The organism is Nostoc sp. 106C (assembly GCF_002154725.1).
Taxonomy (GTDB): domain Bacteria; phylum Cyanobacteriota; class Cyanobacteriia; order Cyanobacteriales; family Nostocaceae; genus Aulosira.
Genome location: NZ_MTAW01000121.1, coordinates 1 through 57,671, shown reverse-complemented (window position 1 = coordinate 57,671; position 57,671 = coordinate 1). Strand labels below are relative to the sequence as shown.

The following is a 57,671-nucleotide window of genomic DNA, read 5'->3' as shown; positions in this document are numbered from 1 at the left end:
TTTGAGTGAGTCGCGCAGATGTCCCTTGTTTGCTTTAGCTACGGCGGTAACTGCTGATGGCGCAATGTTGATACTTTCTTGGTGAGATATTTGTTCTAGGTAGCTTGCAACTAGCGAGACAGGAACTCTCTTAAAGTCAAACTTTTGGCAACGGGAGACAATGGTTTCTGGAACTTTGTGTAACTCGGTTGTGCAGAAGATAAATACTACATGACGGGGAGGGCTTTCAATGGTTTTGAGGAGTGCTTGCCACGATTGGCTGCTTAGGGCATGACATTCATCAATAATGAATATTTTGAATCTGCTTTCCACTGGTGCAAACTGGATAGTGGATATAAGCTCTCGGATCAGTTCTACTCCACTATTGCTTGCTGCATCCAGTTCGGTTACATCAACAGAAGAAGATGCTGTAATTCCCTTGCATGAATTGCATTCTCCACAGGGCTTGGTTGTCGGCTCATTGCTTGATTGACAGTTGAGGGATTTAGCGATGATGCGGGCGGTACTGGTTTTACCTGTACCTTTGGGGCCGCTAAATAGGTAAGCAGGTGCAATCTTTTGGAGAGCGATCGCATTTATGAGAGTGCGAATGATATGTTCTTGCCCAATAACTTCACTAAGAGTCTGAGGACGGTATTTGAGATGTAGTGGTTGGTACATAGTTTTGATGATTAAAAGTGTTTTATTTACTCCTTACCAACTGCGCTGATAAGGAGTTTAATTTTTTAAGCAGTCGCCACTTCTTTTTTCGTTCGTGACGAGCGTGAGGTTGACTTACCTTTAGTAGTATCTTTTGCTACTAAAGATGGTATTTCTGTTTCAGAATTTTCACTATCATCTGTTGCCTGTGCTACATCTGTTACTTCTTCAGTGCTAGGCTCAGGTTGAGTCCTGGCTTCTGTCTTTGTACTTTGGTTATTTACCTTTTCAAACCCCTGCTTAATTTCTACAGGCATTACCAGATACAGCTGATTGAGCAGTCCTCCCATTGGGCAGATAATGACTGGTTGCGTAGGTTTGTTACACCGAACCACGATTTCATCAGTACTAATGTGCTTTAATCCTTCGATAAGGTAGTCGATATTTAATCCAATACTGATGTTTTCTGAATGATTAGTTGCTGGTTTCATCAGTACCGAGTCAACTGCATCCCCGATATCAGTAGCTTCGGTGTATAGTGTTGCCTGTGTAGCTTCCAATTCCCAGAGAATTTTGACAACCTTTTGCTTGCGTTCAGCTAGATAACTTACTCGCTTCAGTGCGCTCTCAAATCCCTTGCGTTCTAATGTAAATTCATACTCAAATGTTCTGGGAATCAAGCTATTGATTTTGGGATATTCTCCCTCTAAAAGTCGGGAAATGACCTTTGTATTAGGAAGACTAAACTCAATAGTTTTATTTGATAGAAGAATATTGCACACGCTTGTATCGGCACTTTGAGAGAGAATTTTGTTTAACTCGCCAAGTGACTTACCTGGAACAGTAAAGTCAATTGGGTCAGAATATTCGCTATCAAGTGTTCCTGTGACTAATGCTAATTTGTGACCATTTGTACTAGCAGCTTGCCACTTATTAGTATCAATTTTGAAGTTGACACCAGTTAAAACTAATTTTGTTTCATCACCATTGGTGCAATAGAGCGTCCCTTCAAGTGCGGCTTGGAGTTTCTTGGCGCTTAAATTTACTTCTATTGGATTTTCTCCCTTGGGAAGAGTTGGAAACTCGTCAGGTTTTCCGCCAATCAGACGGCATTTACCGCTATTGTGAGTAATTATGCAGGCTTGGTTTTCTACCTCTAAGGTAATTTCTCCTCTGACATTGTTAATAGTGTCAGTTAATAGTTTGGCTGGTAGTGCTACCTGACCTGAAGTTTCTACATTAGCGGTCGTTGTAGTATGAATTGTGAGGTTAAGGTTTGTTCCTGTTGCTGCTACTATCCCATCTTCATTTGCTATCAGTAAGATATTTCCTAAAATTGGGTCAGTGGGCTTAGGACTAATTGCCAGATAAGCGGTTTCTAGAATTTCTGCGAGTTTAGATTGTTCAATGGTTAGTTTCATTTGTTATTTTGCTTTTAGTAGATGATGTTTGAACGGGCACTATTTCTAGCACCCTTTTCGGTTACATGAGATAGTTTTTTTAGTAGGGCAGTTCTTCCATCTCAGTACTGTATGCTGTATAAGTCTGAGCTGCTGTACTAGGAGGAAGTGCTGCTACTGGCATATCAGCTGCACCTACCAAGCGATTATGTTCTGCTACAACAGTTGATGTTTTACCGATGCGGTGAGAGAATTCGGGATTTGCCTGCATTGTTGTTTGGATATCGATTTCTTTGCCTTCTGAGAAGAATTCGAGAAAATCGCTGCCATCGGGGTTTGGTGATTTATAGGAAGTGACAACTGCTACCCAAGATTTATCTCTTTGGTTGACTGCTTCTTTAGGTTCCAGAGATGGCGTAAAAGTGGGTTGAAATACACCAAGGCGATGAAACTCTGCACGTTTTTCAGCAACAGTTGTATCAGTAAATCGGGCGAATGCAACCTCTAGTTCGCGTTGGAACTGTTTATAAGCCTCGCCAAATTTTGATGATGCAACGCCTTTGATTGATAAGACAATTGGTACTGAGTGCAGGTTATGATTATTTTCATCAACAAGTTGCAATAAGTAGAACCTTCTCAATACTGCGGCATCTTTGCCAAGTGCTTGGTACATTTCGTACCCATCAGGTGATTCGTACACTCCTACAATTTTGCCATCATCGCGTTGCTCAATATATCTGGGAGAAACATCAAGAATGTGCATCCTGGGCGATTGCAGCAATACTCCCATTTCTGGCGTGCCACTAGAGAAGGTGTGCTTGTGTGTAGGTTCTTGTCCTTGCCAGTTAATTGCTGCTAAGTATTTATCTTTGATAAACAACCCGACTTTTTCTGCTTCCATGTGATTGATTACTTGGCAGATGCAGATATTACTAATCGGCGCATTGTACTCAGGATTTGCAAATTTAGAAATAGCTAATTTACGCTTTTGTATGTTTGTATTATTCTGAACTGTTTGTTCAGGGGATTCAGACTGGGATACTGTGCTTTCTTCAGTAGCAGAATTAGTAGGCTTTGTTTGACTTTTTGGCATAATTTTAATTAATGAAAATCAATATTTAATGCGTAAAGCAAAAAGTCGTTGTAAAAAATCAAAGTCGTCTGTTATTAAGACGACTTAAAAGATTGATTGTTACTTAGTTATTTAGATAGACTTTTCATCACACTCTCCCCTTAAGTTTGTAAAGCTGTCAATGTAAATATCTTCCTGAATAATTTCAGTTTTAGTATTTATAAGTGTCTGGTATATTTGCTGAAGACTGATGATAATTTGTCTAAGAACAGATGTGTTTTCAGTTGTGAAAGTCAGTGACACAGATGCCATGCTTGAATTATGAATTGCGACTGTTTGTTCTTCAGGAGATCCGTAAGTGGTTATTTGACTGTCTTTACCAGGAATAAATCTATAAGAAGCAATAGTTTCAATTGCCATATTTATCTCCTTGTTCGTTGGGGTTTGATTTCAAGCATTTTGTTACTAAGTTTGGTGATATTATTGACCTTCCAACCAGCAAGCTTGCACTTATTAAGTGCTACTTCTAACTCTTGCTGTGTAAGGATTTTGTATCTCATATATTGTCACCATATAGGGAAAACATACGTGACATATTTAGTTTTATCAATTTGGTAGTATGCCATACGCTTGTAGTACACTATGGTTTAATGAGTTTAATGATTCTGGTGGCTACGTTTGTAGGGTTATTTGAACTCAAAAAGGCATCTTTATCTACCATTTCTACATAGCTATTATTGGCTTGTAGCCAGCCTTTGAAGGTTTTGTACTTACGATTGAAGAAAACTGATTCAGGTATAACTGAAACTAATACGCCACCCGTTACGAGTAACTTCCAAGCCTGGTAGATATGTTGGACAAGTTCACAAAATGGAGGATTCATGATACAGGCATTGTATAAATGACTGGGGTTAAACTCCAGAAAGTTTTTCCCTACGAGATTAAATCCTTTGAGTTCTAGAATTTGTCGTAAATCGTAATTAATCTCAACCACCTCTAGTTGAACATAAGGGTAGGTATTAGTGATATACTCAGCAATATTTCCACTACCAGCACTAGGCTCTAAAATTTGCCAATTTGGTTTAATATCTGCCAGTTGCACAAGCCGTTGACAGACTGGTTTAGGAGTAGGGAAGAAATCTCCATCTTTCATGCCAATGATTTCTAACTCAAGCTTATTGAGTAGTTGCTTGGTAGTATCAATTGCTTCAGGTTTTACTACTTTTTGAATTTCTGTTATTGCGGATATGATTTCGCTTGGTGTATGTAATCCGGCGCGACTTAAAGACTTTACCCAGTCTTGGTAATATTCGCCTGCCAATTTTTCGTGGACTTTCTGAATTGTTTCTCCCATTTGGGAAATTCTGAATAGGGCTTCTACTTGCGATTTGTGAGATATGCCGCGTAGTATTGGTGGGATATTTCCTACTTCCCACATTTGTGCGATCGCAAATAACCAAGACTGGATGATTTCAAGTTCAATTCCTTCTTGGATTATCCCTTGAGCTATAGTTTTACGATGCTTTGTCACCCTTTGATTTCCAATAGCAGGATTTTTCTTTTGGTCGATTATTGGCTGCATGGAAGTAGCTAAGTTACGAAGGAATTCTGCTTTTTCTAAGTTGGGAATATTGAAAATATCTGCTATGGGTGAATTATCATCGTTGTAGGGTAGATTTAGTAGAGATAGTTGCATTGCTTGATTCCTTTAAATCTTTGATGGCGCATTCAAAAATTAGGGAGGTTGGCACATTCCAAGCTTTTACCTCCCATTCAGTAGCTAATCGTTCTGAGTGACGGATAACTGCACTACTACATTTGTTTTTTCTGACAAGCCAAGCTTTAAATTTTTCTGCTTGTTCTTTGGTATCGAACCCGAAATAGCTGGTTTTTCTGCTTCCCAAGGGGTCGGTAATAGTCGCTACCCGACGCGAGAGAATATTCAGCGTCCAACCACTGTTAGGAGTGAGTTCGATTTTCGTGATATTTAATTCTGTTGGATTCATATTTCAACTTCAGGAATTGCTGCTAAATATTCCATAGTTGATATTTCTTTTGCTAGCCATTTATCATGTGCTTCTTGAGGGGTCATTTTGTGGGCTAAAAGTTTTTTCTCCTTATCATCTTCTACAAAAGGAGCGAGTGTTTTTTCTAGCCGAGTTTTGAAATTTAAATGTTTATCTTCAGAATAAGTAAACTGGTAAATAGTATCAGTGTTAACGAACAAATAAACTAGGCTAATTTGCTCCAATGGTATTCCAGTTTGTTCGTATAGGAGAAATAACCTCAATTGAGTTTGCCATTTGCTCTCAAGAATTTCAAATTTAGGAGGTTTTTGAATTGTCCAGTCAAACCCAACTACTTGATTTTCGCCGTAGATAATGAGGTCGCACTCGCTGTTGAGAAGAATATCGTGGTATAAATATTGAAGTTGGGCATTCCATTGTTTGTTGCCAGGAATATTTAGAAAAGGTTTTACCTTATCGACCCAGTTATTAATTTGGGGGTATGCCTTCAATAAAGCTTCGACTGGTAGCCCTAACCCAATTTGTTGCATAATGAGGTGAAACTGACCACCAGCAACTTCAGATTCACTTTTGATAGTTAAATTGCGATAATTTATCGTTGATAAACATTCTGGACTCTGTTCAATAAGTTCAAGTGTCTTGTGATTAAAACGATTCATAAAAATATATCCCAAATTTAGCTTTTGGGATATATTTGCGTCAGCTATTTGTGGTAATTTGTTTGCGGAATATAGTATTTTTTGAGTTGATCGATGCTTGTATATAAACTTCGGGTTGACATTGCTGTAAGGTCAAAATAACTAGCGAACTTTTTTAACCCCCCAGTGAGGGTTAATTCTAGTAAATACTGGGCTGCGATCGCACTCGTCATTTTATTGACGAATAGTGATTGATAATTCCGTGCTTGAATTTCTGCACATGAAAGGTTATTGTCGCTAAGTTCTTCTGGCTGAGGAACCAACAGTTCTGGGTGAACCAGCACTGGGGAGGGAAGATGCAACCAGAATTGAGGTTTGTCTGGGTTATTGGAAGCTTGGACTATATCAAAATTAGAGTGCGTTCCAATTACTACTTGTCCAGAGTAGTTGCTGTTTCCACAATCCAGCCAAAATAGCGATGCTGGCTCATTTGCACTGTTTATTTTAAGAACAGAGTGAATTTTGCTCCTGGCGGCGCTGTTATCTACACAGCCAATAATTACCGTTAGGGTATTCCACCAACTGGCCGTGGGAATCATGTCTTCTTCAAACCAGTCGCAAACGGCTGTAATCTCTATTCCATACTTGGCACTGCATCTTGCAGCCAGTGTTTCTGCCTTTGGTAGCCCAATTTCAGCTTGTTGATAATTTTGGCGGCTGATATTCTTGAGTTCGACAGTATCGCCATCAACGATCGCAAAGTTAATTTCTTTTCTAGTATGCTGGAGTTGCAGAATAATTCGACATAAATCTTCTGCAAGAAACCCGCCTGTTCCTCCTACTCCTACTAAGACGAAGTTGATACGAGTATGATTGCGAGGTAAGACGGGTAAAGCTTGTTGGTAAGTAGTTAATTCAAGCATTTTACCTGTAGCGGCAGTTCAAATATTTGATTGGGGTTGATGTCGAAAAAGTGATTGTATATCCCAATGCGGGTATAAATTGTGGGAATGGTATTCAGTGTGCCAATAATCGCAAACACTCGAAATTTGCCTTTTTCTTCTTGATTGTCTGCACTTGAAGGATAAGCAGCTAGAGTTCCATGACTGTGCATTTCCACTAAGCTATCTGTATAGTTTTTATTGAGTGCGCTTTCTAAAGATAAGACATGAGTAGAAGACGCGGTTTGCAGTGGTGTGTGACACCACCATTGGTTGTTTGTCACTCCCAAGTAGAATAGGATTTCCTGTTGGGGGTTGATACTGGCAGCATTGATAATCTCAGCGATCGCTTGGCAAGGAACTTTTGGGACTTTCAGACGAAAGTAGGGTTCAAGGGGTTGGAGTCCAGCAACTTGAGTTTGAGTTAGTTGCAAGCAAACCTCTAACTCGCGGCGGTGCGATCGCAAGAAAAGCCCATTTGCTGCCAGCCAGTATTCCTGGAGTTTTTGACTGTAAGGAGGAAAGTTATTACTTGTAGCGAGGTGATAACCGATAAAAGGATTCATGGTTAACTAAACAAATGATTAATAATGTCTTCTGGGGTTGTGATTTTCCAGCTATGAACGGGAACAAGGTCACTTGAAGGGTAGGATTTAGCTTTAGATTCGTGTAATTTGATTAGCTGATTGCAGATATTATCGGGATGAGTTTTTGACTTGCCCTGAGATAAGTCCTTGTTAAAAGGTGATTTCCAGAACAGATCCCAAACTTGGCCTATGCTTGCAGCACTGCACATATTGAGAGAATTTCCCCCAAAGCAAATACTAGAGTCGTCCCAAATATTAGGTAGAGGGGGCTTGTACAGTTGTGCGTCTGGTTTAAATACCCTGCCTTTAACTGCCCACAGGTAATATCTACTACCGCATCCAGCAAATAAGAATGCAGGCATAGGGACAGTAATTACTTCAGTTTCCTGTCCCATAATTTGAATTTGATATTTTTGGGGAGAGTAAAACTGAATAATGGCCTCTCCCTCTGGATTTTTACCCCACCAAATTGTGTTGCTAGAAAGCCATCCAGACGCGGCAGTTTTACTTGTGAAGGCTTTCTCTACTGCTTCAGGAGACAAGAATTTATATTTAGACTCTTTGCCTTCGCGTTCGACTAAAATAAACTGTCCTTTGAGGATAATTAACTGCCCTAGTAAATCATCTTGGGGAATATTGGCTAGTAGAATTTGGGAGACATTTTCTAAGTTAATTATTGGTAATATATTTGTATCTACATTCATGCTTTTGATGCTTGGTTCCAAATTTTCACTGCTGCTTTTCGAGCAGAAAGAGATGTTTCTAACAAATGACTAACCTCATTTGATTTCTCCAACATCAAGACGGCTTCTTGCCACTTTTGAGCGAGAAATATGATATTCTCATAAGTCCATTCCAGCCAATCGCTTGTTTCACACGTAATATCTAGCCAAATATTTTCAGTTGAGTAATCTATAATTCGTATGGCTATATCTAAATATTGCAGAGGACTTTTGTAACGACGACACAGCTTTACAAATTTCTCGAAGTAAATTTCTTCTGCTGGAGCAATGTAATCAGGAGTAAAACCAAAATTTAGTTTCCATTGGCTGATATTGTACCCTTGCCCCATTAATGACAATAGAAATTTCTCTGAGTATACCAATTCCTCGAAATCTTCATTCCACCACTCAAGTCTTTGTGGCGAAACTAGAATACTATCACGTTCGGGATTAAACTCGATTTTATCGATATATTCTACTGGGAATAGATTTTCATTCACTAGGTTAATAAATTCAATTTCTCTATCGAGGTAAGCACTAGTTGGATGTGATTGTTTAGTAATAGGTATGGTTGATTCTAACCATTTTTCTGGAAATAATTTTTGATACAGGCTTAAAATATTTACTCGTTCGGAAAGATTTTCTAGATAATTAATTGCTGTTAGACAAGTAATGGGTATTTTGAATGAGTGTATGTTGCCAAGCATAACTAATCAGCCGCTACGAGTTATAGCGGCTATAAATTTGTGATTACAGTACAGGATACTTACTCGTAATAGCAGGTTGCTGTTTAAGGCTTTGAGCAACTTTTTCGCTATAGGTTTCCCAAGATTGACCGAGCTTGATAGCTTTATCTATCTCAGGTTGTAAGGTAATTAAATTTTCGAGGCTAATTTGACTGTTTATCTCTAGAAGCTTTATCTGCCATCCTAACTTTAGTGCAGGATTTATTTCTTGAAAACTGTTTTTCAATTCTCTAAATTGACTTCCTTTAGTACCTGCTTTTTTTACTAAACGAATTGAAACTGTATCATCAGTTGTTTGTCGTTCAATTTCGGCATTAGCATACTCTGGAAAGTAGACGCTAATAGCTGTTTTGAGAGTATTGTCATCCTGGGCGATCGCCTCATCCAGAGGAATTTCTTGTCCTTCAATAATAGCAATGTACTTCATGGTAATTAAAATAGTGACAGTTGCTTGTTAGGTGTAGGTTTTTTATCTTTATCTTCAGGTAGGTTACGCTTTTGTACTTGTTTTGATTGTTTCTGTCGATTCTGCTCTGTAGTCTGCTTTTCCATCCTTTGTTGGCAGATATTTAGCATTTCTAGGAGAGATTTTTCTAAATCCTGTAGCCAGTTATTTATGACAGGCTGAGATGTTATCTCAGTTAAGTTAATTATCTTAATAATCGGAGGTGCATCTTGGATTCCAATTGTGACAATTGCTTTTTCAGAATTTGGTGTTAACTGAATTGTTATTATGACGGTTTTTGTAAAAACTATCCCGCTAGATGAATCTTGACTTATAACTTCAGTATTTACTGATTCATCTAATGTTTCTTCTAAATTGCTATTATCCTGAATATCAGGATTAAAATCTTTACTGCTATAGCTATTTTCAAAGCCAGTTGCATTCTCGTAATGTGATGTTTGATTACTCATGATTAAGAGAGATTAGCTAATCTAAATAAGGTGCGGATAGTGATACCTGTCTTGTTAAAAGACTGCCATTTGTAGGCGCATTCGCCTGGTTTATACTTAGGAGAAAGTTGGCTCCAGGTGTTCCATGCCTTAAATAAAATGGGACTAACGCTATGAAGTGCCATCCCGACTTGAATCCACGAATGGTAATCATCTGCAAACCGAGGGTGGATGACTTCGAGTAGCACAAGTGCGGTTTGAATATTGGTTTCTATTGAGGGAATTAAATGAGCGTACCTGTCTACCCCATATCTGCGGTTATATTTTTCTTTGGGTAGGTTAAACTTTCTTGTTTTCTCCTGTTTGGCAAGCATTTGGGCAATTACCCAATCAGGAGCTATTTCTATTTGGCGTTCAGATGGACTACAGCCGGGAAGCCATTTGTAATTTCTACCTTCTGGGTGAAAGGACGGGGGAAGGATTGAAGCTAGGTTTTTGCCTCGAAATTCCAGGTGTTCGTCCTTCCCAGTTTTGATTTTGCGAGATTTGACATCGCAAGCTTTTGAATTTGGGATGAGGTATAAGCGTTGGCTGCGATATTTCCTCCCAGAGGTAAATGCAATTGTGGGAGGAAGATATTTTTGAGCGCGATCGTGTAACGACTCCATAGGAGTATCGCACAACGATTCTGTAGGAGTATCGCGTGTTTCGGCGGGTGTTAGCTGGTTGAGTTCTTCTGGTTCAGAATGTTCGTTAATCTGAATGATGTGTCGCCAGGATGTTTCCCCATCGCAGTCAATAGCTACTAAGTACCCTTGAGGATGATTGAAACCGCATACCAAAGCTACACCAGTGGGGGTGATAAATCTGTTATTTGTCCAAAATTTTAATCGGCGGCGGACAAGTTCAGTTTGTAGTTCTTTGGGAGAGTAAGTATTTTTTTCCCATTCTTTCCCTAAAGGACGTTTACCAAAGGTAGGAACGATTCGCCATTCTTCGGGTAAGTTGTTAAGCGAAGATACCAAATGACGGATTTGGGCGTGCATGAATTCATGTGGCTAATTATTTCGATAATTCATGCACGAGTGCGTTAGTAACCGTAGTGGTTTGAGATTATGACTGTCATGCTAATTGCTGGCCAGCTTCAACTAGCTTAACAAGTGTATTTTGGTCAAACGCTTTAATACCGGATACAAATTGTTGCCACTGCTGCCATTTCTCTTTTGAATAGGTGTGGTTAGGGTCAAAGTTGCAGACTTGACAGAATTTATGAAAATCAGCATTCCAGTGAAACGTACAAATACCTGTTATGAAATAGTTGATTTGTTGCTCGTCCATGATTAATATTTCAGATGGTAATTATGTTTTAAGCCAACCTCTGGTTAAGTGCATTTTCGACTTGATAAGTCCCAAGAGTACAGTTTGCATTGCAAGGAAAGGTAGGAAATTCAAGATAGTTATTCATCGTTTTTGTTACCTTGCACAGTACCATTATCCCCTCCCTACCCTTCTTGTTTTGATTGTGATAGTAGCTGATAACCTCAAATTCATTATTGCCAGCCTCAAATCTACTTCCTCTATATTGAGAGATAGCTTTGTTCCAATCTGGTTGCCAGAGCATGAGTGTATCTATTGCCATTGCTCTCACAGTTGGATTATCTAATTTCATTAGGATATCTGGTAAGTAATGACATTGTTTGGCAATTACTTCTCGTGCGTAATTTATCAGCCAATACTCTGCTTCTCTTAAAAGAGCTTTTGATTCAAGATTTTGACACACTTCATCGTAAACTTTAGACATTAAATATGCCCTTTGTTCAAAAACCATCCCGTTAGTTCGCAGTTTTAAGTCTGATGGATAATTAATTATAAAATCAGCTAGAGCATCACTGATTTTGGGAAGAGGATATTTATTATATTGTTGGGTTTCAGGATGGGATATTTTCACCTGATACCCTAGATTTACAGCATGATTGATAAGAAAATCAATATTCTTCGACTCGACAAAATCTCCTATTTGAAAATTGGTTTCTATAAGTAAATATGATGGTGCGTGAATAATTTGAAATTTTTTAGGGTTTGGATGTGAATCAGCTAATAGTTCGACGTACATCGCTTATTCTCAAAACTTTCATCAATCTTGTGCGTAAGCGATGTATGTGGTTGAATTACTAAAAAAATAATCCTACCCAAGCTGGATAGGATTATCTTAACTATTGATTAATAGTTCTTGTCTCTGTTGGATTGATTATTTCCTTTAGTAGAGATAACCCAACTGATTTAAACAGCGCTTCGTTATCATCAGGACAGCGTTGAATTGTTGTACAAGAAGAGCAGCCGTATTTACAAGGACAATTATCGACTAGAAACTTTGCCTTAATAAAGGCAGTCTCTAAATACTTGATGAGGGTATCGCACATACCTGTACCATGTTCACAAGTATCGAAGAAATAGCCAACTATCCTAGTATTAGACGGCACTTCTACTAACATGAAATCTATATCTCGACTGTTTGCTCCATGTTCGACAAGTGGTAAACTGAGTATAAGGTGATGAGCGAGAGTATGAACGCAAATTTTGGTTTCATTGCTTTCAAATAGTTGTTTCTCCTCATTGGTAATATATTTCTGTTTATTAAGTATTTCTTTTCTGTGATTTTTGACCAAAACTGAAAAATATTTTCGTGCATCAGCGTTAATTTCAACCCTAACGCAGAATGTATTGTAGTTAAGAGCAAGTGATTCCTCGTACTTATTTTCCTCCAATAGTTCGACAAATTCTCGTTCAATCAGTTGGGTTTTACAAGCAGGGCAAGTTTGTAAGTGTCCAGGTAAATTTAAATTGAAGTTGCGACATCTGTTATTAGTACAAGTCCATTTTTGTTCCAGCCTGTACAAGTTGTAGCCAGAAATTTCTTCTTTGATTTTGGCTGAAACAGGTGTAAATCTAGCAGCCCCTTGGGGAAGATTGATAATTTTGGCTTCCCCGACAATTTTAATTTCCTCGAAATTTAGGCTTCCTTCAGGACGACTAAATAAATTGGTTGCTTCAATTGGCTTGAGAATTGCTTCCCCTTCGGTTAAATTTAGTTCTTGTGATTTATACTGTACGGGGTTGCCATCAAAGTCTTGAGCAAGATATATAGCACCAGGGTAAACTTCTCTTAGTGCAGAAGATGCCGAACTTTCCTCAAACTCTTCTGTGCTATCTTGATTGATATAACTGATGTTTTGGTCAGTGTTGCCTCTAACTTTAATTTTTGAGTGGACATAACCGAGGTTTCGATTAGTTGTCAGTCTTTGATTGTAGCTGAATATCAGTTGATTATCACCGATTAACTGTCGGGCGATCGCATTACCAGAACTACCAAAATGTCGGGCAATTTGAGCTTGTGTCGGTTTACTTTCTTTGCAACAAGCGAGAATATGCTGCTCCAAAGTTGTTTCATAATTGTGGTTAAAGTTGATAATTTCTGGAGGATCAGATAAAAGGCGTTCTGGGTAATTGGCGTAGTAAGAATCCATAATCGACCTTTTCGATGGAATAAACACCAATAGCCCTGCTTCCTGCCTCCCCGCACGTCCTGCCCTCTGGCGAAAGGCAAGAATTGAGCCGGGGTAACTATGTACGATAGTTGCATCAATAGACCCGATATCTAGACCCGCCTCCAAAGCACTTGTAGATATAATGAACTTGACTTTCCCGCTTTGTATATCTGCAATAATTTTGTTACGCTGATTTGCCTTCATGCTCCCATAAAATGCTGAGATGGTTTCTCCCAGGTGGGGCAGTTGCATCTCGATTAAAGCTTTACGTATGGCATTAGTTAAAACCTTAACCAGTTCTCTACTATCGCAGAAACAAATCCCGACGATGCCTTTACTTACGAGCATAGCTGCGACTTGGGCAGTTTGGTAAAATGTATTGTTCCGTGGTTTGAGGCTAATAAAAGTAATCTCCGAGCGTTTTGCCCCACTTTGGTCAATAATAGCAAGGTTACTTTGTTCTTCTCGATTAGATATCTTCTGGGCAATTTCGCTGCTGTTACTAATTGTTGCAGAAGCGAAGATGTACTGTAATTTTGAAATATCATTGCCGACAGATTCTATCATGAGTTGAGTTCGCCGATTAAGTAGTGCAAAATGCGAACCAAATATGCCTTGATAAAAGTGCATTTCGTCACAGACAATGATTGAAAGTTTTCTGATTGTTTCTCTAAATCCCCAGTTTGAATCGAATTGGTAGTTGTTTAGCTCGTGGTTCCATACATCAGGAGTCACGCATAAAATTGAGGGTTGATTGCTGTAAAGTTGTTTGCGCTCTTGGGGAGGAATATCTCCATTAATATTGAGAATTTGGGGGCGAATATTTTCATCTAAGTGGCTAACAAAGGAACGTATTTTCTCTACCTGGTCAAATGCAAGTGCTTTCAAGTTAAAGAATACTAAAGCTGATTTACCCTTTAGACACTCATGAACGATTGGAATGAGAAAAGAGATACTTTTACCACTGCTAGTAGGAGTTTGAAGAATTATATCTTCTCCTTTTTTGTAAGCTTGCCATGCCTCGACTTGATGAGAGTATAGTTGGGTGATTCCTGACTTACTTAGGGCCAGTTTAACTAGAGGGTGAATATCATCTGGGATGGGATAAAGTTTAGCTTCTTGAGCAGGAATTACTTCGCAGCTTTGTAGTTTTCCTGAGCCATCAAGGATAGCAGCTATTTCTTGGTAGAGAATGCTTTTACCTGTTGGTGCTTGGTTTAGAGGTAATAAATTACCGCTATTGACTTCATGCTCCCAGTCAAAAATAATTTGGTTTAAACTACCCTTTTTAAAGTAAAGGTTTTTCTCAATGATGGCGGCGATATGGATAACACCATGTTCTTTGGAATAAACCTGCTTGTTTGCTTCTAACCATTCAGGTTGGGTCATAAAAGATACCTACTCGCTGTTTTAGCAGGTAGGCGTTAGTCCAAAGTAGTGGTTTTGGTTATTGCTATACTATTGATGCTCTGCTTTATATTGTCAGAACGTAAATGCTTTTGGCGTTAATGAAATTTGTGCCTTGGTACTATAACTATCTACAAGCTCTTCTAAGCGTTCAACAATACTGCCTTTAAGGATGGAATAGTTAGCTTGATTGGTGACAATTAGCGATAGCTCAGTTGCCCACTGCTCATAATTAGAACTACCAATAATACCAATAGAAGACTGGATATAGTTAACAAGAATGCTGTCGTTGAAACCAAAGCCACTTTCACCCCAGATGCAAGCAGATTGCAGCAAATACTCGTAGTCTGCGAATACTTGAAACTGAGGGTTCCATCTAGGAGCATTGCTCCGGTAGTGGACGAAACCATTGCTGTCGAATATCTCTTGCTGCCATAAAAGCTGCTGTAAGGAGCAGCAATTGCTAGGCGAAACAAACGGCTTTCCTTGACGAACAACATTACCATTGCGGATGACATCGCGGCGGCGCTGCTGTCTTGCTATGCCATATCGAATATTGGGATGTTGTTTAAAGTACTGCTGCATTGAGCCAACAAATTCAGGAGCAATGCTATTGTCATCGTCCAGGTATGAAACAATGTCACCACCAGCTGCATCTAGTCCCAAGTTACGGGCGTAGCACAAGCCAAAACCACTGTAAGGGTCAGGGTGTTCCATTTCAATGTAGATGATAGGGAAATCAGCTTTTGCCCTAATGCTGGTGATAATATCTCTGGTGTCAGGATTAGCGCCATCATTGATGACGAGCCACTCAAAATTGCGGTCAGTTTGACTTTGAATGCTTGGCAGTGCAGTAGATGCAAGCTGCATAGGTCTATTGTATGTTGCAGTGATGATTGATAATTTCAAAGCTCCATACCTCTATCATTTGATTGCGTTGTTGTTGAATCGATCGCAGCTTGAATTTGTTGCCATCTTGTTACGTCCTCGTTTGTTATACCTCTAGCGGTTTCAATTTGATTACTTGCAAGAGATAGCCGAATTAACGTTAGCTTTTCATTGGGTCTGGCAACTATTAAACTTTGCGTGGTGCTATTGAAGCGGATCTGGTAGTTACTGCCTTCCAAGACAAATAGATTTTCTCTCTCTGTGCGAATGGATTGAGGGTAAGCAGTTGCTTGTTGTGCGAAGAACACTCTAGCTATGGGGGCTATTATAGTAGCACGTTGCATTTGTTCTTGCTGTAATTGCTGGTAGTTCCATTTCCCAAGTTCTACGCCCAAATCCATTTTTACCAAACGTTCTGCTAAAATTGCCATTTCTATCGGGCCAACACCTCCAGGGACGGGCGTAATGTTCTGGGGGATTCTGTAAGCACTGCGATCTACATCGCCAGCAGCACCAGAAGCAGTAGGTGTGAAGCCACCATCGACAACCAAGCGATGAGACGGGAGTACATAAGGAGTGAAAATTCCTTGTCTTCCGGTGACTGATACCACAATGTCAGCTGCTTGAGTTCTACTCAAGTCATCACCGTCTTCCAAACAGAAACAGCTGATTCTACTTGCTTCTAAATATTTGATGACACCATTGCCCACAAAGCCACCTCCGCCGACAACTGCAACATTGGAATCCCTTTGTGCGTAGGATTCAACAATTCTGGCGATTCCTTCAGCAGTAGCACAACTTTCAAAGAAATTGTTACTTTGTCTGCGGACGATATCTATATCTTTTTGTGGTTCTAATAGCCCAATTGAACTTGTAAACTTAGCTGGAATTGGGTATTGAACAATAGCAGCAGTCACCTTACTATTTTCATTAATGGATTGGATAATGTTGTCAAATTGCTCTACTGCAATATTGGGTGACAGCACAATATAATTGGGAGTAATGCCAATAGCGTTGAACGTTGCTACTTTTTGTTCTGCTGAGATTCTGGCTGCTTCATATCTAGCTCTTAGTCCGTTGCTGGCATTTTCTGAAGCCTCAAATCTGATGATTGCTACTTCTTTTTGAGATGCTTGAAAAATGGATTTGTATTTTTGACATTCTTGCTTTACGTGTTCTCGTATTAATTGTCCGTCTATGAGTGTCATTTAATATGGAGTTAAATTTGATCGAGAAAATTGTCTGGTACAAACAATCTTCTGAATTCCTAATTAGAATTCATTGGAACTAGGGCGTTTAGTGATTTCACCAACTTCTTGACCGTCGCAGGAAACCCAGTTGGTGACGTAGCGTTCAGTGTCATAGAAGCCACTAAATTCAATACTGTTACCAGAACACTTATCTTTGAACCATTGTTCGGCTTCTTGTTCTGTATTGAATGTTCTAGCAGTGACTTCTTCTATTGGAAGATTCCAGTTTGTATTGCCATATAAATCGCAAACATAATGTGTCATATCTGTTACTCCTTTAACAATATCTAAAAACCACTATGACAATTTTAAATCAACAACAGCAGGCTGAATTCATTATCCAACAAGCTTGCAAGGAAAATTTTACTGATAGCGAGAAAGCTATTTACGATGACTTTATTCTGGAAGCGGGGGTAAAAAACCCAGCTAAGATGACTGAGGCTACTGCTGATGCTTTGATTAGATACCTTAATGGCTGCGAAGCATCTAACGAGTTTGTTGCTAATGTAGTAAATCGCCTCGCGCAAGTTGCCCCGGCTCATATCATGACCAAGATTCTTCTTAGTGATAATGATGGCGATGGTGTGCCTTTATACGAGGAATTAAAACTTGGAACAAAGGTTACGGAATTTGATACTTCTTTTGAAATAGCGGCTGCAAGGCAAAGGCAATATCAATTTTCTCCAACTCGGAATTGCGATATGGAGTTGTAAGTATAACCTGAACATTATTAGGAATTTTTATTGAAAATATAGATAATACATTTTGAAGTGCGAAATGTGGGTATAAAACAACCTTCCTTACAATAGAAGAATTAAAAACGGGAAATCAAGGAAATAAACCTGACATCAAGCATGATAGTGTCGATAAAAAAAGCTTCAGCTAAACTCTATACAATAAATTATTAGATTAGTCCTTACTGCATCTGCTTCCCCATACCGCTTATGTCAGATCAAAGAGCACCAGAAATCGAGCTGCTCCGTGCGGCGTATGCAGCCTTCAACGCGCGAGACATTGACGCTGCCCTTGCCCTCATGACTCCGGATGTGGTTTGGCCGAGAGCGTTCAAAGGCGGTTTTGTCCGTGGGGCTGAAGAAGTTCGCGCTTACTGGACGGAGCAATGGAGCGAGATCGATCCGCACGTTGAGCCGCAAACCTTTTACTTGGAGGAGGGCGGGCGCATTTTGGTCGATGTGCATCAGGTCGTGCGTGACTTGGCTGGATCTGTTATTGCCGATGAGCACGTGGGTCATCGATTCACCCTTGAACACGGCTTGATTCAAGCTATGGAAGTGGACAGACTTCCATCGTCCACCCCAAAGACCTAACTACGCGCAAAGAGCGAACAGACTAAGGCGGGCGGCCTTCTTCTGTATCCGGGGTGAAGTAAGCGTCTTTACAGAAAGTTACGCGCCTAGATTTGATGAGCCGCTTTTAAACCAAGCGATCGCCACGGAGAAACCTGTACCAATTGAAGCATAACCTTCTGTATATTCAGTATAAAAATGCGCTACTGTTAATCGCAAGCGCATTCTCGATCCTTTACAGCGATCGCAAGACTCCCAGCCCCAATAATCAGGCGATTCCCTGGTAAGGATAACTTTGGAAAATTACGCCAGTATCGTTATCTTCATCCCAAAACCACCAACCTTGAGATAATTCACAAAGAACTCGCATGAGTGCTAATTGTTGATGTGTGATTTCACCACTACCGTAGCTGACGTTACTAGTGCCATCCCATGATTTAAGAATTGATTCTAAATTGTATCCATTGCCCATAATCCAACTGGCGTAGAAGCAGTCTTTGGATATTTCTTCCATGATGGCCAGTAGTTCGAGTGCGGCATCAGGATTGGGTGATTTCATGGCTTCAAGTGCAAGGCGGAGGTTTTCTTCTCTGTCTGCAATAAACTCCGAAAAAGCTGCTCTATTTGATGGTAAATTGTCCTTTTCAAGTGTAATTAATTTTCCATTTACAATCTTGACTGGAGTTAGATTTGAGTAGTCAGTTTGGTCATCTTCACTTGTCTTTGCTTTTATAGCTAAAGGATGCCAATGGATGCGTTCAATTTTATTAGTTTGAGGATTTGTCCATGCCCAGAATAGTTTGTGAGATGCAGCACCCTTAACTGTAAGATAAGTTCTTTTATGTCGAATGGGATAGTCTACACCTTCCTCTTGTTTCGCTTGTAAAAATGCTTCTATTGACGGATATTCTTCATTGGGATAAACCATTATCCGTGGTGCTATCGCATATGTGTAACCTGATATGCTGCTATCACCATTTTTACATGGTATTAGATTCCATTTTTCATTTATTGGATTCTGTATCCAAAACTCAACTGATATTGTCTGTACAAACTGATCTAAAATCTGAATTGCACAAGGATAGTAAAGTGTGAGTTGTTGGTTGCTATTATTCATTATTATTCCATCCATTCGATAGCGGATATGGTTTCCTTTTTGGCGGGAAGTATTTTAACTTCATAGCCATAAAGAATTAATTCGTGCAAAGTTGCTAGTAGTTGCTTGAGTGATATACTGTCCCATTGGCTGCACTCTAATATATGTTTCAATACCTGAGCGGGAGCATTAACCACCCAAAGACTATGAATTCTTTTGTTCCTAAATCCAGCACATAATTGAACAATTGGTTGTAACTCAACTGTTATTTTTGGTATATGAATAATTGCTGAACTTATAGGGATTACTGGTTTATATTCTAAGTTTTTAGATTGTGAAAAATATGGGTCACTGTACCATTGTCCGTCGATTTGGTATGCAATCATTAGGTATGGTAATGCTTTAATCGCATTTATAGTTCCCCATCTAGCAGTTTGTCCTGCATGAAACCAGATATAAGAGCCGTTGTGTATTATCATGTGCAAGTTTTATAATTTTGACTTGAGGCTTTGCTTGTTCAGCTAATTGATAACTTCGTCTGTGGTAGAAAGTTTGGTTACTTAGTCTACTGAACAATGATTTCGTATTTGTATGAATGAATACTTAGTTTCAAATTACAAATATTATTCATTGCAGTAAACTTTATATTCAGGTACAACACTTTAGATATTAGTGATTATTTCCTGAATCACACATCAGCAAGGTAGTCATTGCTGATGTGTGTAACAACTGTGGTAATTAATCTACTATCAATTTGATATGCTTTTTAAAACTAAGTATTTGCTATAAAATAAAAAGTGCGCCATCAATTAAAAAGGCGCACTTTTATTAAAAATAAATTGATGGTTAAACGTGGTTAAGGATAATATTTATTGCGTCTTGAGTGCTGATTTTATATTGTGTAGCAAGTTTATTCATGTTGGCTTCACCATTTGCATGATCTTTGATGATTGCTCGAACAATGTTTGGTGAAACATTAATCTCACTATTGGTAACGACTGGTTTGGGTAAAGTTTGAGAAATAAAGAATTCTTTTCTTCTTAATACATGTATTTGACGATAATGTTCTTTTCTGGGTATCCACAGACAATTTCCGGGGGCAAAGTCACTCTCTTGATCAATACGAGATATAACTGTTCCTTCGGGTGCTAATCCCATATCTTTTAGAAATTGGGTAAAGTTATCACGCCAGGATGCATCAACTTCAATGCCGCACCCGCCATGATATTTGTACTGATGGTGGTTCTTGTTATAGCAGATACGCTTGATGTGTAACCAGGAGTTATACTCGTGGCTTTTGCAGTGACCGTGGATAGTTTTATCGGTCTTGAGGCTGTCCCTTTGCAAACATCCGCAACTTTGTGTAAGCCCTCTTTTTAAGCTATTTTTACTAACATATTTTTGGGTTCCGCATCTGCATAAGGTAAGGAGGAGTAGTTCACCTCTTTTCCCCTTAACTTCTACATCAGATATAACTTTTAGTCTCCCAAAATTTGCCCCAACTGGGATAGATTCTTTTCTTTTCTTACAACCGCAGTTAGTTGAGCGGCCATTGGTGAGAGTGTGACTATAGACAAGTTTTTGAATTCCACAATCACACTTACACAATACTTGCTTTCCTTGTTTTTCTAATACAGTCCAACTACCGAATTTTCCACTTATATTAATTACGCGCTTTGTAGTCTCCATAAATCATTTTGGTGTTATTACTGCTGGGTTAAATATTTACAACAAGCTGTTTTTCTTGCTCCAGTTCCTTCTTTATCCAAGCAAGTTGTGGATCACCAGATTGAGGTTGTGGGCGATTCTTCCCATACTGAACTACCCCATGCCTAAAGACATGAGGTTCCAACTTGCGTAGCAAGTTTCGTTTGCCCTCACTGGCTCCGACTCCTCACGCGCTATTGGATTACTAGACATCAACTCTGACCCATTATTGATAGGTGACTTTGAACTAGTCGCAGTTCTCGCTGATTGATTTGACCCGCTCCGCCAACCGTCTAGCAAGGATTGTTCCATCCCTATCCAACCATTTCTAGCTGATGGGATTGACAGAGTTTCTGTTTTTGGATCAACGTATCTACTCAAATAAGCAGAGAAAATATCTCGTTGCATACGTAATCCACATTCTGAGCAATCATGGACACGTTGAGATAATGATTTTTTATGCCTATTACCACACAAACAAGTTTGAGACAGTGCAGTTGTTCGAGTAGAGAACTTTAGAACTGTACCGCCAGCACTTTCAGCCTTGCGTACTAGTTCTGATTGAAAACTTGATGGTGCTTTAAACCCTATTGACTTACCGTAAATTCGCTGCCAAGCCTTAACATTAACTTTTTCAGTTTTAACTGTTTTACCTAAAGCTAATGTTTGATTTACTAATTGACCGTGCAAAGACTTACGGTGTCCTGCTTGTTTGCGGTCAATTTCACGTTTTTTGTTAGCAGTCTTTTTATATCGTTTTGATGTATGCCAGCGTTTTACACCTTTTTTTACAGTGCCATTGGGATTAAAATTATCAGGATTGTTGGCGCGTCTTTGTCTGTCCATCTTTCGCTGTAATCTTCTAATTTTCTTTTGCTTAGAAGTTAATTCTTCAGCGAATGGTTGCCAAATAGTTTGATTATCTCCAACTATTGCAACAGTTGAAACACCTAAATCAATACCAACAATACCATCACCAATAACATTTTTTGGCTTTTGATAAGCTAATCCTTCACAAACTAACTGAGCGTACCAGTAAGTTTTTTGGTTGATAATACGACGCACTAAGCGAACATATTTAATCCTAGAATTTAAACCATGTAATAATACAGGGTCATTACTATCAATAATTCCCGAAAGTTTTAACCCTAACCATTCAACACTAGAACCAGTCCAGCGAATACCTTGCTTGTTAGTTTTACCTTCTAAAGACGCAAACTGTCCTTTTTGTTTAAACCTAGCTTTCTTAGTCTTTCCATAAATTAATCTTTCTAAAGTTTTAAACGCTCTGGTTGCTATTTTTTGAATAGTTTGAGCGTCAAGATGTGATTTAATCCAAACACTAGCTATAGATGTTGCATTGGCAAAAGATTGTAAATCATAATCGCTAAATCTATAAGCTTCACGTGCTTTTTGAAAAGCTGTAGTACGTTCTTTTTTGTTAGTTTGTGGAAATAGTTTAGCTTGATTATATAGTTCAGAATTACGAACTAATTCTAATCTAGTTAAACCTTCAGACAATACAGCGTTATACAACTGTCTTCCTGCTTCTAATCTGGCAGCAAGTACAGCCATGTCTTTAGAGGTTGTTTTTAATGGAATTTCAGTTATAAAATTAGGTGTTTTTGCTGCCAAAATTTATCACCTCCTAATAATTATTTATTAGTTTTCTGTATTTTATCATTATAGATACGTTGTAGAAAACTATGATACTCCATACCGTTTAAGTAAATATCGAAGCTAGGGTTAAGTTGAAAATCTTGAATCATATTTTTATCCTTCCTGGGGAAAATATAAACCCTTATTATGTTCTGCTAGTCTATTTGTTTCATAATTATCAAGAATCATTTTCTTAAATTCTTCCCTTGTTGCTCGCAAGTCGCGGAATATTTTGTTAGTGGGATAGAAGAATACCGACTGTTGACGGCTGTAAAACCAGACTAGTTGATTGATACGATAGGTGTCATTGCTATCAAGCAGAACATAACTAATTTGTTGGTAAAAATTTTCTAAGGAGAAGGGACGCTTCTTGGCAGTTGTTCGTACATCAATAAGAGTATTTCCAGCGATTATCTGGCAATCAGCACCTCCAAGATATTCACTTAAAGGGTATGAAGCATTGCAGGTGATATTTCCGCTCACTTGATTAGCTACAGTTTGCCAAGTACGGGCTAAAATACCGATAATTTGAGATGTATCTTGAATACTAGGAAGCCATTTTTTGAAATATTCTGGTTCAAGTTGAAGGGTTTTTTCTCTTTGTAGAAAGGGTTGAATAATTTCATGTATGTTACGGCTACGTGCATAGTTTTCTAACGCACCCAGTAGCATACACTTTAGAGCTTCTTCTTCAAGGGAAGTTGAATTGGTAACGCAGTAATCAAAAGCATATTCTATTTTGAGGGCTTTGGCTCCAACCTGAGCAAGACAATTAGTAAACCATGTTTTATCTTCATAGATACTTCCTAGATATTTAGCAAGTGCTTTGGCAATCGCATTTCCTACTAATGGAAAATCTACACCATCAACTGGCCTGATAATTTCTTGATTTTCTAATAGTTGGTTATGGCTAGTAATCATTTTAATAACTGTCTGGTTTAGTCTAGAGTCAAACCATCTCCTGATAGATGAATTTCTATTTTTTAATTCAGATGTTAAGCTCACTTTTTGATTTTTCGCTTGGAATACTACATTGAGTATCTGCGTGAGCTTTACGTAGTAATTTTTCCTTGTATTGTGTTATTTAAAACAATAAACTAATCATTAAAATAAATGAAAAGCTTGTTGAATTTTAAATTTGCAACTAATGTAAATTTGCGGAACTTCTAAACCCAAGTTTTTATATTGCCAATGCAACTTTGCAAACTTGGTGACGGGTAATTTATAGTTCAACTTCTCTTGACTTAGTTTTAGGTGTAGCAGCGACAGTTTGCTTTTGAGGGGAGGGTATGTGTTCAGTAGGGGTATATTGCTGCCGAATTTCTTCTCCTCGCCATACTTGTAAGTCATTCATAATATCTTTAAGCGGAACAAAATCGACGACTGTTTCTCCTTGCTTTTGTGCCTCAGTTGCCTTATAGGTCATAATCTTGAAGTACATCTCTCGCTGGTCAGCAATTGGTAACTTGCCGTTGTTCTCATTTATCCGTTGTAGAATTTCTTCATTGCCTTGATTCATTGCCCCTCCCCAGTCAGGGCCACCATGCTTGACCATATTTGCCCATTCCTCGGCGATGTAAGGGTGAACTGTCACAGGCAAATCGCCAACTGCTTGTATTACTCGTTTTTTGGGTGCATCTGCGTTTGTGGAAGTAGATTGTTCGTTACCAAAGATTTGTTCCAAGTTGAGTTTGCTGGCGTTTTGGGCAATAAACTTAATTTGGTTGATATCGTACTCAGAGATATTCATCTTGCTGACTTCTTTGGTAATGCCGGCTTCGGTTTTAGTTAGGTCAAACCGGACAAGTTCCTGAGTACCTTTTTCTTCGGTAGTTTTAAATAATTGCAAGCTGGCTCGATTTTTTTCGGGGTTGCGCGATCGCTTGATAGTAAATTCACCTACTGTAAGTTCTTCCTTATCAGCCTGGATGAGGACATTATTCAGGGTGTGCAACATCTCATTTTGTTTAAATACTTCCAGCGTTTTAATCGTGCCGGCAGGTGCAAGACTTCCTAAGCTGTTTGCTACATCACGGATATCGGCATTATTGAGGTCAGGTAGCTTGCCATTGTCGCTTAAGTATTCTGCCACAATGAGAAACTCCTGACGTTCAACAGGTAACATCTCTGTAGGCTTTTTCGTGATTTTGGGTTCCTCTTTTTTGTTGAGTTTAAAATCCATCAAAGAGTTCTCCCACCCAAATAGTTCATCACTGCGACGGTGAATGCTAACAGTGTCTCCCTGTTGGCGAATCACAAATGTATCGCTACGGTAAATACGTGAACCATCTTGTTCAAGAGTGCCGTATTTTTTTAACATTGCGATCGCAGTTTCAGCAATGTCTTTATTTTCCCCGTTGTAACGTTCTTCCCGCGCTTGTTTATTATTAATTTGATAAATAGGTACTTCAACCTGACGCGCCCACTGTTGCGCTGCTGACTCTACATCTTGAGAATTAGCTACTTCTTGATAGGTAAATTCAGATGCATATTTTTTTCGATTATTAGTCGCTTGCTCCTCTGGCTCTTGTGCAAAAAACTGATTGGAAGTTACATTTTCATTTACCTCCTCATCAGCTTGATTTTGAGATTGATGGTTACTAGTAACTATCCGTCGAATTTGAATAGTTTCTTCGGACTGTGCGATTTCTTCTTGAAGATTATTAACCACATCATCTTCAAAACTGTTATCTACTTCTATTTCAACATATAAGTTGGTTTCTTGATTTATAGACGAACTGTTTTCACTGTTTTCATCTTGTAGTAACTGTTGTGAAGTATTTGATTCGACTGCTTGAATGTTAGTTTCAGATTGTTCGTTGAGTGTCTGCTCTACTGATTTAGGATAGTTTTTGACTACAGGAGACTGATAATAATTTACATCTGGTGGGGAGTCAAAGCCGGGTGGATTACTAATATCGATATCATCTATAAAACCTACCGCAGTTTCTTCTTCTTTTTCTTCGTAATACAAGTTAACTGGTGTAGTTACAATTTCAAAATTTAATTGTTGATTATCTTCGTTCAGTATTACTGGTAAATTGTCTAATGGTGGAGTTACTTCTGTTACATCTGAGTTTCCATTATCGAATAATAACTCTTTTGTATCTTTATGATTGTTAATAATATCAGCAGATGGAGGTAGTAGCTTAACTAATGGTTCACTTGCCACATCTATTATTTCATCTGGAGTAAGTATTTCAGTGACGAGATTAGTTGTACATTTACCTTCGCTATTTTGTTCGTAGATAACGATTTGTTTTTCTGAACCATCTGACTCTAGATAAGCTGTGATTTTCAGAGCATTATCACTTGTTTGCTGATAATCACTATTTAAATTGAGTACATCTTCTACTAATCTTGCAGCAATTGTTTGTGCTTGATAGTCAGTAAAAGGTTCAGTTTCTATTGTGTATTGACCTTCTAGTAAAAAATCGGGCATTAACACAATATTAGTTTCTTGATTGCTTTTTATACTTTGGCTGGTTAAATCTACCTTTTCCCATTTATATGCACCAGGGGTAGATTCATCAGGTACAAGATTGTAGATATCTTTGCCAACTTCAACTGCAATTTTACTTGCTTCTTGGGCTTCTTTGAGTTTTTCGAGAATTACTTTAGTTATCTTAGTAAGTACATTGATGAGGCTTTTACTTAATTCTCGACTTGTTTGAATTGCAGTATCGGCTGTACCTAAATATGATTCATTAATTTGAGTCTGTCTGGTGTCAAACATATATTAAATGTGGTTAAAATAATCTATAAATTCAAACAGCCAGATTGTGCTTTATAAAAACCAGTTGGTTATTAAACTTAAAGTTTTTAGAAAAAGCTCTTGTACGCATCAACAGGCAAAGGTGCATTGCCCGCTTGTACGGGTGCTTGTGGGATAGGGAACTTCCGATCTACTTCCTTGACTCGTAAATCTAAATCTTCCTGTGTGGGTTTTTTCTGGGTACTTTTCCTAGCAAGCTCTTTGATGAGTTTATCCCAGTTAGTGTCATTTTCTTGTTCTAATCCAATGATATATTTGGGAATTTTGATGTTTTTTAATAGTGGTACTGAACCCTCATTTTTATTACTATAAGCAGGGTTGATAAATAGACATTTCCCAGGTGGTAATTTGAGGAATTGGGCTGGCTCGAATAGCTTGCGAGTCCGTTCTTGTTCGCTGATAGATGTGCTGGCTTTACCCCCTCCAGTTGAGCGAGATTTTTGTTTATATTTAATTTCCTCTTCACCTAAATATGCAGAAAATAATCGTGCTGATTCTTCTTCACCAGGATTAAAAACAAATTTTGTACCGCACGCACCAAGGATAGCTTTAGAGATTTCTTTACCATAAATCTTTTCAAGCTGACCCATATTTTGCCAACCCAGGATACCGCAGAATCCTTCGGAACGAGATTCATTAAGCCATCTAAATAAATCTGGAAGGAAGATACTTGGCAACTCGTCAAGGCACACTACTAATGGGCCGTCTTCCTTACGTTTTTTGGCAATACTACGGGAAACTACCATGTGAAGAATACTGGTCATCAGGGGGCTGACAGCATCGCGGCGTTCGCGGTCTAACCCGAAGATAATCATCTGTTTGCGTTTTACCTCTAGAGGGAGGGTTGTTTTACCGACAAAGCATCCCAATGTACCCCTTGCCATAAACCGGGTGAACATCAATGAAGCACTACCAGCGATACCCGCTACAGTTTTCTCTGAACCAGCCGAGCTAAATAATTGACCAAAAGCTATTCTAATCCAAGGATTTAGTTCGGCTGCCATCAAGCGTTCGACCATCTTCTCGCTAGAAAGTATTGCCGCAGCCGTCATAATATCAGCGCGCTCGCCAAACTCTTTGGTTAGCATTAAAATAGCCTGCGTCAACTGGTCGCCGGCGGGGCCAAAGAAGGCATCCTCAGACGCATTACCTAACAGGCGGAAGTTTTTGTTGATAACTGTAGCTAACTGCCGTGCGGTTTCAGCATCGCTACTGTCACGCAAGAAATCGATTGGGTTACATACCTCTGATTCGGGAAATCCTGGTGCGAAGATATGTACGTCATACCCCTTGGATTTGGCATAACTGGCGATTTTGGCTTGACTGGCATACTTAAAATCGTATAATACGATACCAAAACTTTGGTCAATTGCTGAGTAAATCATCGGGTTGATAGCTGAGAATGATTTACCACTACCAGGTGCGCCAATTACAGCAGTTCCCCGTTGGACATCGGGTACATAAACTGGAACTCCTCCACTCCTCTTGGGTAATTTTTGACCCTTGTATTTGTGTACTCCAATATATAAACTGGCACTATCGCACTTAGGAGCGACGATTTGCTTGAGAGCTTTTTTCTTAGCTTGGGCGGTTTCCTTTGCTCCACCCCAATAGCTAGTAGCAAGCTTGCCTTTTTTACCATTACTAAAAAGCTGTAAAAGCAACAATAAGCCAATTCCCCCTGCCAGTGCCAAACCTTGAGGTGACATGAACTTATCTGTATACTTACTAAAGTCAGTATTGCTATTTTTATGAGCAGCTTTTACTTCTCTAACTGTCTTAGTTTTAGCAGTTGCAAACAGATAATTATTCATATTAATCTGTGTTAATTGCATGAGGAAATCGAAGAAATATGCGGTGAAGTGAAGTTGCATATTTCTCCGTTATTTGTGTAGAGTGTCTTCTCTAAGTCAAAAATTAAAGAGGATAAATTTTTCTATGATTGCCTTTTTACTTGTTAATTTTTAGGTACGGTGAGGGGCGTACCAAGGATAATTGGGTCTATCTCGCGGTAGGTGAAGAAGGGAACTGGGCCAATGAAGTAGGGCGAGCAACCCAAGTCAACCCACCCCCGCTTGCAGATACGGAAGAACATCGCGGTGGTGATACTGCCGTCCGCTTCGTTAATGTCCCAGATGACTTGTTTAAATGATTTCCCAAAGGGGTGACGACCTGTGGGTTCTTTTCCACCGTTGAGACTGCCCAAGATGCCGAATCCGCCTTTAACTTTTTGGTCTTTACCGGACATCCATTGTGCGCCAGTCACAATATCGCTACCCGAAACTTCGATGTGACCACAGGTTTTCTCGCACGGAACATTAAACCCAGCTTGATAGCTACCGCTTATTGACTTCCAGCGTCCGCTTTCAAGGGAACCGAGGGGTAAGTCTACTTTGCCGATAAAGCTAACATCAGGGATGGGAACACTGGGGAACCGATCGAACGGTACATCAGCTAATCCCGGAACCTTACCAATTGTTGTGTTTTGCCAGTTAGTAAAGTCTTTTAGTTGTGCATCCTCAATACCAGGGATGCTGGTGAGTTGATATTTATCAAGTTTGACATACTCACCAAGTTCCACTTCTCCCAGTTGGGGATAATTGTCCAGCACTTCACCAACAGTTTGGTAGCTTACGGTGCTGCCTGTAACTTTGGTTACTAGTTCTTGAATTGGTGGAATGGCTCCGACTTCTGAATCTTCTAAATTAGGAATTGCTTCGGCGAGGTCTTCGAGTGTTTGCCAATCGAGTGTTTCCAAATCTGAAAGTTTGAGATTTTTGAGTTGAATGCCCGTGATGTCGGCGATATCTTTAAGCGTGAAATCTTCAATATTGAACTCAGTTGCTTCAAAATCACCCAGTTCCATGACTTCAGCAAGGCTTTGCCCAGCACTCCAGGTGCGTGTCTCCTTCATACCAGGGTTTTTGATATTAGGGAATTCGACACTGCCAGCACCACCAAATTTCATGTTTCTAAACGTTATACTGCTCCAATCGGGAGTAGGTGCGCCATTGACATATTTAGTTGCAACGGGCTGTGGCTGTTTGGTTTGTTTTGTCTTATCTATCGAAGTGTTCAAATTTGAATACTTCGATGGAACTGTTTGAGCTACCGCTTTTTCGCCGAATAAGAGACTGCCGATATTATAGCTACCTCCATATCGGATTAATCCGTGTAGGGCAAGCCCAGCAATAAGTCCTGCAACCATCAGGTAGCGTAATTTATTAAATTTTTCTATCCGATACTCAAGCCCTCGGTCGGTTTTGTTGTGAGTAGTTTCTTGACTTGCAGCTCTCACTGGTACGATCGCAGTTACTTCTGCTGTAGTATCTAAAATTTGGTTGTTAGTGGCTAGATGTTCGTTATACATCACTATTTATTTAAAACTTGATTTACCTGGATTTGTTGTTGTGAGAGGGTTATTGCGCTGTGGTGGTATTTCTAACAAGCGCTTTCCACCCAGTAGCATGAGTTTTTCAACCAATTGCATTGATACTCCGGTAGTGCTGGCGGCGACGACAAGTTCCTCTCCTTGCGATCGCAACTCAACAAGTTGGTTCAGACGCTTCCAGAGCTTGCTGTCTGTCGTAACCCACTGGTTTTTTAGAGCAACTTGCATCCCTTTGGCGATATGTCTGCTATCAGATAATGCGGTGTAACTGACCTTTGGTTTTACTTCTTCAGGTTTGCTGGGAGTGTCGCCAATAATTTCAATTTGGCTGTACTCTGGTGTGCCACTGCCCGCTACAATCCGGAAGTGATAGCTTTTCCTTGTTGAGCCAGATTCGGTAATCACCGTCATGTGGGCCCCGTAAGGAGCTGGTGGTAAACCGGGGATTTTGACTGTCTCGATGCGGCGAATGTGAATTAGTCCTGCACCCGTGCTGCTTCCAGAACACTTACCCAAGCCCTCAAGACATCCGTCTACATCAAAAACAAACCTAGATGGGTCATCCAACCAGATTTTCTTGATAATTTCTTTGGTGTTGTAGAACGATATTGATACCCCATGTCCGGGCCAGACCTTAACTGTCTGCAATTGAGCATTTTCCCCTGACACCTGGGACGCTGCAACTTGACGGATAGTATTTACTAGTACAAGTTGGTTTGGTGCAAGCACGGAGGTGATGGTGAGGCATCCGCTAAAGGCGATTGCGCGGAGCGCAGTGCCAGAGGCAATCGCCCAAGGCATCCTTAAACTAAAATCGGCTATATTTCTTAGTTTCACAGCTTGATTGACCTATCGACTTTGATTGTGATTTTAGTGTCTTTAGGCACATACCAAACATTGGGACGGCGGTTGATTTCATCAGTAGCACGTTCTGTCCGCTTGCTGACTGTTTCGCCAAGTTTGCCAAAAGCACCTTCAAGGAAAGCAGCTGCCAGGTTGCGGTTATTATTGCGACTGCGGGTTCTTGTCCCACCTAAAGGCAAATCTTCTGTGACTTCTTCATCCGGCTGGTTGATAATTTCCCCTACCTTGGCAAGACCAGCTATTGTCCCTAATGTGGCATCATATTTGGCAATTTCAGATCCCTTGTCGTCGTAAGGTCTGGCGATTAGGGGTGAACCCGTCTCTCCCAAAACTGATATCGTTCCAGGTGATAGAGGATATTCTGTGCCGTCTTTGAGGATGGCCGTGACTTCGGCACGCACACCTGATGTGCTATCAACCGAAATCATGGCGATAGTTACCTGCGTTCCTACGGGAATGGCTATTTCACCAGTATTGCTATAAAGCGGCTCGTCCAACCGGGCGACAAACCGTAATGTATTTGTCTGCTCCTGGGAACGAGCGTTATTACTGGTTTGGGGCATAACGAGCGGAGTTACCAGGGTTGCACTTGCAAACGAACCGACAACTATATACTGCGGTTGTGTTTCTTGGAGTATCTGCGCTTCTTCTGGCAGGTAGTTATTCGCAACTTGTTCGATTTGCTGAGTGGAGTTGTTTTCTTTATTACTAGCAAAACTGGATTCTACGGTCTTTTCTTTGTCAAGTTGTAAGCTAATTTGTGGCTCTTTTACCGAGAAGCTATAAATAACTGGCACGGCTTGATTGTTATCTTTGTCATCAGTATTGCCATACTCAGGAGTACTATCATTTGTGGTTATAGGTTGCCAACGGGGGCGCAGTTCTTCAACTTGATTAGGAGTATTGGTAACTGTTTCGGTATTCTCGCTGCGTCGGCTACGGCGACGACGAGAGCGATCGCTATTTTGTTCTGCTGGGCGTAATGTTTCTTCAGTTTTAGCTGTAACTTCTTGTACTGTTGTGTTTGTAGGTTCACTGACAGTGGTACTGGCTAGCATATACTCAACTCGACCAACCGAACCCAGGTTACGCAGGCGTTCGAGTTCAGCTATTGGGTCTTTGGCGACACTCTGGTTGCTAGCAATTGTTTGTTTGGCAAATTTTGGCAGAGGAGCGCTAGGACGTAGAGGTGGTATTGGCTGTGAAGCCACTACTCTACGTGTTGGTCTAACAGGTTCGGGTGTTTCTTCCCGGTATACACGTCTTCTCGAAGTAGGGGGAGTTTCTTGAGCAACTACCCTTCGTTGTCGAATAGAACGGGTTTTCTCTTGGTTTTTGGCTTGTTGTTCTTCAGTAGTTTCCTTTTTCTCCTCTTTGTCTTCCGTGTTAGCTTTACCATTTAGGGCATCAAGTTCTTCCTGTTGCTTGGCGAGAGCAAGCTTGGCATAAACATCGCCTTCTTTTTTCTCAGATGCGGCAACCGTGGGAGTTGGGGTAGTAGTTAATTCTGGTTTTTTGGCATTTTTACCACTCCCATTCATCATGCCGTTGAGGACAACAAATATAACTAGAAACCCAGCACCAAATGCACCACCAATAATTCCTAACCTTGACCAGGGAGATGTAACAAAGTCGTGTTTAGTTTGGATTAACGCGGGGTCTTCTACTTCCGTTTCATCTTCTTCAACCACCTCAAATTGTGAATTTTCAACTTCATCTTCTTCTGTCCTATCGATTGGTAAAAGACTATTTACGGAAGATATATGTTTATTGGAAGCCTCGTTTTCTAGCTGTAACATAGTTCTATACTTGATTAATGATTTTTATTTCTTGCCGAGGTTATAATCAACGATTTGAGTAATTTCTAAACCTGGTTCTCGTATTAAATAAATTTTCTTATCGAGTTCATTTGGCTTATTTGGTAACTTGGGAGTATCGACAGCCTCGACAGTAATTGTTTTGTTAAAGGCGATTCCTTTGCCTTGGTTTTCGTTCCTATTAAAGCTGACGAGCGTTGCGATATAATCGACTTCCCACTGCCCATCCTTAATTTTTCTGGGTTCAGAGATATGGCGAGTTACAAGTGAAACTTGAATTTCACCGTTAAATACACCACTTGGAACGATTTCTGCTAATTTCTTGAGAAAATTCGCCCTAAAATCTTGATTTTCAGATAGTGCAAATGCAGCTTCCCAGGCTCTAGTAGGAATTTTTTTTCTACTATTTTTTGTTGTTTGAATATCTATTCCCCTATCAGGTTTAGTAACATTTTCGCCATTCTCTGTTGCTTCGATTATTCCGTTCCAGCCGAACATTTTAATCATGCTATCTGAGATAAAGCGTTTGATAGTTTCGGCTTCGCGTTCGTTGGGAGCAGCAAATTTACCAGGTGAAATAGACCCATCTTGGAGTTGAACAATCGTCATGCCTTTGACATGATGATTTGTGCTAGCACTCATGCCAATATTTATTATTTGCAATAGGGTAGATAAGATAGTTCCTCCTGCTGTTACGGCGATCGCCATTGCAATAGGTGTGGAGGTAGATTGCCCATAACTGAGGAGCCGAGCTGGTTGAGATTTAGACTTAGGTTTAAGCATAATTATTTGTTAATTACTTTTTAACTTTGATTTTGGAACTAACAAATTTGGTGGCATTGACAGCAACCGTAGCAGTTGTACTTGCTCCACCTGTAGCGATTCCTGCTGCAATTTCAGAGCCAAATGCTACTGTTTTACCTAATCCTGTCCAAACAGCTATTCCACCACCTGCGGCTAATGCAGATGCAAGGATAGGAGAAACTAACCCAACAAAAAGCAGAAATATCATCGGTTGATTTTGTTCGGAATTAGCGATAAGTTGTCCGCACAAACCAATAATCATGTTGAAGCAGAGTTTCGCCATTCCAACGGTGAAATAACCAGTTAGCCAAGCGAAAATAGGTTTTGCGCCAAAGGGGAGTAGCGAACCGCCTATTGCCAACGGGCCAAGTAGGGCAGTTAAAAGCATCGTGAATTCTATACCCCATTGGTAAGCGTTATTGAGGGCGAGGAGGATGACTGCGACAAATCCGGTAATCATTGAACCGATTGTACTGGTGATAGTATTGCCAATCTTTTCGGCGATTTGACCAGGGGAGAGATTTTCGAGCGCGTCTTTAGCATCAGATAAAGCCTGAAGTGGGTTAAATTCCCAACTACCGCTATCGGGGGCTTCTCCTTTAAATAGATCGGGTGCTGAGGTTTTAAGTTCTGCTTCTGCTTGTTGCAAGCAGGTGATTGAATCTTGCGTGTTACCAGGGATGGAACGGCATCTTTCCATTGCCGCCCCTACTTGCTGTTGGAGGGCAATATTGCCGACTGCGCGGTTGAATGCTACTTCTAGGTTGGCTCCGGCAGCAGTAAATTCTAGGATGTCATTATTAACAGTATTAATGTATCCCCGGATGGCGAGTGTTCCACTTCTGAGTAAAGTGCCATTGTTAGCTAGTAGCCCGATAACCAGAATGGGCCATATCAAACTGGAGAGGGCTTTCATATCTTCTTGATTTATCCAGTTTTTGCCTAACTCAACCATAAAAAGGGTGAGTGTGGCGATCGCAAAAAACTGACCAACTTTGCACATCGAGCCGTACAAGTTACCGTTGAGGGTTTCCTGCCAAAGTTCATTAAAACCTTCTGCTACTAGTTGCGCTCCAGCTGACGCATTTTCTAAAATGTCTTGCCCGAAGAATGGGTCGGTTGCAATTACAAGATGTTCTAACATGGTCTGTATTATGTACCTGATGGAGAATTGGTCATCTCTGCAATTGAGATGACCAACTAATTAGGGTGAATTATTCCCCTGCGGTAGTTTTGAGACTGCTAAACCCACTGATTTCGATATACTGGGCGCTAATACCGTCCATCATCAGGTTTTGACGACGGCGATCGCTTGCCCCCTGTTCGGCAAGTTGAGATAGCATTAGGTTAGTTTGTTGGGCATCGTGCCGTGTTTGCAGTCCATCAATGCGAGATTGACCCAACATTGAGACAATTTGCGAGTTTTGGGCAGCAATGACCTTGAGGATGTTTTGTGAAGCATCCATTGGTTGTGCAGATTCTGCGAGTTCTTTGGCCTCAGCTACAGTTTGTTCAGTTGCTTCTATTTCATTTTTGGTACGTTCCTGACCAACTTCCCCTAAGACGCTGGCGATTGTGGCGCGGGTGGTTTCTCTCTCCAGTTCGTTAGCTGCACTGACCGCAGCTTCAACTGTGTTGCTTTCATTCCAGTTACCCTTACTCTTAAGTTGCTCTTTGAGCTTTTCGGCTGAGTTTACTGGGTCTGGCATATCCATACTGCCAGTCTGAATAGCAGTTTTAGCTTCGCCTTTCATCCCACCCCATTTATTAGTTCCTGAAGTGAGTTCCTTTTTGGTTTCCTCAAAATAGTTATTGAATTTCCCTAAAACCTTGAAGAAGTCGTCAATTGAAAAGGCATAACTGGGTGCTGTACCGAGTAAAGTAACCAGACCAATTATTGACCCGATTATTACTCCTTTCTTAGTAAACTTGAATTTTGGTTTCATACTTTTCGTGGATAAAATAATCAATGTGGCAATCAAAGTTAAGCCACTTGTTTATGAGGTATTAATTATTCCTGTTATAAATCCAGATTATTCTTAGCTTTTCTTCTATAATTTATGCTGACTTTAATTGCTGATTGTTATTGTTATCCAGTAATTGTTGTGCTTCTTGGCTTAACTCATCTCCTCGAAGCATCTGTATGTAACTTTCTGAAAATTTCACCATACCCAGCATTGGATTATCGGCATATTTATTGAGAAATAGAGTGCGTAATTCTTGCTCATTCGGATTATTTGCTACTGCTGCAAGTAAGCAATAAGCAGGATAATACCTACAGAACGTAAGTTTGCCATTATCGTCAAGTAACCACTGTGAATAAATACTTTCGCGTTTTGGGAAGAATGCTTCGGTACTATTACGCGAGATAATTTCATAAGGATATTTAAACCTGTTCACAAATGGGTCAACTGCCGATGTTTGAATCCGACCGATCAGGCGGGTTGTGATGTTAGCAAATATCTTGGAAGCAGACTTACTTTGGAAGATACTTTCTGGTTCTTGGGCAGATAAAATTACACGTATACCTGCTTTTGCACCGTTAGCGCAGAGCCTACCAATTAGCTCGGCTATGCTCTCAAAATTGAATAAAATTGGTGCTTCGTCTAAGAAAAATATTGATACTTTAGATGATAAAGCTCTACGTAAGGCTGCGGAATAGGCACTCAGGGCAAGGACTGCGGCATCGGCTTCACTCCCAAGCGATCGCAATGCGAATACAAGCAATCGAGCATCAGTTTTAAAGCTAGATGGATTGGCGATTGATTGCCCAACTCGTGAATTTAGCCAAAACTTTAATCGCAATCTGATTTGGTCAAGGGCATCGAGGATTTCTTTACTATTATTGGTAATGGAATCGAGTTTGATAAATCCAGGCGAACAATAATTATAAAAATCTTTAAGTGTGGGAATATCTGCCCATTCAGGTGTTCCCAATCCATTTTCTAATGCTAGCTTGTACCGAAGTTTGATATCTTCATCGTTGTAAAAAGTTTCAATTGTGATTGTAATGATACTTTCAATATTTGATACCGTTGTCGGACTTACCCCTACAGGATTTGTCCCTAGTACCATTATCATTAATGTTGATTTCAAGAATTCCTTGAAATCGGTCATTCTTTCTTTAATAACTTCAGGATCATATCCCCTTAAATCTGGTAATTCAAATAGATTGTTCGACTCTTTACTAATATCGAAATACGCCCCTTCTTCTCCCATAAATTTGGTGTAGTCAGTAAACGTGCTAGTACCATCGGGTTTGGGATAATCAAGCGCAATTACAGGAATATTTTGAGCCAAGGCAGGTGTTAATAGACCTGCTACTAAGACAGATTTACCCGCACGGGTAGTACCAAAAATGGCGAGATTTTTGTGCTGCTTGTACAAGTCAAGATGTACTGGAGTTCCTCCTTCTTCAGCAATTAGCTCAAACCCGGATTTATCTCCCGTAGCTGTTCTGACTATTGGCATGAGTCCGGGAACTTCTGATGAGAAATATGGGAGGCGACGGTTAAAGGGTCTTGTAAGTAAGTTTTCCCAAACAACAGGTACACATTGTAACCATGTTTTCCAAGTATACTCGATTTCTCTCTCAACTACAGCAGGTCGTAAGAAACAGCTAGAAAGGTATTGACAAGCTTCATCAAGTTTTTGACGGCTGTGACGATGGACACAAAAAACAACAGCAGTATGGATGGGGAGACTGCCTCTGAGGATAGTTTCTTGTGCCTTAACTGCCTCCTCGATGTTCATATTGGCTTTTACGTCAATTGACCCCTTCTCTGAAGACATCGCGCTGGAGGTAATTGACTGTTTGGTAATTCGTTGAAGTGCAGTTTTGGCAAGTCCCTGGTTGGCTTTAGATAGCTGGCAAATAATCTCGGTGTTGGAGATTTTTTCTTTGGATATTACCTCCCAGAGGTATCGAAGCTGGGCGTATTCGTCTACCCAGCCTTGGGGCTTTTCGCTAAACTGAAGAACGCCGATATACTTGTCTTGCAGTCTTACCCAGCTGCGATCGAGAAACGGGACAGATTTTTCATTCTCCAGCATCAGGTGGCGAATGTGGAAATCGCTAGTTTGAACTTCTCGAAGTCCCTCTTCATCTAATATGAGGGGATTGGGAACTTTGGGTGCATCGCTACGGTTAAATTGGCTCCAAAGAATTGACCATAATTCCTCACTTGTGACTGCTCGTACTGAAAGCCCCATCGAGTTTGTCAAAAGTTGTTCCCACCGTTGAAACCCAGAGGTAAAACTATCCCGTAAAATTGTTTCGATTCGTTCTTGCCGAACACTGTGAATTTGTCCAGTAAATTGGAACCAGGCATTTTGCAATTGTTTGATAGTTTTTTCAATTGCATCATTTGAGCGACTGTCTTCAGAAGCCAAGACACTATAGGTACACCAGAAACGTAAAAACTTATTTTTACGAGTTCCTGCTTTAGTGAGTTCTCTTGCTCGCAGACGTTCCGATCGCACTAATAAAGTTAGTTGCTCTAGGTTGCATTTATCCTCTATCTTTTTTAGTTCCTGCTGTCGAAGAAAATCATCAGTGAACGAACCAAGATGAATTGTCAAGGTTTCGCGTTCGGGAAGTTCTTTGAGTCCACCCTCAATATTTTCAAAAATTGGGATAATCTGTTCTTCTGGTAAAGACGGGTGGACTCCTTGTACGTCGAAGCAGAACTTGATTTGAATATCTTCTTTTTTCTGGAGAATGAGTGCGCCGATATCTCTACGACCAGCAAGCGAGATACTTGCAATCCCGGCTAAATGAGTAATATCCTCAAACGGTGTCAGGTTTTTGACAACACCTAATTGTTCGGTATCGAGGGATTTTTTACCAATTTTGTCCTTTGTTTTCGTGGAGACGGTCGAACTCATAGCCTGTATTTTCGTTCGGTGATATTTTTTACTAAAGCTAGCTTTATCTGCGTTTTTTCAGCTGGTGCTTTTTCTGGGATTGAGGTTGTAAAGGATTAACGAGAGAAACAAAAGGTTTGTAACCACGGGTGATGCGGGGCGTGCCGACAAACTTACCGAAGAAGGCTTTGTTGGAACTTACCGTCCACCAAGTTGCCCATCCCCAAGCGGTTACAATTCCGGTTGCCAGCCAGGAAGCTTGCATAAAACCCTTAACTACCATGTAGGAGATGAGAGCGATCGCACTCCAGGGAACAATTTGGTCGGCGGGGAATGGCCCAAGGCGCGGCTGTTCTCCTAATACGCGGTTGACAGTACGAAATTCCCGTTCTCTGGCCATTATTACGAAAGACAAAAGTCAGTTTTTGAAATTTTGATGAGTGGCACTTGTGGAATTGTGCCACTCGTGGTGGCTTTTTTGACGAGTGACGTATCAGCCTGTTACCAGTCCTGCAAGCAAGTCTCCGACTACAACTGTGAGGGCAACGATAATTGGTGTACGGGCGATCGTTTGCCAATCTTCGTCGTTTCTGGCTGCTTGAACGACCCTAATCAGACCAATACCCAGGTAAATTAGGAACAAACCGCGCAGTACCGCAAATACGTACCTAATAATATCTTCATTGACACCAGTAAAGTATTCTGTGAAGAAGTCCTCTGCGTTTTGCATGAACTGGGCATTTGCAGGTGCAGTGGCAATGTCCAACATAAATACTACACCTACCAAGCAAAACAGAACAGTATAAATATTGATGCCATACTTGCGCTGCCACTTCTCAAAGTTGGAAAGTAGTAAGTTTGCTTCCTTGGGTAGTAACGCTACGATGCCAGTTCCAAACGCGAGAGATGCCATCACCATGTGGTGGAGTGAGATATCTGCAATCATCAAGCCAGTACCAACTGCCATCAGTCCGGCAATGCTGGCGTTTTCTTTCCAGTTGCGCTTTTTGCGACGGGTGGAAACGGGGTATCCGTATTCTTCGTTGGAAGGAATGCGATCGCTACCAAAATCAGATTCGTAGTCTGTTCTCATAAAAAGATTATTTCAGAAATTAGTGGATGAAACTTTGTAGGGGTAATTAAGGCTGAATTACTGCTTTTTACCAAAGTTTTGATTGGAGTAAATATCTGCTCCAACTTCTCACTTGTGAAATTATTTTATGAGATTAATAACCTTGAAATCATCTAAAAATTTTCTATTTTTAGACACTATGTTTTTCAGTAAATCATTCAATAAAAAATCAGACAAATTTGCTTGACAAGTTCCAATAATTAAATCAGTGGTTGATTTCATAATGTTTGACCCCCGATATAGCCTATATCGGGGGTCAAACATTGATATATGACGTAGCGTAATTACGGTTGTTTACCGCTAGGTTGTTGTGATGGCTCAACTCTCCGTCAACTAATTCTGCGTTTTATTTGTGTTGAAATCGAGTAGGAGTTTCTTGCCTACTTTGAGATTGAGGGTTTTGGTACTGTTAGCAGGTAATTCAATAACCTGGTTAACAGGATAAATTGAATCATATTTAGGACAGGTTTTGGTTTTGCAAGGGGGAGCTGCTTCTACGATTGATTTGATAACTCCATCTTGGAGAAATATCATATCTAAAGGAATATACGTATCTTTCATCCAAAGTTTAACTTTTTCAGGTTTGTTGAGGACAAATAACATTCCGTGATTTTCAGGGATCGAATTACGAAATTTTAGTCCGTGGGCATATTCTTTTCTATCGTCTGCTAATTCGAGTTGAACTGTTTGATTGTTACTGGTAAAGGTTGCACCAATAGGTAAATACTGGGGCTGGCGAGTCCAAAAGTATAGCGGTAGGGGTGAGAGGGCAGCAGTAAAACCAGCAATTGGCCCAACAAATTTGATAAATTTGATGAATTTGAAAAATAGGCTTTTTTCTGGATTTTGTGATTGTTTAGTTTGAATGTTGGTTTGAGCAGTTTGTCTTGTAACTTCCATAGTTTTAGCTAAATAAAGTAGTAAAGTGTTTAGAAATGGCAAACATTATGAACTGTTGAAATGTTTTGGTTACATTTGCTTTCGTCCAAACATGATGAAACTTTGAATTGATTTATGATGTGTGCTAGCTGAAAATATCAATGTTGCCAACAGCAAACTTGCTTTCGTCTAGGGGACTACTAGGTAAAGCTTGTTGGTCAGCTTTGTTACGCATCGATTCGACTCGATCGGCTTCGCGGATAGCAAGCGGGTTAATCTGACGGCGTTCTTCTAGTAATGCCTCGATTGTTAGTTCAAGTGTGGGGAGTTGGCTTTCTGAGTAGGTATCTTCTGTTATGGTTTCGCAGAATATCGTACTAGCGGCGCGTTCTACAATTGTCTGGATTTCTGCACCTACACAGCGATTGGTGGCTTTAAGAATTCTGCGCCACTGTTCTTCACTCCAGGGGTCGCCGCCATTGCGAAAGCGTTTGTCAAACCGGGCAGCGTGCAGTTTGAAGATACTATATCTTTCCCCATTATTGGGCAAGTCTACTTTAAATAAATAGTCAAACCGTCCAGCACGGGTGAGTTCGGGTGGTAGCCATTCCATGCGGTTAACTGACGCGATGACTAGTACATCTGACGTGCGCTCTTGCATCCACGTTAATAGCTGACCAGCCAGCCGTTTGGCGAGGTCATCATCCCCAGCGAAGCCTTTATCAAAGTCGTCGAAATACAAAATTACTTGATTGAGCCTATCTGCCAGTCGCAACAAGCGTTTGAGTTTCATTTCTGCTTGGTTGCCAAAACTTCTAAAGTTGCCCCAATCGACCATAATGAGGGGAATACCCATGTTTTGGGAACAGGCTTTTGCTGAGTGTGATTTTCCCGTCCCCGGTGGCCCCACAAGCATAATCCCCTTGGGTACGCGCAGATTGTATTGTTTGGCACGCGGGGTAAGCAATCGCTTGAACTTTTTGAATGACTGCTGCATGAGTTCTAACCCACCAAGTTGGACTTTTGGTGGAGGTAAGAATTCGATGTCATACAAGCGGTTGAGCAATTGAATTTTTTTTGCTAGTAGAAGCTTTGCTATCTCACTGGAATTTCCTAAGTCATGATTTTTTCTAATATCGGTTAGGCAAGAAATAATATCAGAAATATACAGACCAACACTAGCGTTAGCAATTTCTAAATAGTCTTGTTCATTATAAATTAAAGGAAATAAATTACTGCTGATTAAATTATCAATAATTTCTTGTGTATCTGGTAATTCTTGACTCCAAAGGGGTATTTCTGCTGCTATTTCGCTGGCTAACTCGGCATTGGCTCCTAGTAATATGGTAGTCTTATCACTTTTATTTGTATGTAATTTTAGATTAACTAGCGACGACTTAATCCATTCTGATAGAAGAACATATTCAGTGTCTTTAGTTATGTTTTCTTTTAACCAAGGAAAAATATTCTCAACGATTAGTACTCCAGTGCCAGAATAAACCCTCCAAAAATTGAGTACTTGAAAATAATCTTCTGTATTTTGTTTGATGGAAGGTTTATAGTCGTGAAACTCTTGAAAAATAAGATTATTTTCGGTGCTGACGACTAATTCTTTAATACTGTCCTCGCTTAAATTCCATATATAGACTTTTTTACCTACTTGCTGACAGGAAGTAGTAATACGAATGAGGAAGCGGTGGCGTTCTTGGAGGGGGGATTCACAGGCAATGATTGGATAATTGTCCGCAAGCAGGTCTTCTAGATACTCAAAGCTAGACTTCATCTTAGTTGCTTGTAGCGTAATCAGAAGCAATCTTATCTAGAAGAGATGCTGTACGATAACTGATAATTTTCTAATTTCTAAATCCAAAAAATTAGAAAAAAGTTGGTTTCTTTTCAGTATTTTGTTGATTGTGTAATGGTGTTGTGAATTTAGATAATTCCCAAGAGTTCTGATTTTCCAAGTGTTTTGATTTTTAGTTATGGCAAAGACACCGGAATATCCAATCGTTGTTATTCCAGAGTTAGTTAAAGACAAAAAACAGTTTACTCCTATAGTTTTTCCGTCTGGACAGGGAGATGCACCAATTGGGGCAAGTGAGGAGCTGTTTGAAAATGTTCTCAAACATTATTTTGGTGAAATTGTTTCTTCCCAGCAGGTGATGTTTCCACCAGGGCATCGACTACCATTTACGGCTGATTTTCTGTTGATTGAACCAAATACTGGTTTACACATAGACTTGGAGGTTGATGAGCCTATCTCATTTGCAACTGGGAAGCCCACTCACTGTATCGGCGATGATGACTATAGAAACAAGTGTTTTGTCGATGCAAACTGGCTGGTTATCCGCTTTGCAGAAGAACAAGTCTCATCTCAACCAGAACGCTGCGCTCGATTTATTGCTGGTGCGATCGCCCAACTGACAGATAATAATACTTATCGCCAGAAGCTACTTCATGTAGAGAAAGTTACTCCCATACGTCAGTGGTCTGCACGTCAAGCTTCCAGATTAAAGAAAAGTGATTACCGCCAAGGCTATCTTGCCCAAAGGAAGAACTAAGGATGTGAAAAAATCACAGGATCAGGTTTTCTCGGGTAGGGAGATGTAATAATACTACAGTTTTATACAAAAGCTTAATTTATCTTACAAATCTTGCTTGGTAGCCAGTAATAATTTGCATATCATCAAGTTAGAGTTAAAATCATCACAAAATTCAAAATAAAGGAGTAACTAAATGTCAGTTCTATGTGACAAAGATATTACAGAACTATGTAAAAAAAATCCTCCACTTATTGATAAATATTACGATTGGGAGTGGCAACTTCAACCCGCAGGATTTGATTTATCAGTTAATAGAATATTTATACTTGATAGCCCAGGGACAATTTACAACGGACGCAAGACAAACTTATTACCTAAAAGACATGAGTTGACTTGTAACGATGAAGGTCTTTTTGAGCTAGCTAAAGGTCACTATGTAGTGCAGTTTTGCGAAGAATTATGTTTACCAAATAATGTTATGGCATTAGGAAAACCCCGCTCAACACTTCTTAGGTATGGAGGCACACTTGCAACAGGTATATGGGACCCAGGCTTTCATGGATTTTCCCAATGTGGATTAATAATTTACAACGAAAAAGGCATTAACATTAGCAAAGGTGCTTCACTACTTCATATGACTTTTCTATTGTTATCTGGAGAGTCATCAGGCTTTCAGTACAACAATATACATAAGGCTGTTGTTAATGATAAGTAAAAGGAAACTAGTTGTTTAATACGCTTTTGTACACTTTAGGCTTCAAATGGTAATAGTTTCAAGCAAATAATCTTATCAAACGACAACTTTACTTAATGGCAAAACAATAAAACAAAGTCTACTATATAACTTAACTTCACACTATGATAGACTTACTTCTGGTTAACGTGCCTATTGATTTAGGTAAAAAACCTTATGACCTTGCATTTCCTTTTTTAAAGCGACTTAATTTTGGAATTCTTGCCATCGCTTCTTATATGAAAGAACGGGAATTTCAAGTAGAAATATTTGATCCACAAGCTTATTCTGAAGAAAATTATTCAGAAGAGGATTGCATAAACAAACTTTTGCAAGAAATAGAATATTGCTCACCACTTGTAGTGGGTCTTTCCTGTATAAGTGGTTTTAGTTATCTTTCATGTAAAAAAATAGCATATTTAATTCGCCAAGTTTTTCCATCCATTTTGATTTTAGTTGGGGGTAAAGACCATGTTGGACAAATAGCAGATACAGTTCTCTCTGAATGTGCTGCTATAGATATCGTGGTTAGAGGAGAGGGAGAGGAGGTACTTTGCCAACTTATTAATAGTGTCAAAAATAAGAACTCTTTAGAAAAAGTTCCCAATATAGTTTATCGTGATGTTACCGGAAAGATTAATTCAACACTTTTCGATTTAGCATTAAATCCTCAAGAAATTACTCGATTAAACTATAGCTTATATCCTAATTTTCACAGTTTTCCGCCCAGTTTAGAAATTAGTAGAGGATGTCCATTTGGGTGTGCTTTTTGTGTATCAGCAAAAACTGGAGTTAGAAAGAAAGATGTATCAACCATTATAGAAGAAGCAGAATACATAACTCAGATATATGGTGATAATGAAATTTGTCTTTACTTAGAAACTCCTATGTTTTTGATGCAAGATAAGGAAATATCTCAACTTGCTTGTATGAAAAAAGAAAAAGGACTAAATTTTACTTGGAGAACTGAAACACGAGTAGACTATTTAAGTCCTGTTCGCTTGCAAAAACTTGCAGAGGCAGGATTACGAGTTTTAGACCTTGGATTTGAAAGCGCCTCTCCAGATATACTTACACGAATGGGGAAGACCCAAAACACCAAAAAGTATTTAGAACAAGCATCAGAAATTTTGCGCTCGGCATATGACCTTGAAATAATCGTCAAAATGAATATTCTCTTTTATATAGGAGAAACGGTAGAAACAATAGGAGAAACAATTTCTTTTTTAGAACAAAATTTACCTTACACTACAAGTGTATCAGCATACCCTCTTTTGCTATATCCAGGTTCATCACTTGAAACTGGAATAGAAGAACATATTAAGGAATATGGTGGTTCGCTTGTCAAAGATAGTACTTGGGAAGAAAGGCATTTGTGGCCTGTAAATCCAAGTACTGTATTTACTTATGACACTCTACAAGAACTTGGTACTTTATTCACGAAATCATTTCAAACTATGGAAATATTTTATAAACAGAAAAAGTATGGATATTTTTCACCAAGTATCTCATACCTTGAATTTGTACAACGTTCTGAGAAGTTTGGTATTGAAAAACTACCTTTTTCAAAAGGTCAAGAAGAATTAAATAATAATAGGCAAAAATTATGGTCTAAGCTGATATCTTTAAAAGCAGTTTAATATACTAATATTAATAATCAATATCCCTTGAAAAGCACTTATTAATAATTTATTTTCTAATTAAGATAATGAAACAACAAAGAAATTTATTCATAACTATTAGTGGTAATATTGGTTCTGGCAAAACAACACTTTGTCAAAAACTTCATGAAGAATATGGCTGTAATTTATTGAATGAAGAAATTATTAATTATTTATATATTGAAGACTTTTATGCAGATATGAAGCGCTGGAGCTTTCATAATCAGATCCAATTTATTATTCATAAGTTTCAACAACAAGCATCTATGAAAAATATATCAAATCTAGTTTGCCAAGATATTAGCGCTTATGAATGTTATGAAATATTCAGCCGAAAGCTTTTTGAAGATAACTTAATAAACTACCGAGATTTTCAATGCTTGACTGATTTATATAATTTACTTACAGCTACCTTACCCTTACCCGACTTGGTTATACATTTGAGAACATCTATTGAGATTTTGCAAGAAAGGATTATCAACCGAGGGAGACAATTTGAGCGAAATATAACCTTGTCTTACTTAAATGATTTGGAAAGTCGATATGCAACTTGGATTCAAACTATCACTTTTTGCCCAGTTATAACTATTGATACTGGTTCAATAGATACTATTTCTGCATCAAAAAAAATTTATCAAGCTGCTATAGATCTTTTATAAAAAGAGAATTATATAAATGTAAATAAGCTATTACGCATTTAAATTATATATTTCGTGCTCAGGTTGTCAAAAATTCTCTTTCAAAAGCTAGTTTGAACTTTAAAAGAGGAGTCTTGACTCTTGACAACCCACAAGCGAAAATATTTAATCTAGGCGCGCATCAGCTTACTTTATTTAGTTACCAATACCTTTTTTAAAACAAAAACTGTAAGGTAAAAGTTCACAAATTAGCATCTCTACTACCACACCTTCATGACCTTGAAACAAAACAACAGCTTCTTCTCCAAATTCTAATATAACTTGTCGGCAGGCACCACATGGTGAACAAAAGATTTTGCGATCAGTAACAACTGCAATTGCATTAATAGTGAAATTATCGCTTCCCTCTTGAGCAATAGCAGCAGAGACAGCTACACGTTCAGCGCATATTGTAAGGCTGTACGATGCATTTTCAATATTACAACCAGTAAATATATTACCTTTTCTTGTTAGTATTGCTGCACCAATACGGAAATTAGAATAAGGTACATAAGCTTGTTTTCTTGCTTCTTGAGCTGCTTGTAAAAGTAGATTTCGTTCTTCATTAGATAGTCGATCACATTTCATACTTATGTCCTAAGACTACATTATTATCGATTAAAATTATCAAATTATTTTTTATTTTATTCTTGGAAGGCTAGATAGATGGTGTATGACCCCGTATATATGTTTTTTATAATATCTATTTTATCTGTTCGTTTTAAACTAGCAAAAATATTTTCTGCCTCAGATAATAATAAGTATCCCTGTGTTAGATACGACAATTTAATATGACAAACGGCTAATACAATTAAACATTCTGCTTGCCAATATTTGGATTTACAAGTATTTTGAGCTAGATTTAGTAAAGTTTGTATTTGTTTTATCATTTCAGGAGTAGCTAATTCGCTAATAAGACTTATTTTTTGTAAAGCAAGTTGGGATTTTAAAATTCCTAAAACGTAGTTATAGTCTGAAAAAATCTTCTCAGATTTACGAAATAAAATCTCAGATTCTTGCAGTGAATGTGAGAATACATAAAGTTCAGCTAGTTTATAGTAACTAAGTGCTTCACCTACAGGAACTAACATTTCATGATATAGTTTTATTGCTTTACTATATGCCGCCTCAGACAGATTCAAATAGTCTGATTCAGAGTCTTTTTTATCTTTTTCAATCGAATTAATAAATATTAGTTTCGATATATCACCCATCCCTTGCTGAATTTTAGCTTCTGTGACTTTGTTTATAAAAGGTGGGACAGAAGTGTAGTAAAGTTCATGCGCTTTAAATATTACTGTTTGTGCTTGATTGTATTCTCTCTTTTTTATATAAATGTCGCACATACCTTTCAAACAGTCTATTTGTCCTTTAATATTAAGGTGTTCCCCTGTCAATCTTTCATAAATTTCCAACGATTTAGTATATAAACCTAAGGCATTTTGCCATTGACTTGTTGCAAAATTTACATTAGCTAGTCCCCATAAACATTCTGCTTGCTCCCTAGGAAATTCATAATGCTTTTGAAATATTTGTAGAGCCTCTTCAAATGAAGATTTTGCTTGAGAGTACTGCAAAACAGTTTTTTGAGCATTTGCTAGACCCAGCAATACTTTTGCTTTTTGAATTTCGTCGTTAACACAATCTAACGCCTTAGCATATGGAGTAATAGCATCAAGACTTTGAAGTCTAAATACATTGCCCTGATAGGCATATATTTGATATGGGATACTTAGTTGATTCTTTTCTGCTTTGGAAATTAAATATTCTAATATTTCAGTGGCTTCCTTTAGTAATCCTTTTTGAGTATAATAAAGTTCGGATTTCATAATGGCTAGCATAGTATTATTAAAATAAATATTAGTCTCATCATTTAGAACAGTTAATATAGCAAAAGTTAAATTATTATGTTGTTGAATAATAAATTTACTAGTATTTTGATGATTTTTTAATTCTTGATTGTTTAAAAAATAATTAATGATAGAGGTTGCTATTTTTAGTTTCTCTTCTTCATTTGCAAATTGTCGAATAACTTCTCGAACTGGTATGAGTACTCTTAGTTCTTCTGATACTTCTGAAAGTAGATTCCAGCTACGAAGTTCCCTAATTATCTGACGTATACTTTCTTCAGTAGATTCCGGTAGCATCTCTTTTGTAGGATGTACTGGTAATAAACATATATATCTAAAGAACTTCTGTTCTTCCTTAGTTAATTTCTCGTAAGTTAATTTAGTAGAAATTTCATAATTGGTAGTTTTATCTCCTTCTGTAATTTTTGCATTACGTAGTGCTAATGACTTTTCAGTATTAAAATCTTCAAGATACTCTGCTAGCGAAAATCTCGGAAACCAAGAAGATATTAAATGTACTATTAGAGGAATTCCATCACAAAAAGATACTATCTTATCTATTATTTCATTATCTATTACTTCCAAGTTGATTTTTCGTTTTATAAGTTTAATAAATAAATCTTTATTTTGTTGTTTGGTTAATGGTTTTATTTCAAATAACTTCTCCTCAGAAATATTTGTATATTCCCTTCCAGTACAAATAATTGATACAGTAGTCCATTTTAAGATTTCAGTAAAAAAATCATTTAATCTACTAGCATCATTACTAACTATATCTTCGATATTGTCATAAATTATCAGAATTATTTTATTTTGGAGTTGACCAATTAACTCATCTCTAGTGGAAATATTTTTTAACTTTAATACTAAAATAGTTTTTAATACTAAGCTTTCAACTGTTTTAGTTTCTTGTAATTCTATGAAAGCTATGCCATCTTTAAAATAGTTTGCTTTTTTTAATTTTTGGGCTACACAACATGCAACGGCAGTTTTACCAATACCACCAATACCGCTGTATAGAGTTAATAATCGGTATTCACGATTTAAAGCGTGTTGTACAATAGCTTCTAGTATTTCCTCTTGTCCAACAAAAATATCTTGGCTAGGTACAACAAACACTGGTTCATAAGTTGATAGAGCTTTCTCAGCTTGATTTTCTCTTTCTGCAATATTTACGATGTCTTTAGCTTTGATAGAGACAGGGGAAGCAAAGAGTTGTCCACCTTCATTATCCTGCCAGCGGAGGTAGAGGACTAATCGATACCATTGGTTGTCAGTAGTTCCCATAACTTCACGAGCGTGACTAACTACTGTTACCAAAGTGTTTTTCTGACTTAAAGAGCGATAAAAATGTTCTGCAAAAGCAACGGCACTATCTACTCGTATAGTGTACTGCATTGCAACTACTGCGGGCACTTGATGATTAATCAAGTTTTGTGCAACACCATTGAAAACTGAATCTCCTCCTAATGCCATTGCTGCTTTACAAGCACTCAATACTGCCAAAGCGACTCCGGCTTGCTGATTTGGATTATCTCCAAAACTAGTTTTTTGTAGCAGCGTACCTATTTCTTGTGCACTTACGTAATCCGCTTCCTCTTGTTCATTCTCAAATACCAAATATCCTTGAGGATTACTTGGTAAAGTAGCACCACAGTTTTTACATTTTTCTGCTTTTAAATTTCTGTGTATAGTTCGGCACGATTGATTATCACAACGTTTGCCAAAAAAACCGTGTCCATCAAAGTGAAAAACGTGAGGAGTTTTATCTCCTCGATTTTCAGTTAAATATGCTCTAAAACAATTCAAAGTAGGAGGTTCTAGTATAGTTAAACTAATGTCACCAGTTTCTTGAGCTTTTGCTAAACCTTTTAAAATCGCCTGCTGTTCTTTTTTAGAAAGCGGAAGCAGCCCGTTCTCTTCGTCAAATGCAGTTGATGAAACTAATAAAATATTTATCTTGTTGGTAAGTGGTAGGCTTGGTGGTTTCGTGGAATGAGCAATATAACGAGAAAATGTAACTCGATGGTGTGCCAGAAACTTTTGACTATCATGTACAAGTTCCCAAGGATAGTCAGGTAAGCGGCTATATTGAGTTACATTTGCGTTGAACTCAAGTTGGATATGTAATTGAGTGTTGCTTGCCTCTGCTAGTGCAATCATCTTTTGTAGAACTTCTCTGACTTCTCCTGCAGGAAAAAGAGATTTATAAAAATGCTGCCCAATTTTTTTCAGACGAGTGGCTGGCGGGTTAAAGTTACTTTTATCCTTTGTAAGAATGCCAACTTTTACCATCCAGTCTTGTTCTCCCTCATTTTGAAAGTCTGACGGACGGAATTCATTTACCTCTAGCATCTTAATTAAGGTGGTTCGCCATTTATCCCGATTTTCAAAGAAGGGTAGTCTGGAATTAGCTTCTGCCTGACCTGCACTAGACCGTGCAATCACCTTAAAACGGGCTTCATTAATGGGAGTGAGATATAAATTTAATAGTTTCATACAGGTCAGTTATCGATTATCTCAAAAATTACATAACACCTTCATCTGCATTACCATCGTCTCCTTTGAAGAGGGCATCAAGGCTCTTTTTAACTGTGCCTGGAACACGGTCTGAGTGAAGGGTTTTATAAAAATCGAGAAGCGCTTTTTTATCAAACATGGGGGAAAGAGTAACTTTTATCTTTTGCACGTCACTGCGGCTGCTTCCACCGCCCACTTCAAGAACGTAAATTTTTATTTTCCCCTTTGCTTCTTTCTGAACTGCTACTTGTAGTTCTAGTTCAACAGAGTCTACACTCAAAAACGGAACACTAGTCTCCTTATCAGCAGGATTTGAAAGTAGCTCCTGTTTGACTTGCTGAATCAACTCTGCCAGCCCAATACCATTCTCTTCTGCCATACGAAAATTATTCCTCAATAAATTGACTAAAAAGGCGGCACAAAAACTGCATGAGCTTTTATTTCCGAAAAAGCACAGAGTCAACACGCTAGTGGGTTGCCTTGTGCCTTCTGCTTTTTGCTTTCTGAACTTATAATGCCCAAGTTGAAGGTTTAATTATCTTCTGAACCAGCTATTGTGGCTGATAATCCTCTCCCCTGGCAGAAGAAACAGTCCCAGTTGACTCCAGGAAGGGTTGCTCAAGCGATGAGTGGAGTTTTCGCCACGATTGGTACACCTGCTATTGCACCCAAACCTCGTGGAAAGTCTCCAGGCTAGCCTACTGGAGAATCACGTGTGTGTAGAATTCGTTATCCAACAGTTAAAAAAAGTACTGCAAAGCGCAAGAAAAACTAGAGCATTCACCTTGATCTCTTAGTTTTTATATTTTTAGCTTTGCTTCTTGTCTAGAATTTGGATGATTGAAAATTAGGGGTGATGCGTCTTTACTAGAATTTTTTATTCGCAAACAAATACAATATTTGTCCATTTTATATAAACCGATAATAAAATTAATTACTACCAGTTTATATTTTTATTATGCTGACTGTTTAATCTGGTTTAGGGCTATTAACATTTCTTCTCGATTGAGATGTCGTTTCTTGCCTGTTTTAGATACTTGAATAGCGTAACTCCATTTTATTCCAGCTTGTGAGCATCTTTTCCTTAACTGTTGAACAGTGATATGTTTGTTTGTAGATCCTTGATTTTTGTTAGATATCCGAAGTTTGGATTGATCGGTTAAGTTTTCAATTTTACTTACAGTGGGTTTTATGGATGTAGTGCAGTTGCAGTGTTTTTCAAAAGCGATAGATATCTCCAGCAAGAATTGGAAAATGAATAGAGTAGAAAATCCGTAAATAAGAATGTAGAGAAGCCCTGTTAGCATATACTGTGCTAATTCCATTGTTTTAACTCCTGTTGATATAATTAGTAACTGGCTATTTAATGAAGCGGTATGCCAGCTTGCTATTTATCTCAAAGCGTTAGCTTGTGTAAATTTACTCTGAAGAAAAGGCTCGATAATAAATTAATGGCGTAACAGTGATGAAATATCTTGGGCTTGGTTTGCTTAGATAAAGATGTCACCCTACATATATTTAACAACTGTTCTAATATTATCAACTAACTGTAGTATCATATTCCAAATAGCTTTCCAGCCAAGTATTATTCCCCAAAATCCGCTAACGAATAGACCAAGTACTGATTTAAGGAAGATAACTCCCCTATAATTTATTTCGACATTTGATTCGGCTCTGGCATAGATAAAACCATCCCCACTTTGATTTTTCAAATTCCTCACTTTTTGTTCTTCTTCTCTAATCCTTCTTTCTTCTTGCACTTTCCAGCCCCAAGGGACAAATCCCAAAATAATCGAAATGGGAAGGTAGAATGGCCAGTTATATATGTAGCCCAGGGAAGCATAGATGATGAAAAAGGTTAGCCCCAAACCAGTACGCCAAACCAAACACCAAATAATAAACAAACTGTTGATAATAGCGTTACGGATAACTATACTTCGATTTTGATGATGTGACATTTGAAGATGTTTCCCGATAGCTAATATTTAATTTTTATTTATGGTGATTGCATACCTGAAGATTAAACTTAAGGCTAATTTGAATTATCATCTTGATAGTTGGAAATTAGAAAATACATAATCAATTGCAATTACCTACTGAACCACATCACAGAAGGTTAAATATACTAACCTATCGTAACGATGTTTGTACCTAGTCCGGCACATAATTACCGCTGCTAAAATTGATATTTACTGTTTTACCGATTATATCTTCATTGGCTTTAAATCTAAGCAAAGTTTTGATGATTTTTTTAAGAAGTTTAAAATTGAGGTATAGTTTAAAAAAATAAAAATGATTAAGATTTGACTCTTAACCATTTGATGATATATTTGTAAAATGATGGGATATACCTGTGTTTGATTTACATGGTTGAGGCGTATGCCATTAGTTGTGGTTTTTCTTGTTGCGCCCCTTAGTAGCTGATTGCACCTTAAACCGTACCTGTTTCCCAATAGTTATCTCAGCAATATCGCTAATATCTTGACCAGATTTATAGGCTTCAAGAATTGCCTTATTATTAGCTTGGTACTTAATAACTCTAAATTCATCAGGAAAATCTCGATCGTCTACCTCTACTAGTAAGTTAGCGACTTTGGGTGGGTTATCCCTGATTTCAATTACCCTTTCCTTACCAATATTTTTGTCACTGATTAATCCAATATCGTGTAGATGGATCAGGGTACGCTTGATTTGTTCAAGTTGAGTTTTACGACGTGAAATTACCCGGTCGTGGAGTTCGGCTACTCGCACTTTTCTTTCTTCCCAGGTTTCAAGGTCAAGATTTAACTGGTCAACTACCCAGGCGATCGCATCGATTTTGGTTTCGATACCATCTTGAACACCCATCAGTTCTTGTACGAGTTGTTCTACTTTACCTTCTTCGCCTAACTCGCTTGCTTCCTCTATCTGTGACCAAAGTTTAGCAGCATCTAAGCTTAACTCTTTGAGCGTGAGTTGATTGATTTCGCGTTCAATTGCTTGAGTCATGATTTACTTTTTGATATAAAAAACCAGTAGCAGCTACCTGCTACTAGTTGTTGACTAGGAAGAGTTGATGCTTGAAAGTAGATTAAATTTAGTATCCGTACTGCAAGTGATAGTAGTCTGACTTTTCTTGTGCCAATTCTGCTTCGTAGTCGTAGTAATCTGCCTCATCTAAAAACAGGCTAACTCGTTGAGCCTGCAATGTGGATTTTGGAGATTTTTGTGCCTTTTTTGGGTTAGGATTTATAACAGTTTTCATCTCTATACAACTTCAATTCATCTAATGAAGTTGCACGTTAGTGCTTGTTATAGTTCTGATGATTAAGGGGGAAAATTAATTTTCCCCTTCTTATAATTATTGGTGATTTCTCTAAATTAAATTCTACAACGTAGAAAATGGTCAAGGTAGAATGGGCGATTACTCCTGTTGAGGATGATTTTGAACTTTGGTATCGTCAGGCTATCGAGAGAGGTTTCTGTCAGAATGTTCCAAAAAATATTTACCAGTACAGCAAGGAGAAATTTTGGTTAGAGTCAGCAATGATAAATTTTTATCAGGTTATGAACTACTTTCATGGCGACTAGCTAAAGATTCATCAATATCTTGACATAGGTCAACTCTTTTATACCCTCGCTTTTCTCTTCGCTCTTGGAGCTTGTAGTAAATTAGTAACGCGGCTTGATAATCAGGACAATCTAAATCTTTTGACTTGCCAAATCCTCTATATATAGCACTGCCCCAAGTTTTAGTGATCGTCCATTCTCCAAATAGGTTTTGGCAAAGGGTTAAGGTGTAGAATCGCGTATCTCTTTGCCACTTCGATTGAAGCCATTTGTCAAGTTGGTAGGCAATTTTTACAGTCATCTCAACCACGTTTTTGCTGCTGGGAGCAAGAATCTGTCAACACAATAATTTTAATAATTAGGCTCGGCTTGCGCGTTACTGAAGTACCTATTACTCTTGCGGTTGCTCCTTTGATGAATTTGATTTATTGGATGCAATATTTTTGTTATTATATTAAGTATTTAAGCAGAAAGCTTTTCGGAAAAATTCACCTGCGACATAACTTGTGCGCGTATTGAATTAGCAGATGTCTCTGCAATTTCTGCTCTATCAGAATCAGTAAGCAGTACTGCAAGTAGCGATTTGAGAACTTCGCGGTTAGATATAAACTCTTCACCGTATAAATCATCTTGCAGCAGGGTGGCTTCTAAGTAAGGTAATAGCTCAGGTGCAGGAGATAGCAACCGTTCTTTAATGCATCTTCTTGCAGTCTCCGTTGCCGCTTTTGTACCTACACCTAAATCCCATGTTTCAATTATTAGCCTGATTTCACGGTTAAGTGATACACGCAGCGTTGATAGGCGACCAAATAAAGGAAGGTTAAGCAGTAAAGGTGGTAGTGCATTACCCCAATCCAAACCAGCACCAATAGTGCAATTGGCTTCATCTTCGATACGAACAGCCTCATCGAGCCATCCTTCACCAAAAAGTAAATCTATAGCTTCTTGGGTTGTTACTGGCTCATTCACCTGAGAATTATTATTTTGCTGTTGATGATTCATAAATTTTCACCTGATATTCGTCTCAATACACCATACTCAAAGTAAACCAAATTATCGTATTCTTCTTCAGTCCCGCAGTTAAACATATTTTGTTTTTCTTGACATACTCCCTACCATTGAATGGTGGAGATTCTAGGCTCAAACAGCAAATGCAGTTTCAAACTGACTTACATCGCCTAACCCAATGGTTGATGCCCCAACCATTTGAATATTGAGTGCGGCGTTTTCATCCCTTCCGTTCACTGACTGACAACCCGAACAACGCCATTCTCTGATAGACAAATCAAGAGTTTTTAAAACCTGTCCACAGTGCGAACAGGTCTTACTACTGGGATACCATTGGTCGATGAAAACAACCCTCTTTTTCTTCTTTTTTGCAACCCATTCTAGAATTTGTAGAAACTCACCAAATGCCAAGTCTGATATTTTTCTACCCCAAAGACGTTGCATTCCTTTGAGGTTGAGTGTTTCAAAACATAGCACATCAAACTTATCAGTCAAATGATGCGCCAATTTCCAAAACCAATCACGCCGACGATGAGAAATATCTTCGTATCTGCGGACTAAATTCTTTCTGGCTTTTTCACGATTGATTGAGCCTTTCAATTTTTTGGAATGCTTTCTGCTGGCTACTTTTATGGCGTTTAGGGACTGCTTAAAAAATTGAGGTGACTCAATTAAAGTACCATCTGAGCAAGTGAGGAATGTCTTGAGTCCAAAATCAAACCCCGCTATTTTACCAGTCGTGGACTTGGTTTGTGACTCAGCACAATTATCAACTACCACAACCATAAACAATTCACCCAACGGTGTACGTTTTATGGTTAATGTTTTGACTGTTCCTTCTATCTCTCTAGACTGCCAAAACTGATATACTCGATTCCCAATTTTTACCCTATTACCTCCCAAAAACTTATAACCAGCTTGTTTTAAGCTGAATGATTTGTATTTTTTAACTTTCTTAAATCCTGGTGCTTTAACTCCTTTCTTGTTATATTTAAAAAACAATTGGTAAGCTTTCTCGATGCGTTGACAAATATCTTGTACTGCTTGAGAACCTACGGTTTGCCAAAATGGGTTACGCTTTCTTAATTTTGCAATGTGCGACTGAAGTTTTGCACAACTCAAATGCTTACTCCACATTCTGTAGTAGCGTTTATGTAGAGCAATGCAATGATTGTAGATTACCCCAGCAGCATTTATTATGCGTTTGAGGTGTCTATTTCTTTTGTGTTGATATAGCTTAAACTTCAGTGTTTTCATATTAATATCTTACCAAAAATATGAAGCTAAAAACTCAAATTATTTCTAAATTAAGCAAAGTTGCCCTTGAAGGGCTAGGCTTTAAACCCATGTTTTTGGTAACCCAACTCTACCTTCATACCCAAGCTCAACACTTCTAATTCTGGCGAAATTTAAAAGTGCTTGACCAACACCTTTGAATTGAGGCGGACGCTGAATTTCAATTCGGTTAGTGGGGGCAGTTGCAATACCATCAACATAAACTAGTCTCTTACCAATATTCAACCGGGAACCGTGCATTTGTGTTTCTATTATCATTAATCCTTGAGTTTTGTTTTCGCACTCAACTGCATAACCTTCAAGATTTGCTTGATTGGCAATATATCTTAATTTAAATATCCAGTCCCAGTATTTATCTTCTTGAGTAAATAACCTTAACTTTTCGTTGAACTAAGCCGTCCCGTCACCGTGACGGCTCGTCTACAAAACCGTGCTTGACAGTTTACCATCACACGGCTCCTCAATAGCTTGGTGTTTGTCATACATACCTCTCAACTTTTTGGAGTTTCCCTAGAAAGGATTATCAACTAGGTAGTCCTCATCAATCACTTCAGGTTGAATCTGCAATTTATCTTTTGCAGTTTTAACATCGTGGCAATGTCTGTGGAGTAATTGCCAGTTGTCATATCCATTTTTGCCTCCTTGTGAAGAAGGAATTATGTGGTCGATTTCTAACAAATCTCCATCTTTAAAATATAGTTCGCAGTAGGAACATTTTCCTTTCTGCACCCTTAAGAGTTTTGAGATTCTTGTTGGGGCTTCTGGGTGTTTACCCATTCTTGAACTCCAATAAATCCAGTCTCCATCATACGGACTTCTATTTCCTTGCACTTTGATGTGTTTGGTACTCTTAGTGTCCGTGTGTCGGATTAACTTGGGACTATATTCTGGAGGCTGGAAAACCCAGTTATTATTTCCAATGGTGTGCCAGTATTTCTTACGTATCCATTTAAATGGTTTATCAGGGTGTCGGCGTTTTACCCAACTTTTAAGTTGACTGAAGATGATTGCATCAACTTTACTGAATGTTCTGTTACTACATACACTAGTGTAATAGTTTGCCCATCCCCGGATAACTGGGTTGAGGTTGCTTATAAGGACAGCTTGTTTAGATGCTTGATGTCTATCCATTAGCTTTCCTAGTTTAACCGTGTGTGCTTGTAGTTTTTCTTGACTCGGTTTGATTATGGTTTTATAACCTAGTAACTTTCCATTGGTACTTTTACCACTGTGGCATTTTCCTGCTGGAAATTGTCTAATGGTAAAGCCGAGAAAGTCGAAACCCACATTACCAAGGTATTCGTTTAGTGTATGGGATATCCGTGTTTTACTTGGTTTTAATTCCAGTCCTAAACCTTTCAACCATTCGCTAATTATTTGCTGGCATTGTTGGATAACGGTCAGGTCTTCATGCAGAATTACAAAGTCATCTGCATATCGTATTAATTCGGGTGAGGGTATTACTATCCTCTTGCCGTTGATTGTAGGTTGCCTTTTTGGAAAGGCTTGTTTAATACGGTTTTCCATCCCATTAAGGGCTATATTGGCAAGGAGTGGAGATATCACCCCTCCTTGTGGTGTACCCTCAAATGTTCTACTGTATGATTTCTCATTCAATGAATATAGGGAAAAATCAATCACTCCCGACCTTAGCCATGCGCGGATTTGGCGACGAATGGTAGGGGATGTATGTAGTTTTTCCAGCAATGTTTTGTGGTTGATTTTGTCGAAAGTGGGTAGCCAGCTAGCGAGGTTTCCACTGTTTGGTTCCTTTTCTAACT

At 38.8% G+C, this 57,671-nt stretch carries 57 protein-coding genes and 1 pseudogene (1 of these 58 running past the window's edge); 7 read left to right on the top strand and 51 right to left on the bottom strand.

Annotated elements, in window-relative coordinates; translation table 11 throughout:
- The 20 genes from dnaX to BV375_RS17475 all read right to left on the bottom strand — a co-directional run.
- Positions 1-660 carry the 5' portion of a DNA polymerase III subunit gamma/tau gene (gene dnaX / locus BV375_RS17570; protein ID WP_086762683.1) on the bottom strand. 630 nt of this gene lie to the left of the window's left edge, so 660 of the gene's 1,290 nt are visible here — the first part of the coding sequence; its start codon is at positions 658-660; the stop codon falls past the left edge of the window.
- Between the two features lie 65 nt (positions 661-725).
- Positions 726-2,060 (bottom strand): DNA polymerase III subunit beta, encoded by a 1,335-nt coding sequence (gene dnaN / locus BV375_RS17565; RefSeq protein ID WP_086762681.1) that lies wholly within the window; start codon positions 2,058-2,060, stop codon positions 726-728.
- Positions 2,061-2,139: 79 nt separating this feature from the next.
- On the bottom strand, positions 2,140-3,132 hold the full coding sequence (locus BV375_RS17560) for a DUF5895 domain-containing protein (protein ID WP_086762680.1): 993 nt from the start codon (positions 3,130-3,132) through the stop codon (positions 2,140-2,142).
- 111 nt (positions 3,133-3,243) lie between these two features.
- Positions 3,244-3,531, bottom strand: a complete 288-nt coding sequence (locus BV375_RS17555) for a hypothetical protein (RefSeq protein WP_086762678.1) — start codon at positions 3,529-3,531, stop codon at positions 3,244-3,246.
- A gap of 220 nt (positions 3,532-3,751) precedes the next feature.
- A complete protein-coding gene (locus tag BV375_RS17550) occupies positions 3,752-4,807 on the bottom strand; it encodes a type I restriction-modification system subunit M (RefSeq protein WP_086762677.1) in 1,056 nt (351 codons plus the stop codon).
- Positions 4,770-5,117, bottom strand: a complete 348-nt coding sequence (locus BV375_RS17545) for a hypothetical protein (RefSeq protein ID WP_086762675.1) — start codon at positions 5,115-5,117, stop codon at positions 4,770-4,772. The genes BV375_RS17550 and BV375_RS17545 overlap by 38 nt, the downstream gene beginning before the upstream one ends.
- A complete protein-coding gene (locus BV375_RS17540) occupies positions 5,114-5,797 on the bottom strand; it encodes a hypothetical protein (protein ID WP_086762673.1) in 684 nt (227 codons plus the stop codon). Before BV375_RS17540 ends, BV375_RS17545 begins: the two co-directional genes overlap by 4 nt.
- A 44-nt stretch (positions 5,798-5,841) precedes the next feature.
- Positions 5,842-6,699, bottom strand: coding sequence for a ThiF family adenylyltransferase (locus tag BV375_RS17535; RefSeq protein ID WP_086762671.1), 858 nt, complete (start codon positions 6,697-6,699; stop codon positions 5,842-5,844).
- Positions 6,687-7,283 carry a Mov34/MPN/PAD-1 family protein gene (locus tag BV375_RS17530; protein WP_086762670.1) on the bottom strand — a complete coding sequence of 199 codons (597 nt, stop codon included), beginning with the start codon at positions 7,281-7,283 and terminating at the stop codon, positions 6,687-6,689. The genes BV375_RS17535 and BV375_RS17530 overlap by 13 nt, the downstream gene beginning before the upstream one ends.
- Before the next feature lie 2 nt (positions 7,284-7,285).
- Positions 7,286-8,008, bottom strand: a complete 723-nt coding sequence (locus BV375_RS17525; RefSeq protein ID WP_086762668.1) for a prokaryotic E2 ligase family D protein — start codon at positions 8,006-8,008, stop codon at positions 7,286-7,288.
- Positions 8,005-8,733 (bottom strand): hypothetical protein, encoded by a 729-nt coding sequence (locus BV375_RS17520; protein ID WP_086762666.1) that lies wholly within the window; start codon positions 8,731-8,733, stop codon positions 8,005-8,007. The genes BV375_RS17525 and BV375_RS17520 overlap by 4 nt, the downstream gene beginning before the upstream one ends.
- A gap of 43 nt (positions 8,734-8,776) precedes the next feature.
- Positions 8,777-9,199 (bottom strand): hypothetical protein, encoded by a 423-nt coding sequence (locus BV375_RS17515; protein ID WP_086762663.1) that lies wholly within the window; start codon positions 9,197-9,199, stop codon positions 8,777-8,779.
- Between the two features lie 5 nt (positions 9,200-9,204).
- The gene (locus BV375_RS17510; protein WP_086762662.1) at positions 9,205-9,687 is read right to left on the bottom strand and encodes a hypothetical protein; all 483 of its coding nucleotides are present in this window, start codon (positions 9,685-9,687) and stop codon (positions 9,205-9,207) included.
- Positions 9,688-9,689: 2 nt separating this feature from the next.
- Positions 9,690-10,712 carry a PriCT-2 domain-containing protein gene (locus BV375_RS17505; RefSeq protein ID WP_086762660.1) on the bottom strand — a complete coding sequence of 341 codons (1,023 nt, stop codon included), beginning with the start codon at positions 10,710-10,712 and terminating at the stop codon, positions 9,690-9,692.
- Positions 10,713-10,788: 76 nt separating this feature from the next.
- Entirely contained in the window at positions 10,789-11,004 is a 216-nt protein-coding gene (locus BV375_RS17500) for a hypothetical protein (RefSeq protein WP_086762658.1), read from the bottom strand.
- A gap of 28 nt (positions 11,005-11,032) precedes the next feature.
- Positions 11,033-11,779, bottom strand: coding sequence for a hypothetical protein (locus tag BV375_RS17495; protein ID WP_086762656.1), 747 nt, complete (start codon positions 11,777-11,779; stop codon positions 11,033-11,035).
- 100 nt (positions 11,780-11,879) lie between these two features.
- On the bottom strand, positions 11,880-14,600 hold the full coding sequence (locus tag BV375_RS17490; protein WP_086762654.1) for a DEAD/DEAH box helicase: 2,721 nt from the start codon (positions 14,598-14,600) through the stop codon (positions 11,880-11,882).
- A gap of 93 nt (positions 14,601-14,693) precedes the next feature.
- Positions 14,694-15,527, bottom strand: coding sequence for a glycosyltransferase family A protein (locus BV375_RS17485; protein ID WP_086762652.1), 834 nt, complete (start codon positions 15,525-15,527; stop codon positions 14,694-14,696).
- The gene (locus tag BV375_RS17480) at positions 15,524-16,714 is read right to left on the bottom strand and encodes a bifunctional 5,10-methylenetetrahydrofolate dehydrogenase/5,10-methenyltetrahydrofolate cyclohydrolase (protein WP_086762650.1); all 1,191 of its coding nucleotides are present in this window, start codon (positions 16,712-16,714) and stop codon (positions 15,524-15,526) included. The genes BV375_RS17485 and BV375_RS17480 overlap by 4 nt, the downstream gene beginning before the upstream one ends.
- 63 nt (positions 16,715-16,777) lie before the next feature.
- Positions 16,778-17,020, bottom strand: coding sequence for a hypothetical protein (locus BV375_RS17475; protein WP_086762649.1), 243 nt, complete (start codon positions 17,018-17,020; stop codon positions 16,778-16,780).
- Between the two features lie 35 nt (positions 17,021-17,055).
- On the opposite strand from BV375_RS17475, the gene BV375_RS17470 reads away from it, so the two are divergent.
- Both BV375_RS17470 and BV375_RS17465 read left to right on the top strand, forming a co-directional pair.
- Entirely contained in the window at positions 17,056-17,469 is a 414-nt protein-coding gene (locus BV375_RS17470) for a hypothetical protein (RefSeq protein WP_086762647.1), read from the top strand.
- Positions 17,470-17,700: 231 nt separating this feature from the next.
- Complete coding sequence (locus BV375_RS17465) at positions 17,701-18,084, top strand: nuclear transport factor 2 family protein (protein WP_086762645.1); 384 nt, start codon at positions 17,701-17,703, stop codon at positions 18,082-18,084.
- Positions 18,085-18,162: 78 nt separating this feature from the next.
- On the opposite strand, the gene BV375_RS38730 is transcribed toward BV375_RS17465, so the two are convergent.
- From BV375_RS38730 to BV375_RS17375, 19 genes are all read right to left on the bottom strand, one after another.
- Positions 18,163-18,288 carry a hypothetical protein gene (locus BV375_RS38730; RefSeq protein ID WP_279432933.1) on the bottom strand — a complete coding sequence of 42 codons (126 nt, stop codon included), beginning with the start codon at positions 18,286-18,288 and terminating at the stop codon, positions 18,163-18,165.
- A 43-nt stretch (positions 18,289-18,331) separates the two neighbouring features.
- Entirely contained in the window at positions 18,332-19,180 is an 849-nt protein-coding gene (locus BV375_RS17460; RefSeq protein WP_243713970.1) for a hypothetical protein, read from the bottom strand.
- 2 nt (positions 19,181-19,182) lie between these two features.
- A complete protein-coding gene (locus BV375_RS17455) occupies positions 19,183-19,638 on the bottom strand; it encodes a hypothetical protein (protein ID WP_086762641.1) in 456 nt (151 codons plus the stop codon).
- 367 nt (positions 19,639-20,005) lie between these two features.
- Positions 20,006-20,848, bottom strand: a complete 843-nt coding sequence (locus BV375_RS17450; protein WP_086762639.1) for a hypothetical protein — start codon at positions 20,846-20,848, stop codon at positions 20,006-20,008.
- 132 nt (positions 20,849-20,980) lie between these two features.
- Positions 20,981-22,501, bottom strand: coding sequence for an RNA-guided endonuclease TnpB family protein (locus tag BV375_RS17445; protein ID WP_243713969.1), 1,521 nt, complete (start codon positions 22,499-22,501; stop codon positions 20,981-20,983).
- 138 nt (positions 22,502-22,639) lie between these two features.
- On the bottom strand, positions 22,640-23,446 hold the full coding sequence (locus BV375_RS17440) for a hypothetical protein (protein WP_086762637.1): 807 nt from the start codon (positions 23,444-23,446) through the stop codon (positions 22,640-22,642).
- A 301-nt stretch (positions 23,447-23,747) separates the two neighbouring features.
- On the bottom strand, positions 23,748-26,261 hold the full coding sequence (locus BV375_RS17435; RefSeq protein ID WP_086762635.1) for a hypothetical protein: 2,514 nt from the start codon (positions 26,259-26,261) through the stop codon (positions 23,748-23,750).
- Positions 26,262-26,347: 86 nt separating this feature from the next.
- Entirely contained in the window at positions 26,348-28,114 is a 1,767-nt protein-coding gene (locus BV375_RS17430) for a type IV secretion system DNA-binding domain-containing protein (protein WP_086762739.1), read from the bottom strand.
- 143 nt (positions 28,115-28,257) lie between these two features.
- Positions 28,258-29,670, bottom strand: a complete 1,413-nt coding sequence (locus BV375_RS17425; RefSeq protein ID WP_086762633.1) for a hypothetical protein — start codon at positions 29,668-29,670, stop codon at positions 28,258-28,260.
- Between the two features lie 6 nt (positions 29,671-29,676).
- The gene (locus BV375_RS17420; RefSeq protein WP_086762631.1) at positions 29,677-30,528 is read right to left on the bottom strand and encodes a hypothetical protein; all 852 of its coding nucleotides are present in this window, start codon (positions 30,526-30,528) and stop codon (positions 29,677-29,679) included.
- Complete coding sequence (locus tag BV375_RS17415; RefSeq protein ID WP_086762629.1) at positions 30,525-32,354, bottom strand: TrbI/VirB10 family protein; 1,830 nt, start codon at positions 32,352-32,354, stop codon at positions 30,525-30,527. Before BV375_RS17415 ends, BV375_RS17420 begins: the two co-directional genes overlap by 4 nt.
- A gap of 24 nt (positions 32,355-32,378) precedes the next feature.
- Positions 32,379-33,155: a hypothetical protein gene (locus BV375_RS17410; RefSeq protein WP_086762627.1), complete on the bottom strand. Its 777-nt coding sequence runs from the start codon at positions 33,153-33,155 to the stop codon at positions 32,379-32,381.
- Between the two features lie 13 nt (positions 33,156-33,168).
- Complete coding sequence (locus tag BV375_RS17405) at positions 33,169-34,320, bottom strand: hypothetical protein (RefSeq protein WP_011316863.1); 1,152 nt, start codon at positions 34,318-34,320, stop codon at positions 33,169-33,171.
- A 70-nt stretch (positions 34,321-34,390) separates the two neighbouring features.
- On the bottom strand, positions 34,391-35,122 hold the full coding sequence (locus BV375_RS17400) for a hypothetical protein (RefSeq protein ID WP_010993861.1): 732 nt from the start codon (positions 35,120-35,122) through the stop codon (positions 34,391-34,393).
- A 112-nt stretch (positions 35,123-35,234) separates the two neighbouring features.
- Positions 35,235-38,063 (bottom strand): hypothetical protein, encoded by a 2,829-nt coding sequence (locus BV375_RS17395; protein ID WP_086762626.1) that lies wholly within the window; start codon positions 38,061-38,063, stop codon positions 35,235-35,237.
- A gap of 43 nt (positions 38,064-38,106) precedes the next feature.
- Positions 38,107-38,442: a hypothetical protein gene (locus BV375_RS17390; protein ID WP_062296238.1), complete on the bottom strand. Its 336-nt coding sequence runs from the start codon at positions 38,440-38,442 to the stop codon at positions 38,107-38,109.
- Between the two features lie 93 nt (positions 38,443-38,535).
- Complete coding sequence (locus BV375_RS17385; RefSeq protein ID WP_086762624.1) at positions 38,536-39,135, bottom strand: hypothetical protein; 600 nt, start codon at positions 39,133-39,135, stop codon at positions 38,536-38,538.
- 372 nt (positions 39,136-39,507) lie between these two features.
- Complete coding sequence (locus tag BV375_RS17380; RefSeq protein ID WP_086762622.1) at positions 39,508-40,074, bottom strand: DUF192 domain-containing protein; 567 nt, start codon at positions 40,072-40,074, stop codon at positions 39,508-39,510.
- A gap of 124 nt (positions 40,075-40,198) precedes the next feature.
- Complete coding sequence (locus BV375_RS17375) at positions 40,199-41,836, bottom strand: ATP-binding protein (RefSeq protein ID WP_086762620.1); 1,638 nt, start codon at positions 41,834-41,836, stop codon at positions 40,199-40,201.
- Between the two features lie 199 nt (positions 41,837-42,035).
- Between BV375_RS17375 and BV375_RS17370 the strand changes: the two genes are divergently transcribed.
- The 4 genes from BV375_RS17370 (at position 42,036) to BV375_RS17355 (ending at position 45,649) form a co-directional block, all read left to right on the top strand.
- Positions 42,036-42,614: a hypothetical protein gene (locus tag BV375_RS17370; RefSeq protein ID WP_086762618.1), complete on the top strand. Its 579-nt coding sequence runs from the start codon at positions 42,036-42,038 to the stop codon at positions 42,612-42,614.
- Between the two features lie 175 nt (positions 42,615-42,789).
- Entirely contained in the window at positions 42,790-43,311 is a 522-nt protein-coding gene (locus BV375_RS17365) for a hypothetical protein (protein ID WP_086762616.1), read from the top strand.
- A 143-nt stretch (positions 43,312-43,454) separates the two neighbouring features.
- Entirely contained in the window at positions 43,455-44,969 is a 1,515-nt protein-coding gene (locus tag BV375_RS17360) for a radical SAM protein (RefSeq protein ID WP_086762614.1), read from the top strand.
- 68 nt (positions 44,970-45,037) lie between these two features.
- Positions 45,038-45,649 carry a deoxynucleoside kinase gene (locus BV375_RS17355; protein ID WP_086762612.1) on the top strand — a complete coding sequence of 204 codons (612 nt, stop codon included), beginning with the start codon at positions 45,038-45,040 and terminating at the stop codon, positions 45,647-45,649.
- 174 nt (positions 45,650-45,823) lie between these two features.
- Here the strand turns inward: BV375_RS17355 and cdd are convergent, their stop codons facing one another.
- Genes cdd through BV375_RS17340 form a run of 3 tightly spaced genes read right to left on the bottom strand, consistent with a single transcriptional unit; the run spans position 45,824 to position 50,416 of the window.
- A complete protein-coding gene (cdd, locus tag BV375_RS17350) occupies positions 45,824-46,255 on the bottom strand; it encodes a cytidine deaminase (RefSeq protein WP_086762610.1) in 432 nt (143 codons plus the stop codon).
- A gap of 56 nt (positions 46,256-46,311) precedes the next feature.
- Positions 46,312-50,016, bottom strand: a complete 3,705-nt coding sequence (locus tag BV375_RS17345) for a CHAT domain-containing protein (RefSeq protein WP_086762608.1) — start codon at positions 50,014-50,016, stop codon at positions 46,312-46,314.
- A gap of 28 nt (positions 50,017-50,044) precedes the next feature.
- Positions 50,045-50,416, bottom strand: coding sequence for a trypco2 family protein (locus tag BV375_RS17340; RefSeq protein ID WP_086762607.1), 372 nt, complete (start codon positions 50,414-50,416; stop codon positions 50,045-50,047).
- A 177-nt stretch (positions 50,417-50,593) separates the two neighbouring features.
- Here BV375_RS17340 and BV375_RS38180 point away from each other — a divergent pair, with 177 nt between their 5' ends.
- The gene (locus BV375_RS38180; protein ID WP_243713968.1) at positions 50,594-50,734 is read left to right on the top strand and encodes a hypothetical protein; all 141 of its coding nucleotides are present in this window, start codon (positions 50,594-50,596) and stop codon (positions 50,732-50,734) included.
- Between the two features lie 259 nt (positions 50,735-50,993).
- Here BV375_RS38180 and BV375_RS17330 read toward each other — a convergent pair whose 3' ends face one another.
- The 9 genes and pseudogenes from BV375_RS17330 to BV375_RS17290 all read right to left on the bottom strand — a co-directional run.
- On the bottom strand, positions 50,994-51,362 hold the full coding sequence (locus BV375_RS17330; RefSeq protein ID WP_086762605.1) for a hypothetical protein: 369 nt from the start codon (positions 51,360-51,362) through the stop codon (positions 50,994-50,996).
- Positions 51,363-51,545: 183 nt separating this feature from the next.
- Positions 51,546-51,995 carry a hypothetical protein gene (locus tag BV375_RS17325; protein WP_086762603.1) on the bottom strand — a complete coding sequence of 150 codons (450 nt, stop codon included), beginning with the start codon at positions 51,993-51,995 and terminating at the stop codon, positions 51,546-51,548.
- Between the two features lie 427 nt (positions 51,996-52,422).
- Entirely contained in the window at positions 52,423-53,025 is a 603-nt protein-coding gene (locus tag BV375_RS17320; protein ID WP_086762601.1) for a siphovirus Gp157 family protein, read from the bottom strand.
- Positions 53,026-53,113: 88 nt separating this feature from the next.
- The gene (locus tag BV375_RS36935; RefSeq protein ID WP_166507467.1) at positions 53,114-53,281 is read right to left on the bottom strand and encodes a hypothetical protein; all 168 of its coding nucleotides are present in this window, start codon (positions 53,279-53,281) and stop codon (positions 53,114-53,116) included.
- A gap of 300 nt (positions 53,282-53,581) precedes the next feature.
- Positions 53,582-53,887: a WGR domain-containing protein gene (locus tag BV375_RS17310; protein WP_086762597.1), complete on the bottom strand. Its 306-nt coding sequence runs from the start codon at positions 53,885-53,887 to the stop codon at positions 53,582-53,584.
- Between the two features lie 161 nt (positions 53,888-54,048).
- Positions 54,049-54,588, bottom strand: a complete 540-nt coding sequence (locus BV375_RS17305) for a hypothetical protein (protein ID WP_086762595.1) — start codon at positions 54,586-54,588, stop codon at positions 54,049-54,051.
- Between the two features lie 138 nt (positions 54,589-54,726).
- Entirely contained in the window at positions 54,727-55,851 is a 1,125-nt protein-coding gene (locus BV375_RS17300; protein ID WP_086762594.1) for an RNA-guided endonuclease TnpB family protein, read from the bottom strand.
- Positions 55,852-55,941: 90 nt separating this feature from the next.
- Positions 55,942-56,274, bottom strand: a pseudogene (locus BV375_RS17295) (GNAT family N-acetyltransferase); the annotation flags it as partial.
- Between the two features lie 126 nt (positions 56,275-56,400).
- On the bottom strand, positions 56,401-57,671 hold a 1,271-nt coding region (locus tag BV375_RS17290), incomplete at its 5' end, for a reverse transcriptase domain-containing protein (protein WP_143842112.1).

What these genes read in the sequence shown, in the direction of transcription:
- dnaN (WP_086762681.1), bottom strand. Translation starts at nt 2,060, where the DNA reads ATGAAACTAACCATTGAACAATCTAAACTCGCAGAAATTCTAGAAACC.
- BV375_RS17560 (WP_086762680.1), bottom strand. Translation starts at nt 3,132, where the DNA reads ATGCCAAAAAGTCAAACAAAGCCTACTAATTCTGCTACTGAAGAAAGC.
- BV375_RS17555 (WP_086762678.1), bottom strand. Translation starts at nt 3,531, where the DNA reads ATGGCAATTGAAACTATTGCTTCTTATAGATTTATTCCTGGTAAAGAC.
- BV375_RS17550 (WP_086762677.1), bottom strand. Translation starts at nt 4,807, where the DNA reads ATGCAACTATCTCTACTAAATCTACCCTACAACGATGATAATTCACCC.
- BV375_RS17545 (WP_086762675.1), bottom strand. Translation starts at nt 5,117, where the DNA reads ATGAATCCAACAGAATTAAATATCACGAAAATCGAACTCACTCCTAAC.
- BV375_RS17540 (WP_086762673.1), bottom strand. Translation starts at nt 5,797, where the DNA reads ATGAATCGTTTTAATCACAAGACACTTGAACTTATTGAACAGAGTCCA.
- BV375_RS17535 (WP_086762671.1), bottom strand. Translation starts at nt 6,699, where the DNA reads ATGCTTGAATTAACTACTTACCAACAAGCTTTACCCGTCTTACCTCGC.
- BV375_RS17530 (WP_086762670.1), bottom strand. Translation starts at nt 7,283, where the DNA reads ATGAATCCTTTTATCGGTTATCACCTCGCTACAAGTAATAACTTTCCT.
- BV375_RS17525 (WP_086762668.1), bottom strand. Translation starts at nt 8,008, where the DNA reads ATGAATGTAGATACAAATATATTACCAATAATTAACTTAGAAAATGTC.
- BV375_RS17520 (WP_086762666.1), bottom strand. Translation starts at nt 8,733, where the DNA reads ATGCTTGGCAACATACACTCATTCAAAATACCCATTACTTGTCTAACA.
- BV375_RS17515 (WP_086762663.1), bottom strand. Translation starts at nt 9,199, where the DNA reads ATGAAGTACATTGCTATTATTGAAGGACAAGAAATTCCTCTGGATGAG.
- BV375_RS17510 (WP_086762662.1), bottom strand. Translation starts at nt 9,687, where the DNA reads ATGAGTAATCAAACATCACATTACGAGAATGCAACTGGCTTTGAAAAT.
- BV375_RS17505 (WP_086762660.1), bottom strand. Translation starts at nt 10,712, where the DNA reads ATGCACGCCCAAATCCGTCATTTGGTATCTTCGCTTAACAACTTACCC.
- BV375_RS17500 (WP_086762658.1), bottom strand. Translation starts at nt 11,004, where the DNA reads ATGGACGAGCAACAAATCAACTATTTCATAACAGGTATTTGTACGTTT.
- BV375_RS17495 (WP_086762656.1), bottom strand. Translation starts at nt 11,779, where the DNA reads ATGTACGTCGAACTATTAGCTGATTCACATCCAAACCCTAAAAAATTT.
- BV375_RS17490 (WP_086762654.1), bottom strand. Translation starts at nt 14,600, where the DNA reads ATGACCCAACCTGAATGGTTAGAAGCAAACAAGCAGGTTTATTCCAAA.
- BV375_RS17480 (WP_086762650.1), bottom strand. Translation starts at nt 16,714, where the DNA reads ATGACACTCATAGACGGACAATTAATACGAGAACACGTAAAGCAAGAA.
- BV375_RS17475 (WP_086762649.1), bottom strand. Translation starts at nt 17,020, where the DNA reads ATGACACATTATGTTTGCGATTTATATGGCAATACAAACTGGAATCTT.
- BV375_RS17470 (WP_086762647.1), top strand. Translation starts at nt 17,056, where the DNA reads ATGACAATTTTAAATCAACAACAGCAGGCTGAATTCATTATCCAACAA.
- BV375_RS17465 (WP_086762645.1), top strand. Translation starts at nt 17,701, where the DNA reads ATGTCAGATCAAAGAGCACCAGAAATCGAGCTGCTCCGTGCGGCGTAT.
- BV375_RS38730 (WP_279432933.1), bottom strand. Translation starts at nt 18,288, where the DNA reads ATGCGCTTGCGATTAACAGTAGCGCATTTTTATACTGAATATACAGAA.
- BV375_RS17460 (WP_243713970.1), bottom strand. Translation starts at nt 19,180, where the DNA reads ATGAATAATAGCAACCAACAACTCACACTTTACTATCCTTGTGCAATT.
- BV375_RS17455 (WP_086762641.1), bottom strand. Translation starts at nt 19,638, where the DNA reads ATGATAATACACAACGGCTCTTATATCTGGTTTCATGCAGGACAAACT.
- BV375_RS17450 (WP_086762639.1), bottom strand. Translation starts at nt 20,848, where the DNA reads ATGGAGACTACAAAGCGCGTAATTAATATAAGTGGAAAATTCGGTAGT.
- BV375_RS17440 (WP_086762637.1), bottom strand. Translation starts at nt 23,446, where the DNA reads ATGATTACTAGCCATAACCAACTATTAGAAAATCAAGAAATTATCAGG.
- BV375_RS17435 (WP_086762635.1), bottom strand. Translation starts at nt 26,261, where the DNA reads ATGTTTGACACCAGACAGACTCAAATTAATGAATCATATTTAGGTACA.
- BV375_RS17430 (WP_086762739.1), bottom strand. Translation starts at nt 28,114, where the DNA reads ATGAATAATTATCTGTTTGCAACTGCTAAAACTAAGACAGTTAGAGAA.
- BV375_RS17425 (WP_086762633.1), bottom strand. Translation starts at nt 29,670, where the DNA reads ATGTATAACGAACATCTAGCCACTAACAACCAAATTTTAGATACTACA.
- BV375_RS17415 (WP_086762629.1), bottom strand. Translation starts at nt 32,354, where the DNA reads ATGTTACAGCTAGAAAACGAGGCTTCCAATAAACATATATCTTCCGTA.
- BV375_RS17410 (WP_086762627.1), bottom strand. Translation starts at nt 33,155, where the DNA reads ATGCTTAAACCTAAGTCTAAATCTCAACCAGCTCGGCTCCTCAGTTAT.
- BV375_RS17405 (WP_011316863.1), bottom strand. Translation starts at nt 34,320, where the DNA reads ATGTTAGAACATCTTGTAATTGCAACCGACCCATTCTTCGGGCAAGAC.
- BV375_RS17400 (WP_010993861.1), bottom strand. Translation starts at nt 35,122, where the DNA reads ATGAAACCAAAATTCAAGTTTACTAAGAAAGGAGTAATAATCGGGTCA.
- BV375_RS17395 (WP_086762626.1), bottom strand. Translation starts at nt 38,063, where the DNA reads ATGAGTTCGACCGTCTCCACGAAAACAAAGGACAAAATTGGTAAAAAA.
- BV375_RS17390 (WP_062296238.1), bottom strand. Translation starts at nt 38,442, where the DNA reads ATGGCCAGAGAACGGGAATTTCGTACTGTCAACCGCGTATTAGGAGAA.
- BV375_RS17385 (WP_086762624.1), bottom strand. Translation starts at nt 39,135, where the DNA reads ATGAGAACAGACTACGAATCTGATTTTGGTAGCGATCGCATTCCTTCC.
- BV375_RS17380 (WP_086762622.1), bottom strand. Translation starts at nt 40,074, where the DNA reads ATGGAAGTTACAAGACAAACTGCTCAAACCAACATTCAAACTAAACAA.
- BV375_RS17375 (WP_086762620.1), bottom strand. Translation starts at nt 41,836, where the DNA reads ATGAAGTCTAGCTTTGAGTATCTAGAAGACCTGCTTGCGGACAATTAT.
- BV375_RS17370 (WP_086762618.1), top strand. Translation starts at nt 42,036, where the DNA reads ATGGCAAAGACACCGGAATATCCAATCGTTGTTATTCCAGAGTTAGTT.
- BV375_RS17365 (WP_086762616.1), top strand. Translation starts at nt 42,790, where the DNA reads ATGTCAGTTCTATGTGACAAAGATATTACAGAACTATGTAAAAAAAAT.
- BV375_RS17360 (WP_086762614.1), top strand. Translation starts at nt 43,455, where the DNA reads ATGATAGACTTACTTCTGGTTAACGTGCCTATTGATTTAGGTAAAAAA.
- BV375_RS17355 (WP_086762612.1), top strand. Translation starts at nt 45,038, where the DNA reads ATGAAACAACAAAGAAATTTATTCATAACTATTAGTGGTAATATTGGT.
- cdd (WP_086762610.1), bottom strand. Translation starts at nt 46,255, where the DNA reads ATGAAATGTGATCGACTATCTAATGAAGAACGAAATCTACTTTTACAA.
- BV375_RS17345 (WP_086762608.1), bottom strand. Translation starts at nt 50,016, where the DNA reads ATGAAACTATTAAATTTATATCTCACTCCCATTAATGAAGCCCGTTTT.
- BV375_RS17340 (WP_086762607.1), bottom strand. Translation starts at nt 50,416, where the DNA reads ATGGCAGAAGAGAATGGTATTGGGCTGGCAGAGTTGATTCAGCAAGTC.
- BV375_RS17330 (WP_086762605.1), bottom strand. Translation starts at nt 51,362, where the DNA reads ATGGAATTAGCACAGTATATGCTAACAGGGCTTCTCTACATTCTTATT.
- BV375_RS17325 (WP_086762603.1), bottom strand. Translation starts at nt 51,995, where the DNA reads ATGTCACATCATCAAAATCGAAGTATAGTTATCCGTAACGCTATTATC.
- BV375_RS17320 (WP_086762601.1), bottom strand. Translation starts at nt 53,025, where the DNA reads ATGACTCAAGCAATTGAACGCGAAATCAATCAACTCACGCTCAAAGAG.
- BV375_RS36935 (WP_166507467.1), bottom strand. Translation starts at nt 53,281, where the DNA reads ATGAAAACTGTTATAAATCCTAACCCAAAAAAGGCACAAAAATCTCCA.
- BV375_RS17310 (WP_086762597.1), bottom strand. Translation starts at nt 53,887, where the DNA reads ATGACTGTAAAAATTGCCTACCAACTTGACAAATGGCTTCAATCGAAG.
- BV375_RS17305 (WP_086762595.1), bottom strand. Translation starts at nt 54,588, where the DNA reads ATGAATCATCAACAGCAAAATAATAATTCTCAGGTGAATGAGCCAGTA.
- BV375_RS17300 (WP_086762594.1), bottom strand. Translation starts at nt 55,851, where the DNA reads ATGAAAACACTGAAGTTTAAGCTATATCAACACAAAAGAAATAGACAC.